The organism is Terrabacter sp. NPDC080008 (assembly GCF_040702505.1).
Taxonomy (GTDB): Bacteria; Actinomycetota; Actinomycetes; order Actinomycetales; family Dermatophilaceae; genus Terrabacter.
In genome coordinates this window covers 669,447-726,109 of sequence record NZ_JBFBLC010000002.1, presented here as the reverse complement: position 1 = coordinate 726,109, position 56,663 = coordinate 669,447, and the positions used below count along the sequence as shown (strand labels likewise).

At 71.1% G+C, this 56,663-nt stretch carries 54 protein-coding genes and 2 pseudogenes (2 of these 56 cut by a window edge); 37 read left to right on the top strand and 19 right to left on the bottom strand.

All coding sequences use genetic code 11. The features are described 5' to 3' along the window. The 7 genes in view from sufB to AB0316_RS09390 are tightly spaced (at most 19 nt apart) and all read left to right on the top strand, a layout consistent with a single transcriptional unit that may run on beyond the window. Positions 1 to 735 carry the 3' portion of a Fe-S cluster assembly protein SufB gene (sufB, locus tag AB0316_RS09420; RefSeq protein WP_366272505.1) on the top strand. Its footprint begins 687 nt before the window's first position, so only the last 735 of its 1,422 coding nucleotides appear in the window; its start codon lies off the left edge, out of view; it ends in the stop codon at positions 733 to 735. After that, positions 735 to 2,036 (top strand): Fe-S cluster assembly protein SufD, encoded by a 1,302-nt coding sequence (sufD, locus tag AB0316_RS09415; RefSeq protein WP_366272503.1) that lies wholly within the window; start codon positions 735 to 737, stop codon positions 2,034 to 2,036. The genes sufB and sufD overlap by 1 nt, the downstream gene beginning before the upstream one ends. A gap of 3 nt (positions 2,037 to 2,039) precedes the next feature. Then, positions 2,040 to 2,816 carry a Fe-S cluster assembly ATPase SufC gene (gene sufC, locus AB0316_RS09410; RefSeq protein WP_366272502.1) on the top strand — a complete coding sequence of 259 codons (777 nt, stop codon included), beginning with the start codon at positions 2,040 to 2,042 and terminating at the stop codon, positions 2,814 to 2,816. Positions 2,817 to 2,821: 5 nt separating this feature from the next. Continuing rightward, positions 2,822 to 4,126, top strand: a complete 1,305-nt coding sequence (locus AB0316_RS09405) for a SufS family cysteine desulfurase (RefSeq protein WP_366272501.1) — start codon at positions 2,822 to 2,824, stop codon at positions 4,124 to 4,126. After that, positions 4,126 to 4,608, top strand: coding sequence for a Fe-S cluster assembly sulfur transfer protein SufU (gene sufU / locus AB0316_RS09400; RefSeq protein WP_366272499.1), 483 nt, complete (start codon positions 4,126 to 4,128; stop codon positions 4,606 to 4,608). The genes AB0316_RS09405 and sufU overlap by 1 nt, the downstream gene beginning before the upstream one ends. Beyond that, complete coding sequence (locus tag AB0316_RS09395; protein ID WP_142185264.1) at positions 4,605 to 4,931, top strand: metal-sulfur cluster assembly factor; 327 nt, start codon at positions 4,605 to 4,607, stop codon at positions 4,929 to 4,931. Before sufU ends, AB0316_RS09395 begins: the two co-directional genes overlap by 4 nt. Positions 4,932 to 4,950: 19 nt before the next feature. Then, a complete protein-coding gene (locus AB0316_RS09390; protein ID WP_366272496.1) occupies positions 4,951 to 5,577 on the top strand; it encodes an acVLRF1 family peptidyl-tRNA hydrolase in 627 nt (208 codons plus the stop codon). Between the two features lie 9 nt (positions 5,578 to 5,586). On the opposite strand, the gene AB0316_RS09385 is transcribed toward AB0316_RS09390, so the two are convergent. Then, positions 5,587 to 6,549: a neutral zinc metallopeptidase gene (locus AB0316_RS09385; protein WP_366272494.1), complete on the bottom strand. Its 963-nt coding sequence runs from the start codon at positions 6,547 to 6,549 to the stop codon at positions 5,587 to 5,589. A gap of 458 nt (positions 6,550 to 7,007) precedes the next feature. Here AB0316_RS09385 and AB0316_RS09380 point away from each other — a divergent pair, with 458 nt between their 5' ends. Together AB0316_RS09380 and AB0316_RS09375 are read left to right on the top strand one after the other, a co-directional pair. Continuing rightward, entirely contained in the window at positions 7,008 to 8,042 is a 1,035-nt protein-coding gene (locus AB0316_RS09380; protein ID WP_366272492.1) for a LuxR C-terminal-related transcriptional regulator, read from the top strand. Between the two features lie 141 nt (positions 8,043 to 8,183). After that, positions 8,184 to 9,405: pseudogene (locus AB0316_RS09375) on the top strand (amidohydrolase). Positions 9,406 to 9,438: 33 nt separating this feature from the next. Here the strand turns inward: AB0316_RS09375 and AB0316_RS09370 are convergent. Together AB0316_RS09370 and AB0316_RS09365 are read right to left on the bottom strand one after the other, a co-directional pair. Beyond that, a complete protein-coding gene (locus AB0316_RS09370; RefSeq protein WP_366272490.1) occupies positions 9,439 to 10,455 on the bottom strand; it encodes an alanine racemase in 1,017 nt (338 codons plus the stop codon). A 6-nt stretch (positions 10,456 to 10,461) separates the two neighbouring features. Continuing rightward, a complete protein-coding gene (locus AB0316_RS09365) occupies positions 10,462 to 11,580 on the bottom strand; it encodes a peptidoglycan bridge formation glycyltransferase FemA/FemB family protein (RefSeq protein ID WP_366272488.1) in 1,119 nt (372 codons plus the stop codon). Between the two features lie 132 nt (positions 11,581 to 11,712). Between AB0316_RS09365 and AB0316_RS09360 the strand changes: the two genes are divergently transcribed. From AB0316_RS09360 to AB0316_RS09335, 6 genes are all read left to right on the top strand, one after another. Then, the gene (locus AB0316_RS09360; RefSeq protein WP_366272486.1) at positions 11,713 to 12,828 is read left to right on the top strand and encodes a MerR family DNA-binding transcriptional regulator; all 1,116 of its coding nucleotides are present in this window, start codon (positions 11,713 to 11,715) and stop codon (positions 12,826 to 12,828) included. Between the two features lie 346 nt (positions 12,829 to 13,174). After that, positions 13,175 to 14,773 carry an ABC-F family ATP-binding cassette domain-containing protein gene (locus AB0316_RS09355; protein WP_366272484.1) on the top strand — a complete coding sequence of 533 codons (1,599 nt, stop codon included), beginning with the start codon at positions 13,175 to 13,177 and terminating at the stop codon, positions 14,771 to 14,773. Between the two features lie 35 nt (positions 14,774 to 14,808). Continuing rightward, positions 14,809 to 15,522 (top strand): hypothetical protein, encoded by a 714-nt coding sequence (locus tag AB0316_RS09350; RefSeq protein ID WP_366272482.1) that lies wholly within the window; start codon positions 14,809 to 14,811, stop codon positions 15,520 to 15,522. A gap of 87 nt (positions 15,523 to 15,609) precedes the next feature. Further along, positions 15,610 to 15,810, top strand: coding sequence for a hypothetical protein (locus tag AB0316_RS09345; RefSeq protein WP_366272480.1), 201 nt, complete (start codon positions 15,610 to 15,612; stop codon positions 15,808 to 15,810). Positions 15,811 to 15,848: 38 nt separating this feature from the next. Beyond that, positions 15,849 to 16,622: an enoyl-CoA hydratase/isomerase family protein gene (locus AB0316_RS09340; RefSeq protein WP_366272478.1), complete on the top strand. Its 774-nt coding sequence runs from the start codon at positions 15,849 to 15,851 to the stop codon at positions 16,620 to 16,622. Between the two features lie 108 nt (positions 16,623 to 16,730). Beyond that, a complete protein-coding gene (locus AB0316_RS09335) occupies positions 16,731 to 18,650 on the top strand; it encodes an ABC transporter ATP-binding protein (protein WP_366272839.1) in 1,920 nt (639 codons plus the stop codon). Between the two features lie 6 nt (positions 18,651 to 18,656). Here the strand turns inward: AB0316_RS09335 and AB0316_RS09330 are convergent, their stop codons facing one another. Further along, positions 18,657 to 19,457, bottom strand: a complete 801-nt coding sequence (locus AB0316_RS09330; protein ID WP_366272476.1) for an SURF1 family protein — start codon at positions 19,455 to 19,457, stop codon at positions 18,657 to 18,659. 33 nt (positions 19,458 to 19,490) lie between these two features. Between AB0316_RS09330 and moaA the strand changes: the two genes are divergently transcribed. Then, on the top strand, positions 19,491 to 20,513 hold the full coding sequence (gene moaA, locus AB0316_RS09325; protein ID WP_366272474.1) for a GTP 3',8-cyclase MoaA: 1,023 nt from the start codon (positions 19,491 to 19,493) through the stop codon (positions 20,511 to 20,513). A gap of 58 nt (positions 20,514 to 20,571) precedes the next feature. After that, positions 20,572 to 22,044 (top strand): carboxylesterase family protein, encoded by a 1,473-nt coding sequence (locus AB0316_RS09320; protein ID WP_366272472.1) that lies wholly within the window; start codon positions 20,572 to 20,574, stop codon positions 22,042 to 22,044. A 22-nt stretch (positions 22,045 to 22,066) separates the two neighbouring features. Here the strand turns inward: AB0316_RS09320 and AB0316_RS09315 are convergent, their stop codons facing one another. Both AB0316_RS09315 and AB0316_RS09310 read right to left on the bottom strand, forming a co-directional pair. Then, on the bottom strand, positions 22,067 to 22,315 hold the full coding sequence (locus AB0316_RS09315; protein WP_366272470.1) for a hypothetical protein: 249 nt from the start codon (positions 22,313 to 22,315) through the stop codon (positions 22,067 to 22,069). Then, on the bottom strand, positions 22,312 to 22,578 hold the full coding sequence (locus AB0316_RS09310) for a DUF3099 domain-containing protein (RefSeq protein WP_366272468.1): 267 nt from the start codon (positions 22,576 to 22,578) through the stop codon (positions 22,312 to 22,314). Before AB0316_RS09310 ends, AB0316_RS09315 begins: the two co-directional genes overlap by 4 nt. A gap of 134 nt (positions 22,579 to 22,712) precedes the next feature. Between AB0316_RS09310 and AB0316_RS09305 the strand changes: the two genes are divergently transcribed. The 3 genes from AB0316_RS09305 (at position 22,713) to AB0316_RS09295 (ending at position 26,596) form a co-directional block, all read left to right on the top strand. After that, the gene (locus tag AB0316_RS09305) at positions 22,713 to 23,447 is read left to right on the top strand and encodes a beta-ketoacyl-ACP reductase (protein ID WP_366272466.1); all 735 of its coding nucleotides are present in this window, start codon (positions 22,713 to 22,715) and stop codon (positions 23,445 to 23,447) included. A gap of 84 nt (positions 23,448 to 23,531) precedes the next feature. Continuing rightward, positions 23,532 to 24,293, top strand: coding sequence for an enoyl-ACP reductase FabI (gene fabI / locus AB0316_RS09300; RefSeq protein ID WP_366272464.1), 762 nt, complete (start codon positions 23,532 to 23,534; stop codon positions 24,291 to 24,293). A 38-nt stretch (positions 24,294 to 24,331) separates the two neighbouring features. Then, entirely contained in the window at positions 24,332 to 26,596 is a 2,265-nt protein-coding gene (locus tag AB0316_RS09295; RefSeq protein WP_366272462.1) for a tetratricopeptide repeat protein, read from the top strand. A gap of 76 nt (positions 26,597 to 26,672) precedes the next feature. Here the strand turns inward: AB0316_RS09295 and cphA are convergent, their stop codons facing one another. The 5 genes from cphA to glgC form a co-directional block, all read right to left on the bottom strand. Beyond that, complete coding sequence (gene cphA, locus AB0316_RS09290; protein WP_366272460.1) at positions 26,673 to 29,564, bottom strand: cyanophycin synthetase; 2,892 nt, start codon at positions 29,562 to 29,564, stop codon at positions 26,673 to 26,675. An 83-nt stretch (positions 29,565 to 29,647) separates the two neighbouring features. Beyond that, positions 29,648 to 30,580: a cyanophycinase gene (locus tag AB0316_RS09285; RefSeq protein ID WP_366272458.1), complete on the bottom strand. Its 933-nt coding sequence runs from the start codon at positions 30,578 to 30,580 to the stop codon at positions 29,648 to 29,650. A gap of 9 nt (positions 30,581 to 30,589) precedes the next feature. Then, positions 30,590 to 31,846 carry a phosphoserine phosphatase SerB gene (gene serB / locus AB0316_RS09280; RefSeq protein ID WP_366272456.1) on the bottom strand — a complete coding sequence of 419 codons (1,257 nt, stop codon included), beginning with the start codon at positions 31,844 to 31,846 and terminating at the stop codon, positions 30,590 to 30,592. Positions 31,847 to 31,977: 131 nt separating this feature from the next. After that, positions 31,978 to 32,880 (bottom strand): LLM class F420-dependent oxidoreductase, encoded by a 903-nt coding sequence (locus AB0316_RS09275; protein WP_366272454.1) that lies wholly within the window; start codon positions 32,878 to 32,880, stop codon positions 31,978 to 31,980. Continuing rightward, positions 32,877 to 34,133, bottom strand: coding sequence for a glucose-1-phosphate adenylyltransferase (glgC, locus tag AB0316_RS09270; RefSeq protein ID WP_366272452.1), 1,257 nt, complete (start codon positions 34,131 to 34,133; stop codon positions 32,877 to 32,879). Before glgC ends, AB0316_RS09275 begins: the two co-directional genes overlap by 4 nt. Before the next feature lie 117 nt (positions 34,134 to 34,250). On the opposite strand from glgC, the gene glgA reads away from it, so the two are divergent. Then, the gene (gene glgA / locus AB0316_RS09265; protein WP_366272450.1) at positions 34,251 to 35,453 is read left to right on the top strand and encodes a glycogen synthase; all 1,203 of its coding nucleotides are present in this window, start codon (positions 34,251 to 34,253) and stop codon (positions 35,451 to 35,453) included. A gap of 33 nt (positions 35,454 to 35,486) precedes the next feature. Here the strand turns inward: glgA and AB0316_RS09260 are convergent, their stop codons facing one another. After that, on the bottom strand, positions 35,487 to 36,218 hold the full coding sequence (locus AB0316_RS09260) for a PIG-L deacetylase family protein (RefSeq protein ID WP_366272449.1): 732 nt from the start codon (positions 36,216 to 36,218) through the stop codon (positions 35,487 to 35,489). 53 nt (positions 36,219 to 36,271) lie between these two features. Between AB0316_RS09260 and AB0316_RS09255 the strand changes: the two genes are divergently transcribed. Beyond that, positions 36,272 to 36,685 (top strand): pilus assembly protein CpaE, encoded by a 414-nt coding sequence (locus AB0316_RS09255; RefSeq protein WP_366272447.1) that lies wholly within the window; start codon positions 36,272 to 36,274, stop codon positions 36,683 to 36,685. Positions 36,686 to 36,745: 60 nt separating this feature from the next. Here the strand turns inward: AB0316_RS09255 and AB0316_RS09250 are convergent, their stop codons facing one another. Continuing rightward, complete coding sequence (locus tag AB0316_RS09250; RefSeq protein ID WP_366272446.1) at positions 36,746 to 37,510, bottom strand: hypothetical protein; 765 nt, start codon at positions 37,508 to 37,510, stop codon at positions 36,746 to 36,748. A gap of 60 nt (positions 37,511 to 37,570) precedes the next feature. On the opposite strand from AB0316_RS09250, the gene AB0316_RS09245 reads away from it, so the two are divergent. The 7 genes from AB0316_RS09245 (at position 37,571) to AB0316_RS09215 (ending at position 44,369) form a co-directional block, all read left to right on the top strand. Next, entirely contained in the window at positions 37,571 to 38,368 is a 798-nt protein-coding gene (locus AB0316_RS09245; RefSeq protein ID WP_366272445.1) for an ABC transporter ATP-binding protein, read from the top strand. A 120-nt stretch (positions 38,369 to 38,488) separates the two neighbouring features. Then, the gene (locus tag AB0316_RS09240; RefSeq protein ID WP_366272444.1) at positions 38,489 to 38,947 is read left to right on the top strand and encodes an NfeD family protein; all 459 of its coding nucleotides are present in this window, start codon (positions 38,489 to 38,491) and stop codon (positions 38,945 to 38,947) included. A gap of 127 nt (positions 38,948 to 39,074) precedes the next feature. Beyond that, positions 39,075 to 40,295, top strand: a complete 1,221-nt coding sequence (locus AB0316_RS09235) for an SPFH domain-containing protein (protein ID WP_366272443.1) — start codon at positions 39,075 to 39,077, stop codon at positions 40,293 to 40,295. 80 nt (positions 40,296 to 40,375) lie between these two features. Then, positions 40,376 to 41,146 carry a sulfite exporter TauE/SafE family protein gene (locus AB0316_RS09230; RefSeq protein ID WP_366272441.1) on the top strand — a complete coding sequence of 257 codons (771 nt, stop codon included), beginning with the start codon at positions 40,376 to 40,378 and terminating at the stop codon, positions 41,144 to 41,146. Positions 41,147 to 41,212: 66 nt separating this feature from the next. Further along, positions 41,213 to 42,031: an RNA methyltransferase gene (locus tag AB0316_RS09225; protein WP_366272439.1), complete on the top strand. Its 819-nt coding sequence runs from the start codon at positions 41,213 to 41,215 to the stop codon at positions 42,029 to 42,031. 1,235 nt (positions 42,032 to 43,266) lie between these two features. Then, complete coding sequence (locus AB0316_RS09220; RefSeq protein ID WP_366272438.1) at positions 43,267 to 43,767, top strand: hypothetical protein; 501 nt, start codon at positions 43,267 to 43,269, stop codon at positions 43,765 to 43,767. Positions 43,768 to 43,862: 95 nt separating this feature from the next. Continuing rightward, positions 43,863 to 44,369 carry a hypothetical protein gene (locus AB0316_RS09215; RefSeq protein WP_366272437.1) on the top strand — a complete coding sequence of 169 codons (507 nt, stop codon included), beginning with the start codon at positions 43,863 to 43,865 and terminating at the stop codon, positions 44,367 to 44,369. A gap of 263 nt (positions 44,370 to 44,632) precedes the next feature. Here the strand turns inward: AB0316_RS09215 and AB0316_RS09210 are convergent, their stop codons facing one another. Further along, positions 44,633 to 45,457, bottom strand: coding sequence for an IS110 family transposase (locus tag AB0316_RS09210; protein ID WP_366272436.1), 825 nt, complete (start codon positions 45,455 to 45,457; stop codon positions 44,633 to 44,635). A 58-nt stretch (positions 45,458 to 45,515) separates the two neighbouring features. Further along, positions 45,516 to 45,932, bottom strand: a pseudogene (locus AB0316_RS09205) (transposase); the annotation flags it as partial. A 191-nt stretch (positions 45,933 to 46,123) separates the two neighbouring features. Between AB0316_RS09205 and AB0316_RS09200 the strand changes: the two are divergent. Continuing rightward, positions 46,124 to 47,869 (top strand): glycosyltransferase 87 family protein, encoded by a 1,746-nt coding sequence (locus tag AB0316_RS09200; RefSeq protein WP_366272434.1) that lies wholly within the window; start codon positions 46,124 to 46,126, stop codon positions 47,867 to 47,869. 39 nt (positions 47,870 to 47,908) lie between these two features. Here AB0316_RS09200 and AB0316_RS09195 read toward each other — a convergent pair whose 3' ends face one another. Further along, positions 47,909 to 48,124 (bottom strand): hypothetical protein, encoded by a 216-nt coding sequence (locus AB0316_RS09195; RefSeq protein WP_366272433.1) that lies wholly within the window; start codon positions 48,122 to 48,124, stop codon positions 47,909 to 47,911. Positions 48,125 to 48,601: 477 nt separating this feature from the next. Here AB0316_RS09195 and AB0316_RS09190 point away from each other — a divergent pair, with 477 nt between their 5' ends. Together AB0316_RS09190 and AB0316_RS09185 are read left to right on the top strand one after the other, a co-directional pair. Beyond that, the gene (locus AB0316_RS09190) at positions 48,602 to 49,036 is read left to right on the top strand and encodes a hypothetical protein (RefSeq protein ID WP_366272431.1); all 435 of its coding nucleotides are present in this window, start codon (positions 48,602 to 48,604) and stop codon (positions 49,034 to 49,036) included. Positions 49,037 to 49,204: 168 nt separating this feature from the next. Further along, positions 49,205 to 50,593: a phosphatidylserine decarboxylase family protein gene (locus AB0316_RS09185; RefSeq protein ID WP_366272429.1), complete on the top strand. Its 1,389-nt coding sequence runs from the start codon at positions 49,205 to 49,207 to the stop codon at positions 50,591 to 50,593. 540 nt (positions 50,594 to 51,133) lie between these two features. Here the strand turns inward: AB0316_RS09185 and AB0316_RS09180 are convergent. Continuing rightward, a complete protein-coding gene (locus AB0316_RS09180; protein ID WP_366272427.1) occupies positions 51,134 to 51,577 on the bottom strand; it encodes an ester cyclase in 444 nt (147 codons plus the stop codon). Positions 51,578 to 51,753: 176 nt separating this feature from the next. On the opposite strand from AB0316_RS09180, the gene AB0316_RS09175 reads away from it, so the two are divergent. Then, positions 51,754 to 51,933, top strand: a complete 180-nt coding sequence (locus AB0316_RS09175) for a hypothetical protein (RefSeq protein ID WP_366272425.1) — start codon at positions 51,754 to 51,756, stop codon at positions 51,931 to 51,933. A 102-nt stretch (positions 51,934 to 52,035) separates the two neighbouring features. Here AB0316_RS09175 and AB0316_RS09170 read toward each other — a convergent pair whose 3' ends face one another. Continuing rightward, complete coding sequence (locus tag AB0316_RS09170; RefSeq protein WP_366272423.1) at positions 52,036 to 53,082, bottom strand: hypothetical protein; 1,047 nt, start codon at positions 53,080 to 53,082, stop codon at positions 52,036 to 52,038. Between the two features lie 1,049 nt (positions 53,083 to 54,131). After that, positions 54,132 to 54,905, bottom strand: coding sequence for a maleylpyruvate isomerase family mycothiol-dependent enzyme (locus AB0316_RS09165; protein WP_366272422.1), 774 nt, complete (start codon positions 54,903 to 54,905; stop codon positions 54,132 to 54,134). 57 nt (positions 54,906 to 54,962) lie between these two features. Between AB0316_RS09165 and AB0316_RS09160 the strand changes: the two genes are divergently transcribed. The 4 genes from AB0316_RS09160 to AB0316_RS09145 form a co-directional block, all read left to right on the top strand. Further along, positions 54,963 to 55,556: a TetR/AcrR family transcriptional regulator gene (locus AB0316_RS09160; RefSeq protein WP_366272420.1), complete on the top strand. Its 594-nt coding sequence runs from the start codon at positions 54,963 to 54,965 to the stop codon at positions 55,554 to 55,556. After that, on the top strand, positions 55,553 to 56,038 hold the full coding sequence (locus tag AB0316_RS09155; protein ID WP_366272418.1) for a GNAT family N-acetyltransferase: 486 nt from the start codon (positions 55,553 to 55,555) through the stop codon (positions 56,036 to 56,038). Before AB0316_RS09160 ends, AB0316_RS09155 begins: the two co-directional genes overlap by 4 nt. Positions 56,039 to 56,284: 246 nt before the next feature. Then, positions 56,285 to 56,419, top strand: a complete 135-nt coding sequence (locus AB0316_RS09150) for a hypothetical protein (protein ID WP_366272416.1) — start codon at positions 56,285 to 56,287, stop codon at positions 56,417 to 56,419. A gap of 57 nt (positions 56,420 to 56,476) precedes the next feature. Then, positions 56,477 to 56,663: the 5' portion of an acetyltransferase gene (locus AB0316_RS09145; RefSeq protein ID WP_366272414.1), read on the top strand. The gene runs 446 nt beyond the window's last position; 187 of the gene's 633 nt are visible here — the first part of the coding sequence; its start codon is at positions 56,477 to 56,479; its stop codon lies beyond the right edge, outside the window.

Genomic DNA, 56,663 nt, shown 5'->3' with positions numbered 1-56,663 from the left:
GGCTCCTACGTGCACTACGTCGAAGGCTGCACGGCGCCGATCTACAAGTCGGACTCGCTGCACTCGGCCGTCGTCGAGATCATCGTCAAGAAGAACGCCCGCGTGCGCTACACGACCATCCAGAACTGGTCCAACAACGTCTACAACCTCGTCACCAAGCGCGCCACCTGCGAGGAGGGCGCCACGATGGAGTGGGTCGACGGCAACATCGGCTCCAAGGTGACGATGAAGTACCCCGCCGTCTTCCTCATGGGCGAGCACGCCAAGGGCGAGACGCTCTCGATCGCCTTCGCCGGCGAGGGCCAGCACCAGGACACCGGCTCCAAGATGGTCCACGCGGCTCCCAACACCAAGAGCTCGATCATCAGCAAGTCCGTCGCCCGGGGCGGTGGCCGCGCGAGCTACCGCGGCCTCGTGCAGGTCCTCGAGGGCGCCTCGCACTCGGCCTCCACGGTGCGCTGCGACGCGCTGCTCGTCGACACGATCAGCCGCTCCGACACCTACCCCTACGTCGACATCCGCGAGGACGACGTCTCGATGGGCCACGAGGCCACGGTCTCGAAGGTGTCCGAGGACCAGCTCTTCTACCTGATGTCCCGCGGCATGGCCGAGGACGAGGCGATGGCGATGATCGTGCGCGGCTTCATCGAGCCGATCGCGCGCGAGCTGCCGATGGAGTACGCCCTCGAGCTCAACCGCCTCATCGAGCTGCAGATGGAAGGAGCCGTCGGCTGATGGGCCTCCTGGCTGACCCGACGACCCAGACGACCGACACCCCCGAGACCCAGCAGAGCGAGACCACGGTGCCCGACGCCGCCACCACCAGCACCCTGCCGGGTGCCACCGCCCACACCGACTCGGCCGCCGCCTTCGTGCCCGACCAGTCGCGCGCCGAGCGCACGGCGTCCTTCGACGTCGACGCGTTCCCGCTGCCGAGCGGCCGCGAGGAGGACTGGCGCTTCACGCCCGTCAAGGCGCTGCGCGACCTGCTGGCCGAGGGCGCGAGCGGTCACCTCGAGATCGGCACGAAGCTGCCCGAGGGCGTGACGACCTCGACGATCACGTCCGCCGAGGCCCAGGCGCTCGGCATCCTCCCGCCGCAGGACCGCGCGGCCGTCGTGGCCGGTGCCGCCGTCGACGGTGCGCTGCTGCTCGACATCCCGGCCGAGGCCGAGCTGGCCGAGCCCGTACGCCTGTCGCTGGCGGGTGCCGACGGCGAGCCCGTCCATGGTCATGTCGTCGTGCGCGCGGGCCGGTTCTCGAAGGCCACGGTCGTGCTCGAGCACACCGGCTCGGCCCGCTACTCGCAGCTCGTCTCGGTCGTCACCGACGACGGCTCCGACCTCACGGTCGTGTCGGTGCAGCGCTGGGCCGACGACGCCCAGCACCTGGCCCAGCACGACGCCCTCGTGGGACGCGACGCCCGCTACAAGCACCTGTCGGTGACCCTGGGCGGAGCCGTCGTCCGCGTCAACGCCAACGTGCGCTACGCCGGCCCCGGCGGTGACGCGACCCTGCTCGGCGTCTACTTCGCCGACGCCGGCCAGCACCTCGAGCACCGCTCGTACATCGACCACAACGCCCCGCACTGCAAGAGCCGCGTCACCTACAAGGGCGCGCTCCAGGGCGAGACCGCCCGCACCGTCTGGGTCGGCGACGTGCTGATCCGCGCCGAGGCCGAGGGCACCGACACCTACGAGCTCAACCGCAACCTCGTGCTCACCGACGGCGCCCGCGCCGACTCGGTGCCGAACCTCGAGATCGAGACCGGCGAGATCGAGGGAGCCGGACACGCCTCTGCCACAGGGCGGTTCGACGACCTGCAGCTCTTCTACCTCCAGTCGCGCGGCATCACCGAGGACGAGGCCAAGCGCCTCGTCGTGCGCGGCTTCTTCGCCGACATCATCCGCGAGATCCCGCTCGCCGACCTGCGCGACGAGATCACCGCGGCGATCGAGGAGGAGCTCGCGTCGACGGCATACGCGAGCCCGACCCAGCAGACCCCCAGCACCCCCAGCACGAACAAGGAGAACTGACCCATGAGCACGCTCGAGATCAAGGGACTGACGGTCTCGGTCGAGACCGAGGACGGCCCCAAGGAGATCCTGCGCGGGGTCGACCTCACCGTGAAGTCGGGGGAGACGCACGCGATCATGGGCCCCAACGGCTCCGGCAAGTCGACGCTCGCCTACAGCATCGCCGGCCACCCGAAGTACACCGTCACCGGCGGCACCGTGACCCTCGACGGCGAGGACGTCCTCGCGATGAGTGTCGACGAGCGCGCCCGCGCCGGCCTCTTCCTCGCCATGCAGTACCCCGTCGAGGTCCCCGGCGTCACGGTCAGCAACTTCCTGCGCACGGCCAAGACGGCCGTCGACGGCGAGGCCCCGAAGCTGCGCACGTGGGTCAAGGACGTCAAGGAGGCCATGGGCAACCTGCGCATGGACCCCGCCTTCGCCGAGCGCAACGTCAACGAGGGCTTCTCCGGTGGCGAGAAGAAGCGCCACGAGATCCTCCAGATGGAGCTGCTCAAGCCCAAGGTGGCCGTCCTCGACGAGACCGACTCGGGCCTCGACGTCGACGCGCTCAAGATCGTCTCCGAGGGCGTCAACCGCGCCAAGGACGCGACCGACCTCGGCGTGCTGCTCATCACGCACTACACGCGGATCCTGCGCTACATCAAGCCCGACTTCGTGCACGTCTTCGTCGACGGCAAGGTCGTCGAGGAGGGTGGCCCCGAGCTGGCCGACCGCCTCGAGGACGAGGGCTACGACCGCTACCTCACCGCAGCGCAGCCTGCGTCGGCGGAGGCCTGAGCCGGATGACCGGCGTCCTGCCGTTCACGGACGGGGAGCTCGCCGCGATCCGCGGCGACTTCCCGATCCTGGCGCGCACGGTGCGTGACGGCAGGCCGCTCGTCTACCTCGACTCGGGCGCCACGTCGCACAAGCCCGTCGCGGTCCTCGACGCCGAGCGCGCCTTCTACGAGCAGCACAACGCCGCGGTCCACCGGGGCGCGCACCAGCTCGCCGAGGAGGCGACCGACGACTTCGAGGCCGCCCGCGCCACCATCGCGTCGTTCATCGGTGCGCCGGCCCACGAGGTCGTCTTCACCAAGAACGCCACCGAGGCGCTCAACCTCGTCGCCTACGCGTTCTCCAACGCGGCGCCGACCGACGAGCCCAAGGACGAGCGGTTCGTGCTCGGTCCCGGTGACGAGATCCTCGTGACCGAGATGGAGCACCACGCCAACCTCGTGCCCTGGCAGGAGCTCGCCCGCCGCACCGGAGCCACGTTGCGGTGGGTGCCGGTCGGTGCCGACGGCGCGCTCGACCTGACCGACCTCGACGACCTGCTGACCACGCGTACCAAGGTCTTCGCGTTCACGCACGTCTCCAACGTGCTCGGCACCGTCAACCCGGTCAGCGAGCTCGCTCGGCGTGCCCACGAGGTCGGCGCGCTCGTCGTCGTCGACGCCTGCCAGTCGGTGCCGCACCTGCCGGTCGACGTCGCAACCCTCGGGGCTGACTTCCTCGCCTTCAGCGGCCACAAGATGTACGGCCCGATGGGGGTCGGCGTCCTCTGGGGACGTGCCGAGCTGCTCGAGGTCATGCCGCCGTTCCTGACGGGTGGCTCGATGATCGAGCTCGTAACGATGGAGCGCTCGACGTACGCGCCCGCGCCGCAGAAGTTCGAGGCCGGCGTGCCCAACGCCGCCCAGGCCGTGGGGCTCGCCGCCGCCGTCCGGTGGATCGAGGCGATCGGCATCGAGCGCATGCACGCGCACGAGGCCGCGCTCGTCGACCTGCTGCAGCGGGGCCTGGCCGAGCGCCCGTGGGTGCGGGTCGTCGGGCCGCCGCTCGGCACCGGTCGCGGCGGTGCCGTCGCGTTCGTCGTCGAGGGCGTGCACGCCCACGACGTCGGGCAGGTGCTCGACGATGCCGGTGTGGCCGTACGCGTGGGGCACCACTGCGCCTGGCCGCTGCACCGCGCGCTGGGTGCGCCTGCCACGACGCGCGCGTCCTTCGCCGTGCACAACACGGTGGCCGACGTCGAAGCGCTGCTCGCGGCGCTCGACCGGGTCCCGGCGATCTTCGGACTCGAGACCGAGAGGGAGGCGAGCTGATGGACCTCTACCAGGAGCTGATCCTCGAGCACTCCAAGCGCCCGCACCACGCCGGCCTGCGTGAGCCGTTCGACGCCGAGGTGCACCACATCAACCCGACGTGCGGTGACGAGGTGACCCTGCGGGTCGACGTCACCGGCACCGGCGGCGATGCCGTGGTCTCCGACGTGTCGTATGCCGCCCAGGGCTGCTCGATCTCGGTGGCGAGCTCGTCGGTGCTCGCCGAGGAGGTCATCGGTCACCCGGTGTCCGAGGCCCTCGAGACCTTCGAGGCGATGCGGGCCATGCTGACCTCCCGCGGCACGGTGCCCGGCGACGAGTCGGTCATCGGCGACGGCGTCGCCTTCGCCGGCGTCTCGAAGTACCCCGCGCGCGTCAAGTGCGCCCTGCTCGGCTGGACCGCCTTCACCGACGCCCTGGCGCAGGCCGGCGTCGACATCTCGTCCACGACTTCCTCGTCCCCGCAAGGAGTTTCCTCATGAGCCAGACCGCAACCCCGCCCAACGTGGCCGACGTCGAGGAGGCCCTGCGCGACGTCGTCGACCCCGAGCTCGGCATCAACGTCGTCGACCTGGGCCTCGTCTACGGCATCACCGTCGACGCCCAGTCGCACGCCGTCATCGACATGACCCTCACGTCGGCCGCCTGCCCGCTGACCGACGTCATCGAGGACCAGACCGCCCAGGCGCTCGAGGGCCTCGTCACCACGCACCGCATCAACTGGGTGTGGATGCCGCCGTGGGGCCCCGACAAGATCACCGAGGACGGCCGCGAGCAGCTGCGCGCGCTCGGCTTCAACCTCTGAGACCGCACCCGCCGCGATCGTGACGTCCCGCGTGGTCGAGGTCGCCCCCGAGCGGTTCGGCCGCTGGATGGCCGGCTTCGCCGAGCGACACGGCACCTACGACGCCGCCGAGGAGGAGACTCCCGGCGGCGTCGTCGTGTCTGCGCGGGCGGCCGACGGCTCGACCGTGGTGGCCACGCCCTTCGAGCATGACCCGCTGGGCGTCGTGCTCGTCAGGCGGGGTGGGTATGCCGTGGGGCTGTCTCGCGGGCACGCGTTCGTCGCGTCGAAGGTCGGCACGCGTCACGTGCAGTCCCGCACCGCCGCCGGGGGCTGGTCCCAGCAGCGTTTCGCCCGGCGCCGGGGCAAGCAGGCCGACGAGCTCGTCGGCGCCGTGGTCGGGCACGCCCGGCGGATCCTGCTCGGGGACGACGAGTCGCCGCGCGAGGGAGCGGGCGGCATACCCCGTGGCCTCGTCGTCGGAGGAGACCGCACCCTCGTGCGCGAGGTTCTCGAGGCATCTGCCCTGCGGGCATTGCAAGGACTGCCGACACGGGAGCTCTACGACCTGCCCGACCCGCGGCGCGAGGTCCTCGAGAACGCCCTGCGCCGGGGGCGGGCCGTGCGGGTGGCGCTCACCGAGGTCGAGGCGGGTCGGCAGGGGTGATGCGACCGGTCAGCTGACCTTCGAGACGCCGAAGGTGTTGCACTGGTTGAGGTCGCCCGTCTCGTAGCCCTGGCTGAACCACTTCATGCGGGCCTCCGAGGAGCCGTGCGTCCAGGTCTCGGGCGTGACCCTGCCCTGGGCCTTCTGCTGGATCCGGTCGTCGCCCACGGCCGCGGCGGCCGACAGCGCCGACTTGATGTCCGTCTGGGTGATCGGCTTGAGCAGCGTCGTGCCGTTCTTGTCGGTGGTCTCGGTCGCGTGCTTGACCCACGTGCCGGCCAGGCAGTCGGCCATCAGCTCGGTGCGCACGGAGCCGGAGTTGGCGCCCTGCGGGTCCTGCTGGGCGCGCCCGAGCAGGTTCAGCTGGTCCTGGATGTGGTGGCCGTACTCGTGGGCGATGACGTACTCCTTGGCCAGCTGACCGCCGTTGGCGCCGAACTTGTCCTCGAGCTCCTGGAAGAAGCTCGCGTCGACGTAGACCTTGGCGTCGAGCGGGCAGTAGAAGGGGCCCACCTGTGCGTTCGCCGTGCCGCAGCGCGACTGCGTCTGGCCCTGGTAGATGACCGTCTTCACCGGCTGGTAGGTGACGCCGTACCTCGGCAGGGTCTTGCTCCAGTAGTCCTGGACGCTGTTGACCGTCGCGATGATGAGGCAGACGTCGTTCCGGTTGGCGTCCGCGCCGGTCTTGCACTGGGAGAACTGGTTCCCGTCGACCTGGCCACCGGCGGCCACCTGGTCGCTCTGCAGCTGCTGCGACGGGAACCCGCCGGTCTGGCTCGACCCGTCGCTGCCGCCGCCACCCAGGACGTTGCCCCCGAAGACGAGCGCGAGCACCAGCAGGATGAGGCCGCCGATGCCGCCGCCGACCCGGATGCCACCGGGGAAGCCGCCACCACCCCCACCGCCGAACCCGCCGCTGCCGCCGCTCTCGACCTGCGAGGTGTCGAGCTGGGCGTTGTCGTTGAAGCTCATGGTGCCGCTCCTGGGGTCTGGACCGCGGGGCCAACCGGGTCGGTCGAGATCACCTTATTGCGCGGCGACCGGGCTCGTCGTGCAGCCGTGTGGCAGACGTACCCGTTGGTCGTGGAGAAGCCCCCGGTCCTCGGCATCCCTCCACGTGAGCCGAGGACCGGGGGCTGCGAGCACCAGTGGCGGGTGTGGGCGTTTGAGCACGCGCCCCCTCTCGCGCACGTGCTCGGCCGCCACCGACGGCTCGCCCGGTCCCAGCACCACCTCGACACTGCTGGCTCGACCCGGACAGTCTCGGGGTGCGGGTGCCCCACCGGGAATCCGCCGGGGGATGATTCGCGCCCTCATCCTCGGGACGAGCGAGCGCGCACGGGGCCCGTGGGGTCCTGCTGGCAGGATGGCCGGTTGGGGTAGGGACGAGGTGGTGACCGCCGGTCGAGGAAGGTCGAGGAAGGAGCAGCATGCCGCTCAGTGACGCCGCCGTGCGTGCGCTGCGGCACGCGGACCAGGCCATCCACGAGGCGGACCGTTCGGACGTGTTCACGGTGTACGACGCCTGCCGCGCCGCGGTCGGGTCGATCGCACCGGTGGACGACTTCTACGTCGCCCTCGTGCGCGTGCGCGACCGCCAGATCTCCTACCCCTACGTCTTCAGCAACGGCCGCCACGTGGAGGCCGGCACGATGAGCTACGGCCCGAGTGGCCTGGTGGCGTGGGTCCTGGCGTCCCGGAAGCCGTATCGCTACGCCGACGACCAGGGCGCCCTGCTCAACAGGGGGATGCGCTTCGGGGACGAGGACCTCTCGGCCGATGCGGTCGTCGTCCCGATGGCGACCGACGACGGGGTCGTCGGCCTGATCGGCGCCCTCTCCGACACTCCCGACTCCCTCGGCGACGAGGTCGTCACGGCGTTGACGTGGCTCGCGGGCCTGGTCCAGGACCGGATCCTCGCGATGAGCCCAGTCAGGCGGCTCAACCTGGCCATGGTCTACCCCGAGCTCGAGGACTCGGGCCGCGCCGGCACCCTCATGGCCGTCAACCAGGCGTCGTCGGCGCTGACCCAGCTGGCGGCGGACCTCGACGACCTGCAGCGAGTCCTGGCCGAGAGCGGGTGCGCGGACAGCGTCCTCGAGCGCCTGGAGTCCTTCGGCCGGCGGTGCTTCGAGGTGCAGGCGGCGATCGTCACCCGCCTCGGGATGCGACCGGAGCACGGCGGGCCCGGACACGATGCCGCCGACCCCCTCGAGGGCCTCTCACCACGCGAGCGTGCCGTCGTCGCGCTCGTGACCGGGCCCGAGGGCGATCCCGGCAACGCAGGCATCGCCGAGGCGCTGGACATCTCCACAGCCACGGTGAAGACCCACATGGCCTCGGTCCTGGCCAAGTTGGGCCTCACGCACCGCAGCGAGCTGCGCTGGCTCGTCAGGGGCTACGGGGGCCACGGGGACCACGAGGGCCACGAGGGCTACGAGGCCGGCGGTTCGCAACGTCGGTGAGGGCGGACGCGCGCCAGGCAGCACGTTCGTGCGGAGCTCGGCAGCGTGCGCCGCGGCGCCGGTCCGACCCTGTGCAGAACGCTTGGTGGTCGTCATCGGCGTCGATATGTTCCGTTCATCACCTCCACAGCCCTCGAGGCCGTGCTGCCCCGGGTCCGTGACCTCTACCGTGACCTCCACCAGCACCCGGAGCTCTCCTTCGCCGAGCACCGCACCGCCGGCATCGCCGCCGGCTGGCTGCGCGAGCAGGGCCTCGCGGTGACGGAGGGCGTCGGTGGCACCGGCGTCACGGGCGTCCTGCACCGGGGCGAGGGGCCGGTCGTGCTGCTGCGTGCCGACATGGACGGCCTTCCCGTCGCCGAGGCCACCGGGCTGCCGTATGCGAGTGCGGCGCGGGGTGTGGACCCGGACGGTCGGGACGTCCCGGTCATGCACGCCTGCGGTCACGACGTGCACGTCTCCTGCCTGCTCGGGGCGGTGGCGGTGCTCGCGGCCGACGACTCGTGGACGGGCACCCGGGTCGCCGTGCTGCAGCCGGCGGAGGAGCTCGCGCGGGGCGCGGCAGCCATGGTCGAGGACGGGCTCTACGACAGGGCCCGCGCCCCGACGTCGTGCTCGGCCAGCACGTGGCCCCCATTCCTGCCGGCGTGATCGGCCTGCGGCCCGGGAGCGCCTTCGCCGCATCCGACAGCCTGCGCGTGACGCTCTACGGCCGTGGTGGCCACGGCTCCCGTCCCGAAGCCACTGTCGACCCCGTCGTGCTCGCGGCCGCCACCGTGCTGCGGCTGCAGACAGTCGTGTCCCGGGAGGTGGCCGGCACGGACACCCCAGTGCTCACGGTGGGCTCGGTGCAGGCCGGCACCAAGGCCAACATCATCCCGGACGAGGCCGTCCTGCTGCTCAACGTGCGCACCTACGACGTCCGGGTGCGCGAGCGGGTGCTGGCCGCCATCACCCGCATCGTCGAGGGTGAGGCGGCGGTCGCGGGGCCCGGTCGCCACTCGTCGAGGCGCTCGAGCAGGCTCCCGCCGTGGTCAACGACGTCCCCGCCGCCGAGCGCACGAAGCCGGCCCTGGAGTCGGTCGTCGGGCCGGGACGCGTGGTCGACCCGGGACCCGTGACGGGCAGCGAGGACGTCGGGCTGCTCGCGAGCGCAGCCGGGGCGTCCTGCGTCTTCTGGCTGCTCGGTGGCGCTGATCCCGCCGTCTTCGCCGACGCGCAGGACCTCGAGGGGGTCCGGGCCGCCATGGACCAGGTGCCCTCCAACCACTCGCCGCTCTACGCGCCGGTCATCGACCCCACTCTGGGTATCGGGATCGGGGCACTGGTCGCCGCGGCCGGCACGTGGATCGCGAGCGCCTAGGCCGTCGGGTCAGGAGAGAGGTTCGGAGACGGGTCAGGAGACGACGACGGCGTCGGGCGTCGTCGTCGTCAGGCGCATCCGGACCGGCACCTCGTCGCCGATCCGCGGGGGAGTCACGCCGGCCGGCAGCGACAGGATGCTGCACTGCATGTGTGGTGGCTCGGCGAAGCGGGGCATCGTCCCGGACACGGTGAAGGGGGAGCGCACGCGGTGCACCGCCTCCAGCACGCCTTCGGCGACGGCGATCGCGCGGGCGCGTGGGGTGGCGGCCGACGAGGGGCTCTCCATGGCGACGCCGTGCGAGGTGCCGCCGCTGACGACGACGAGGTGTCCGGCGGGAACCTCCCGCTGCCGGTAGCCGACGCGGGTTCCCTTGGGGACCGGCCGGACGTCGAGGACGTGCGCGCGCACCTCGTAGGAGTCCTTGTCGGCATACCAGAGGGCGGTGCCGATGCGCGGACGGAACTCGTGCTCGGGGAAACGGCCGGCCAGGGTGCCCAGCTCGGCGGCCGAGACGTGCGAGAGGAACCACGTCCGCTCGCCGGGCACGGCCGCGATGAACCGGGTGATCTCCTCGACGTGCCCGGTGCCGAGCGGAAGGTGCAGGGTCACGCCGAGCGCGTCGGCGTCGCCGGCCAGCTGCGCCACGTCCGTCATTTCGGCCCCGTAGCGGTTCATCGACGTCAGCCCCTCGACAACGAGCTTGGAGTCGGCCGCGAGGCCTCGCAGGCTCTCGAGATCGCCGCGCGTCGTGACGGTGTGGACGACCCGGCGGTTGCCGAGGTCGGGCAGGTCGGCGTGGATCGCAGCCCGGTAGGGCTCCATGACGAGCACGTCGCCACCGAAGGCCGCGAGGGCCTCGGGCACCTCGGTGTAGGCGCCGACCGCGATCATGGGGACCTGCAGGCGCGCCGCCTCGGCGCAGAGCAGGTCGCGCCCGAAGCCGTAGCCGTTGCCCTTGACGACCGGGACCACGCCCGGGTGCTCGGCCACGAACCGGTCGTGGCCGGCCCTCCAGCGCTCACCGTCGACGTGCAGGACGAAGGACACGAGAGCTCACCGCCGCTTCATGTAGAGATCGAAAGCCTTGTACAGCAAGGGGTTCAGCGGCAGATCCCACTCGCCGGCGAGCCGCACGGCCTCGCCGCCGGTGCCGACCTTGAAGCGGATGAGCCCGATGTGGGGGTTGTCCGCGTCGACCGTGTTCGTGATGCCGCGCAGGTCGTAGACGGTCGCGCCGGCCGCGATCGAGTCCTGCATCATCCGCCACTGGATGGCCGTCGAGCCCTGCAGCTCGCGCTTGGCCGACGTCGAGGCGCCGTAGGAGTACCACGCGTGCTCGCCGACCCGGATGAAGATCGTGGCAGCCAGCACGTCGCCCTCGTGCTCGGCAAGGTAGACGCGGATCCGGTCGGCGTCCTCGGTCGACAGGGCGGCATACATGCGTTGGAAGTACTCGAGCCCGCGCGGTGTGAAGCGGTCGCGCTCGGCGGTCTCGACGTACGTGCGGTGGAAGGCGGGCAGGTCCGAGTCGTCGCCGACACGCACGACCACGCCGTTCTTCGCTGTCTTCTTGATGTTGCGCCGCCAGAGCTGGTTCATCCCGGCGAGCACGTCGGCCTCGGTGCGGCCGGCCAGGGGGACCTGGAAGACGTACTCCGGCTGGCCCGCCGCGAAGCCGTCCTCCGGGCTGAGGTGGCGGAAGCCGAGGCGCTGCAGCTCGGCGACGACCGCCGTGCCCACAGGCTCAACGACGTCGGGGGTCGCCTGGTCGTAGCGGTCGATCGCCGGGTCGGCGATGGCGTCCTTGATCGTGGCCGTGTGCCAGCGGTGCGTCGCCACGGGCGGGCCGAGCCGCAGCGCGAACGCGCCCTTGGCCTTGAGGTGGTCGCGCAGCGCTCGCAGCAGCTCGACGAGGCGCGGCGAGGACCAGTCGATGCACGGGCCTTCGGGCACGTAGGCCAGCGAACGGTGCAGGCGGGGGAGCGAGCGGTGCAGCACGAGCGCCGCGCCGACCATCTGCTCGCCCTCGAACCAGCCCACCGACTCGGCGCGCCACTCCGGCTTGACCTCGGCCCAGGCCGGCGTCTGGAGGAAGCTCGCCGACGGCTGGGTCCGCAGCCACGCGAGGTGCTCGGCGGCGGAGATGTCTCGGACGGAGATGGGCGCGGTCACGCTGGATCACGCTACCCGAGCGCGCACGTCGACCTGCCACGCCTCGCCCGCCATGCGGCATACGGCCGGGGAGTCCCAGAACCGCGCGGCTCGCTTGACCTTCGACCCGGTCGAGGGGCCACGCTGACGCCCATGCTCCCCACGAACCGGCCCGACCGCCCGCTCAGCATCGGTGAGCTGGCGCGGGCGAGTGGCCTGAGCGCCAGCGCGCTGCGCTTCTACGACCGCGAGGGCGTGCTCGTGCCCGACGACGTCGACCCGCTGACCGGCTACCGCAGGTATGCCGTCGGGCAGGTCCGTGCCGCCCGTCTGCTCGCGTCCCTGCGCCGCGTCGGTATGCCGCTCGCCGAGGTCGCGCTCGTGCTGGACGAGGACGGGCGGGGCGCGTCGGGTGTCGCCGCTGATGTCGTCGCGGCGCACGAGCAGCGGCTCGTCGACGGGCTGGCCGACGCCCGCGCGGAGATCCGGCGCACCCTCGCACTCCTCGCCGAGGACGCCGACGGTCACGACGCCCGCTGCCGCGTCACCGTGCGGGCCGGCGACCTCCTGGAGGCCCTGGCCTCGGTCCGGTTCGCCGTGGCGCCGGGGACGCCCGTCGCGGGAGCCCCGGACGGATCGGACCTGCAGGTGCTCACCGGAATCCTGCTCGAGGTGACCGGCTCGGAGCTGCGCTGCGTCGCCACGGACCGCTACCGCATGGCCCTTGCAGGGATCCCAGTGCGCCGCCCGGTCGTCGGTCCTGCTGTTCCGGTCGCAGCGGTGGTCCCGGCCGCCTGGGCCGACCAGGTCGCGCAGGCCTGTGCCGCCGTCGCGGCTGAGGCGGAGGTGGCCCTCGAGGTCGGCGAGGGGCAGGTGGGGGCGAGCGTCGCCGGGGAGCTGCTGGCGACCGCCGTCGTGCCGGGCACGTTCCCCGACTACTGTCCCGTCGTCGACCCGGCCCCGCGCGCCGGTGCGGCGGGTGCCGCCGACGCCGCCGACCTGCTCTCGCGGTTACCCGTGGAGGTGGGGTCCGTCGGCCTGGTCGTGCGTCAGGGCACGGTGTCGCTGGCCGCGAGTGGTGCGGGGGCGTCGGCAGCGGACGTCTTCGTGGACCCGCAGTTCCTGCGCGAGGCGCTCGCGGTGGCCGGGCCGCGTCCCCGGCTCGAGGTGGACGGTCCCCGCCGCCCGCTGGCCATCCGTGGGGACGGCGCCGGCTTCTCGGTCCTGATGCCGGTCGCGCCGGACGGGCCGGATGGGCCGCACGCGTGAGCGTGCTCGTCCACCTCTGCCGCACGTGTGCGCACCAGCACGCTTGGCACGAGGGCGGCAACGGCGGCTACACCCCTTGCCGGTGCTGCCGTGCCGGGACCTCCGATCCCGACCCGGAGCCCACGCTGCTACCCACCCGCACCTCGCCACACGGCGTACTCGAGCCCCTGTGGCAGCCGGGCACCCGGCGCAACGCGGGCACGATGCATGCCTCCCGCACGTGCGACTGCGACACCTGCCACGAGGCCTCCGCCCGCATAACGCGTCGAGAGCACCCCTCCACGGCTCCTAGACTGGTGGGGTTGTCCGGCCGCTGACGTAGTGCGGCACCGATAGGAGGAATGCCGTGATCGTCGCCACCGGGATCGAGCTGCGTGCGGGTGCGCGCCTGCTCGTCGAGGACGCCAGCTTCCGCATCGACTCCGGCGATCGGATCGGCCTCGTCGGGCGCAACGGCGCCGGCAAGACCACCCTGACGAAGGTGCTCGCCGGGGAAGGGCAGCCCGCGGCCGGCACCGTGACCCGCACCGGCGCCGTCGGCTACCTCCCGCAGGACCCGCGCACCGGTGACCTCGAGATCCTGGCCCGCGACCGCATCCTGTCGGCGCGCGGGCTCGACACCATCGTGCGCGACCGCGCCGCCGCCGAGACCCGGATGGGCAGCGACGACGAGAAGACGCGCGAGAAGGCGATGCGCAAGTACACGCGCCTGGAGGCCGAGTTCGAGGCCCAGGGCGGCTACGCCGCCGAGTCCGAGGCTGCCTCGATCGCGAGCGCGCTCGGCCTCGACGAGCGCATCCTCGGCCAACCGCTGGGCACGCTCTCGGGCGGTCAGCGTCGCCGGGTCGAGCTGTCGCGGATCCTCTTCTCCGGCAACGAGACCCTGCTGCTCGACGAGCCGACCAACCACCTCGACGCCGACTCGATCGTCTGGCTCCGCGAGTACCTCCGCGCCTACAAGGGCGGCCTCATCATCATCAGCCACGACGCCGAGATGCTCGACGCGGTGGTCAACAAGGTCTACCACCTGGACGCCAACCGGGCGGCGCTCGACATCTACAACGTCAACTGGAAGACCTACCTCCAGTCGCGCGAGACCGACGAGAAGCGCCGCCGCCGCGAGCTGCAGAACGCCCAGAAGAAGGCGAGCGCGCTGCTGGCCCAGGCCGACAAGATGCGGGCGAAGGCCACCAAGGCGACGGCCGCCCAGAACATGGCCAAGCGCGCCGAGCGCCTCCTCGCCGGCGTCGAGGGCGAGCGCGTGCAGGACAAGGTGGCCAAGCTGCGCTTCCCCAAGCCGGCAGCATGCGGCAAGACGCCGCTGCGCGCCTCCGGCCTGTCACGCTCGTACGGCTCGCTCGAGGTGTTCACCGACGTCGACCTCGCGATCGACCGGGGCAGCCGCGTCGTCGTCCTCGGTCTCAACGGTGCCGGCAAGACGACGCTGCTGCGGATGCTCGCCGGCGTCGACACGCCTGACACGGGCGAGGTCGAGCCGGGGCACGGGCTGCGCCTCGGCTACTACGCGCAGGAGCACGAGAACCTCGACGTCGACCGGACCGTCCTCGAGAACATGAAGTCGGCCGCGCCCGACCTCGGTGAGACCGACGTGCGCAAGGTGCTCGGCTCGTTCCTCTTCTCCGGCGACGACGTGCAGAAGCCCGCCGGTGTGCTCTCCGGCGGCGAGAAGACGCGGCTGTCGCTCGCGATGCTCGTCGTCAGCTCGGCCAACGTGCTGCTCCTCGACGAGCCGACGAACAACCTCGACCCGGCCTCGCGCGAGGAGATCCTCGGCGCGCTCAAGACGTACGAGGGCGCCGTGGTGCTCGTCACCCACGACGAGGGAGCGGTCGACGCCCTCGAGCCCGAGCGCATCCTGCTGCTGCCCGACGGCGTCGAGGACCTGTGGGGGCCCGACTACAAGGACCTCATCTCGCTCGCCTGAGCCTCTCGGTCAGCCGGCGCCGCTATTTTTGCGCCATGGCAGCTAGCAGGCCCAGGCGGCGACGGCACGAGACGCGCTCCAGCGCGGGGGAGCAGCGGCTGTGGCCTGCGCTCGCCGTCGTCGTGGCGGTCCTGGCGTATGCCGTGCTCCCCGAGCGCCTGCTCCTCGGCCCGCGCCTCGCCATCCCCCTCGTCGAGCTGGTCCTGCTGGGGGCGCTGCTCCTCAGCAATCCTCACCGGATGGTCCGGCAGACCCGCTGGTCGCGGGTCACGTCCATCGCGCTGGCCTGTCTCGTCATCGCCACCAACATGGTCGCCCTCGCGATGCTGGTGCAGACGCTCACCTCGAAGGACGCCCGCGGCATGCCGCTGCTGCTGGCCGGCATGCAGGTGTGGCTGACCAACGTCATCGGCTTCGCCCTGTTGTTCTGGGAACTGGACCGGGGAGGGCCCGTCGCCCGGCACACGCTGGCCCGCGACCGGATGCCGCCGGCGGACTGGCGGTTCTCGCAGGACGAGAACCAGGACGCCGTCACCGAGGTCGCGGCCACATCCAGCGAGCGCAGCAACTGGCGCCCGGCGTTCGTCGACTACCTCTACACGTCCCTCACGAACTCGAGTGCCTTCAGCCCGACGGACACCATGCCGCTGACCCCGCGTGCGAAGGCGCTCATGGGCCTGGAAGCGACGGCGGCGCTGCTGACGTCGCTGCTCGTGGTGGCCCGCGCCATCGGGGCGCTACCCCAGTGAGGTCCTCCACTGTCCATAATCTGCAGTGCTGGATCGCATAATGGACAGTTATTGACCGCATGGCCGGCTCACGGTCACAGTGGTGCCATGCCGAGCCTCCACCTCGCGTGCCCGTTCTGCTCGGGCGAGAACCTGACGCCCTTTCCCGACCCGACCGCCGCCTGGTCGTGCCTGGACTGCGCTCGGGTCTTCCGGGTCGAGGTGGCGCAGCCGGCGTCGGTGAGTGGTTGGGGCGTGCTGCGGGCCGTGCCTCCGGCTTCGGTCGCCGCCGTCGCCCCCGCCGCCTGATCGGCGGCGGGCGTCCGACCCGCGGGTAGCCTGCGCCCATGACGCATCCGCACCTCCGGGTGGAGACCGACGGCCCCGTCCGCACCCTGACCCTCGACCGCCCGGACAAGCGCAACGCGCAGACCCCGTCGCTGTGGGCGGCGCTCGCCGACGAGGCCCGCTCGCTCCCCGAGGACGTACGCGTGGTCGTCCTGCGCGGGGCCGGCGAGGCGTTCTCGGCCGGCATCGACACGGCCATGTTCAGCCCCGAGGGAGTGCCGGGCGAGAAGAGCGTGACCCAGCTGGCGGCAGGCGGCACGGAGGCCCTCCAACGGGGCATCGCGGCATACCAGCAGGGCTTCACCGCGTGGGCCGAGTGCCCGGCCGTCGTCGTGGCCCAGGTGCACGGCTACGCCATCGGTGCCGGCTTCCAGCTCGCGCTCGCCGCCGACCTGAGGGTCGCGGCGCTCGACGCGTGGTTCGCGATGCGCGAGACGAGCCTGGGCCTCGTGCCCGACCTCGGTGGCACCGGGCCGCTCGTGCACCTCGTCGGCTACTCCCGGGCCCTGGAGATCTGCGCCACCGGGCGCAGGGTGTCGGCGCCGGAGGCCCACGCCATCGGTCTCGTCGGCTCGCTGGCGCCGGCCGCCGACCTGGAGGAGGCGACGCGCTCGCTCGTCGACGCGCTGCTCGCGGCACCCGAGACCGCACTGCGGGCGCTCAAGCCGCTGCTGCGCGGCGCGATGGGCGGGGACCGGGACGCCCAGCTGTCCCGCGAGCGTGCCGCGCAGGCGACCCTCCTGCAGGGCATGCTGGGCGGTCGCCCGGCCTGAGGCTGGTGAGCCGGGAAGGCCCGTCCGGGGGCGGACTGCCGGGCCGCGGGAATCGGTGTCGGTGCTGCGCGGTTGGATGGAGGGAACACAGGAGGTCTTGCAGTGGGCATGCAGCCGTGGATGGCGATGCGATCGATGTCGCGTGACTCGTCGGTCGCCGAACGAACCCTCTCACCGGGCACCCGGCGCCGGGTGCTGACGTACGCCACGCCCTACCGCGCAGCGATCATCACCTTCCTGGTCGTGACGGTGCTCGACTCCGTCATGGTCGTCGCCGTGCCGCTGCTGCTCAAGAACATCGTCGACGACGGCGTGATCCCCAAGGACTCCTCGGTCGTCGTGCGCCTCTCCCTCCTCGTCGCCGCGATCGCCGTGGCCGACGCGCTGCTCACCGTGGTCTCCCGGTGGTACTCCTCGCGCATCGGTGAGGGCCTCATCAACGACCTCCGCACCCAGGTCTTCGCGCACGTGCTGCGCCAGCCCATCGCGTTCTTCACCCGGGCCCAGACCGGCTCGCTCGTCTCCCGCCTCAACAACGACGTCGTCGGTGCCCAGCAGGCGTTCACCTCGGTCCTGTCCAACGTCGTCTCCAACCTCGTCTCGGTCGTCCTCGTCGTCGGTGCCATGGTGGCCCTGTCGTGGCAGCTGACCCTGGGCTCGCTGCTGCTCGTGCCGCTCTTCGTGATCCCGGCCAAGCTGATGGGGCGGCGCCTGGCGGCGCTCGCGCACCGGCAGATGACCCTCAACGCCGACATGGGCACGCGGATGACCGAGCGGTTCAACGTCGCGGGCGCCCTGCTCGTGAAGCTCTTCGGCACGCCGTCGCGCGAGGAGGCCGAGTACGCCGAGCGCGCCGGCCGCGTCCGCGACATCGGGATCCAGATCGCCCTCAACCGCACCATCTTCATGGCGGCCCTGACCCTCGTCGCCGCCCTCGCCACCGCGATGATCTACGGCTTCGGCGGTGTCATGGCGGTCAACGGCACGCTGTCCGTCGGCACCCTGCTCGCCCTCGCGGCCCTGCTGGCCCGCCTCTACGGACCGCTCACGTCGCTGTCCAACGTGCGCGTCGACGTCATGACCGCGCTGATCTCCTTCGAGCGCGTCTTCGAGGTGCTCGACCTCGAGCCACTGGTCAAGGAGAGCCCGACCGCCGTCCCGCTGCCCGCCGGGCCGCTGGGAGTCGAGCTCGACCACGTCTCGTTCCGCTACCCCTCGGCCGACGAGGTGTCGCTGGCCTCCCTCGAGTCGGTGGCCTCCGGCGACCGCCGCGGCAGCGGTGACGTGCTCCACGACATCACCGTGAACGCGCCTGCGGGGCACCTCGTCGCGCTCGTGGGCCCGTCGGGGGCCGGCAAGACCACGCTGACCTCCCTCGTCTCACGCCTCTACGACCCGAGCGAGGGCGCCGTCCGCATCGGGGGCACCGACCTGCGCGAGGCCACCCTGACCTCCCTCCGCGACCGCGTCGGCGTGGTCACCCAGGAGGCCCACCTCTTCCACGACACCATCCGCGCCAACCTGCTCTACGCCCGGCCCGACGCCACCGACGAGCAGATCCAGGCGGCCCTCGAGGCGGCGCAGATCAGCCGGCTCGTCGAGGAGCTGCCGCAGGGCCTCGAGACCGTGGTCGGCGACCGCGGGCACCGTCTCAGCGGCGGCGAGAAGCAGCGCCTGGCCATCGCCCGCCTGCTCCTCAAGGCGCCCGACGTCGTCGTGCTCGACGAGGCCACCGCCCACCTCGACTCCGAGTCCGAGGTCGCCGTCCAGCGAGCCCTCGACGCGGCCCTGGAGGGACGCACGTCGATCGTCATCGCCCACCGGCTCTCCACGATCCGGCAGGCCGACCTCATCGTCGTCCTCGACCACGGGCGCGTCGTCGAGACGGGCCGGCACGCCGAGCTGCTCGCCGCCGGCGGCCTCTACTCCGTGCTCCACGCGACGCAGTTCAACGAGCAGGTCGCCGAGCTCGGGATCGCGGCCGAGGGCTCCGGCGACGTCGACCTCACCGAGCTCGACCACGTCTGAGCGGGCTCAGGCGTCCTCCTCGTCCCAGATCCGCACCTTCTTCGGCTTGGGGGGCGCGGCATACGGGCCGCCCTCGGTCTCTCGCACCGCCGCGGCCTGCCGTCGGATCGCGAAGAAGATGAACGCGAGCCCGCCGGGCATGAACAGCCACCACTGGTAAGCGTAGGCCTGGTGCGGTCCGAGGTCCTCCTCGGGCTTCGGCAGCGGCTGGAGCGGATGGCCTGCCGAGGCCGATGACGGTCGCTGGCTGCCCAGCACGACATACGCGTCCACGTTGCTGAGCGAAGGCACCTGGGCGCGGGCGTCGGCGATGTTGATGCTGACCAGCTGCGGTCGCGGCACGTCGCGTCCGAGGCTCACCTCGCCGGTGCGCAGCCAGCCGGTCACCGCGACGGCCCCGGCAGGCGGAGGGTCCACCGGCGGGACGGTCTCGGCGTTCGCCCCGTTGGCCACCCAGCCCCGGTCGACGAGGACGGTCAGCCCGTCCGTCTGCAGCGGCGTCAGCACCTCGAAGCCCACCGTCGAGTTCAGCGTCCGGTTGCGGACCATCAGGTCGCTGTTCGCGGCATACGTGCCAGTCAGGGTGACGTGCGTCCACTGGCGCTCGGGAGTGAGCGGACGCTCCACCAGCGCGGGGGAGAACGGCACGGGCGCCGCGCCGTAGTTGGTCGCGATGGCATCGACCTTGGTGCGCTGCTCCACGTGGCGGTGCCACTGCCACAGACCGAGGTAGTAGCACGCGACACCGAACACCACGGCAGCCAGGGTGGCGAGCAGCCAGCGCCGGGTCAGCCACAGTCGAAGCACCCATTGACGGTACCCCGGCCTAGAGTGGAGCCCATGACCCGCCTTCCCGACCCGAGCGTGCGACCAGCCGGCCTGGCCGACCAGTTCGGTCGGGTAGCCCGCGACCTGCGCGTGTCCGTCACCGACCGCTGCAACCTGCGCTGCACCTACTGCATGCCCGCGGAGGGCCTGCCGTGGATGCCTCGCGCCGAGATGCTGACCGACGAGGAGATGCTGCGCATCATCGGCCTCTTCGTCCGCGACGGCATCACGCAGGTGCGCCTCACCGGTGGTGAGCCGCTGCTGCGCCGCTCGCTCGTCGACCTGGTCGCCGGCATCGCCGCCCTCGAGCCGCGCCCGAAGATCGCGATGACGACCAACGGCGTCGGCCTGGAGCGCGTCGCGCACCGGCTCAAGGACGCCGGTCTCGACCGCGTCAATGTCAGCCTCGACACGATCGACTCCCAGACCTTCACCCGGCTGACCCGCCGTGACCGGCTCGCCGACGTCGAGGCCGGGCTCAAGGCCGCGGCCGACGCCGGTCTCACCCCGGTCAAGGTCAACGCCGTCGCCATGCGCGGCATCAACGACGAGTCGGTCGCCGACGTGCTCGCCTGGTGCCTCGAGCGTGGCTACGAGCTGCGGTTCATCGAGCAGATGCCGCTCGACGCGCAGCACGCATGGGACCGCAGCGACATGATCACCGCCGACGAGATCCGTGAGCGCCTGTCCCGGCGCTGGGAGCTGACCCCGCTGCCCGCGGCCGACCGCGGCAGCGCGCCGGCCGAGCGCTTCCTCGTCGACGGCGGGCCCGAGACCGTCGGCATCATCGCGAGCGTCAGCGCGCCGTTCTGCGCCGCCTGCGACCGCACCCGCCTGACCGCCGACGGCCAGGTGCGCAACTGCCTCTTCTCGACCACCGAGACCGACCTGCGCGGCCCGCTGCGCGAGGGCGCGACCGACGACGAGCTGCTGGCCCTCATGCGCGGCGAGATGTGGCGCAAGCGGCGCGGCCACGGCATCGGCGACCCCGACTTCGTCCAGCCCGACCGGCCGATGTCCGCCATCGGCGGCTGACAGTAGACGCGGCCCGGCCCTACGGGTTCCGCGGCCATCCGGATGTTCTGATGGGGTCATGGACCCTGTCGTGCGTGTGTCTGGTGGCCTTGTCCGCGGATCGAGCCGGGACGGGGTGAACGCGTACCTCGGGATCCCGTACGCCGCGCCCGCGGTCGGCGCCCACCGCTACCGCGCGCCCCAGCCGGTCGTGCCGTGGGAGGGCGAGCGCCCGGCGACCCAGCACGGTCCCACAGCCGCGCAGTCGGCGTACCCCACCCCGATGGACACCGTGCTGCCCAGCTCGGTCGACCCCGGCGACGACTACCTCAGCGTCAGCGTGTGGGCACCCGAGGGCGCCGAGGCGCTGCCCGTCATGGTGTGGATCCACGGCGGGGCGTTCGTGCGCGGGGCCAGCTCGGTCTCGACCTACGACGGGAGTGCGTTCTCGCGCGACGGCGTCGTCCTCGTCGGCATCAACTACCGACTCGGCGTTCCGGGCTTCGCAGTGCTCGACGGGGCGCCGACCAACCTCGGCCTGCGCGACCAGGTCGCGGCGCTGGAGTGGGTGCGCGACAACATCGCCGCGTTCGGCGGCAACCCCGACGACGTGACCGTGTTCGGCGAGTCCGCGGGCGGGATGAGCGTGGCGATGCTGATGGCTTCACCCGCGGCCGAGGGCCTCTTCCGCCGGGCTGCCATCCAGAGCGGCAACGGGGCGGCCGTCTGCTCCCTCGAGGACGCCCGGAAGGTCAGCGGCGAGATCGCCGCACACCTCGGCGTACCCGCGACCGCCGAGGCCTTCAGCGCGCTCGACCCCGAGGTGGTCGTCGCCGCGCAGACCGCGATCGGGCTGGCCATCCAGGCCGACCCCGACCCGGCGCGCTGGGGGGCCTCTGTCCTCGCCGGCGGCCTGGGGATCATGAGCCTGTTCCCCGTCGTGGACGGCGACATCGTCCCGGGAGTGCCCGAGGAGCGCATCGCCCAGGGTGCCGCGGCCGGCATACCGCTGCTCATCGGCACGACCCGGGACGAGTTCCGCCTCTTCCTCGTGCCCACCGGCATCGCCGGTGGCGTGACCGAGCAGGCGCTGCCGGTCCTGGCGGCCCGCTACGGCTGGCCGGACGGGGCTGTCGGGACGTATGCGGGCAACCGCCCGGACGCGTCCCCCGGAGACCTCGTCTGCGCACTGCTCACCGATGCCGCCTTCCGGGTGCCCACGACCCGCCTGGCCGCCGGGCACCATGCGGCAGGCGGGGTAGTGCAGGTCTACGAGCTCGACTGGGAGACCAAGGTCGCCGAACTCGGCGCGTGCCACGCACTCGAGCTCGCGTTCGTCTTCGACACCCTCGAGAACGGGGCGCTGATGGCGGGCGAGGGCGCCCCGCAACAGCTGGCCGACGAGATGCACCGGGCGTGGGTGGCCTTCGCGCGAGGCGGCGACGCCGGCTGGCCGACGTGGACGCCGGAGCGCCAGTCCGTCATGGTCTTCGACGTGCCGTCGCAGGTCCTCGAGGGTCCGCGGGCCGACGAGCTCGCCGTCTGGGGCTGAGCGCTCGCCCGGCGCCGGCGGTTCAGCCGTCAGCGTCGGTCAGCTGCTCCACGGGAACGACCTCGATGAGGAAGCCCCGCAGGGCGACGAAGTCCGACAGGGGCCGCCGGTGCTCGTCGCACGCCAGCCACACCTTGCGGCGGTCCGTGGCGTGCAGCTTCGGGTTGTTCCACACGACGGCGTGACGGGCGCCCTGGCGACAGCCCTTGGCGCTGCACACGTGGTCACCGCCGACCTCGGGGAGGGTCGGCACGGTCTCGGGGACGCTCACCGGCCGATGCGGTGGTAGTCGTCCTGCGGGGTGACCGCCTGGATGCTGCCCGGCTGTCGGGGAGCGACGGCGTTCGCGATGACGACCGCGATGTACGGGATGAACACGGCCGCGAGGACGGCAGCCCAGCGCAGCCAGCCCGACGTGACGAAGACGAGACCGAAGCAGGCGATGCGGATGCCCATCATCGTCAGGTAGCGCTTGACGCGCTTGTCCTGGTCGTCCGTCGAGGACGTCGGCGCCGAGGTGACGGAGTACACCACGGGTTCCTTCTTGGCTCTTGGCACCCTTCCACCATAAGCCTGTTCGCGCCGCGAGCCGCGGTGGCTGTCTACCCTTCGGTAGTCCGTTAGGTTTCGGGGCAGGAAACGGCCCGGACCGATGGAGGAACCCACCAGTGCCAACGAACGAAGCGTCGACGAAGCAGGCACGCAACGTGCTCGTGACCGGCGGCAACCGCGGCATCGGGCTGGCCATCGCCAGGGCCTTCGTCGACGGCGGCGACAACGTCGTCATCACGCACCGCTCCGGCGAACCGCCTGAGGGGCTGCAGGGCGTCAAGTGCGAGGTCACCGACTCGTCCTCCGTCGACGAGGCGTTCACGGCGGCCGAGGAGATCCTCGGCGGGCCGGTCGAGGTGCTGGTCGCCAATGCCGGCATCACCCGCGACACGCTGCTGATGCGGATGAGCGACGATGACTTCGACTCGGTGATCGACACCAACCTCGCCGGCGCCTTCCGGTGCGCCCGCCGCGCGGCCACCGGCATGATCCGCAAGCGCCGCGGCCGCATCGTGCTGATCAGCAGCGTCGTCGGCCTCTACGGTTCACCCGGCCAGGCCAACTACGCCGCGTCGAAGGCCGGCCTCGTCGGTCTCGCCCGCTCGGTCTCCCGCGAGCTCGGCGGCCGCGGCATCACCGCCAACGTCGTGGCTCCCGGCTTCATCGAGACCGAGATGACGGCCGTCCTGCCCGACGAGCAGAAGAAGGCCTACCTCGCGAGCATCCCGGCCGGCCGTTTCGCCACGCCGGAGGAGGTCGCCTCCGTCGTCCGCTTCGTGGCCAGTGACGAAGCCGCCTACATCACCGGCGCCGTGATCCCCGTCGACGGCGGCCTCGGCATGGGTCACTGACCCTCCCGACGTCCCACACGGCATACGTACGCCGTCGGCGCGTTCGCGCGGCACCCGCACCCCACACACGAGAAAGTCGCAGGCATGGGAATCCTCGAAGGCAAGAAGCTCCTCATCACCGGCGTCCTGATGGACAGCTCGATCGCGTTCCACGTCGCGAAGATCGCCCAGGAGCAGGGCGCGACCGTGGTGCTCACCTCGTTCGGGCGCACGATGCGCATCACCCAGACCATCGCCAAGCGGCTGCCCGAGACGCCCGCCGTCATCGAGCTCGACGTCGCCGACCAGGAGCACCTCGACACCCTCGCCGAGCGGCTGCGCGAGCACGTCGACGGCCTCGACGGCGTGCTGCACTCGATCGGCTTCGCCCCGCAGGGCGCCTTCAACTTCCTCGAGGGCACGTGGGAGGACGTCTCGACCGCGCTGCAGATCTCGGCCTACAGCCTCAAGTCGCTCGCCGTCGCGACACTGCCTCTGATGTCCGAGGGCGGCTCGGTGGTGGGCCTGACCTTCGACGCCAAGTTCGCCTGGCCGGTCTACGACTGGATGGGCGTGGCCAAGGCCGCCTTCGAGTCGACCAACCGCTACCTCGCCCGCGACCTCGGTCCGAAGAACGTGCGGTGCAACCTCGTGGCGGCCGGCCCGATCCGCACCACGGCCGCGAAGTCGATCCCCGGCTTCGAGCAGTTCGAGCAGGTCTGGGACGAGCGGGCGCCGCTCGGGTGGGACGTCAACGACGCGGTGCCTGCGGCGAAGGCCTGCGCAGCCCTGCTCTCGGACTGGTTCCCGGCCACGACGGGCGAGATCGTGCACGTCGACGGCGGCGTCCACGCCATGGGTCAGTGAGCGCGCAGGCACTCCGGGCCGGTCGCTAGAGTCTGGCCATGCCTGACCCCGGGAACGAGTCCAGCGCCCTGACGACCCAGCCCCGGGCAGGCGCCCAGCCCGCGTCCGACGCCGTGCGCATCGACGAGGTGCGGGTGCTCGACGGGCCCAACCTCTACTTCTCGCGGCCGGCGATCAAGGTGGTCCTGCACCTTCCCGGCTACCTCGAGCTCAAGCGTCCGGCGGCCGAGGAGCTGGCCCGCCGCGTCGGCCTGCGCTCGGCCCGGCCGGGCAAGCGCGGCACCGCGCTGCGCCAGCGGTTCGTGATGCGACTGCTGCGCACCGTCATGCGGAGGCTGGGCACCGAGATCGGCGCCGGACGCCTCGGCGTGCGGGTGCGGGCGGGCCAGACGGTCGAGCAGGTCGTCGTCGCGTTCCCGTGGATCCACCGTGGCCGTGCCAAGGTCGCCGGGGAGCAGCTCGGCGTCGTCATGACCGAGCTGCTCGACAGCTCGCGAAGGCCCGACGAGCTCATCGAGAAGGCGGCGGCCGTGATCCTGGCCGCCCCGGACGGGCCCGGCCCGAGCGTGCTCACTCCCACCGTCCCGGTCGCGTCCGTGACCGGCACCAACGGCAAGACGACGACCACCCGTCTCATGGCGCACATGTGCATGGCCGCGGGGCTGACCACGGCTTGGAGCTCCACCGACGGCATCGTCGTCATGGGCGAGACCGTGGAGGAGGGGGACTACTCCGGGCCCGCGGGGGCACGCGGCGTGCTCGAGACGCCCGGCCTCGACATCGGCATCCTCGAGACCGCCCGGGGCGGGATGCTGCTCAAGGGGATGGGCGTGACCGCGAACGACGTCAGCGTCGTCACCAACGTCAGCGCCGACCACCTCGGCCTGCAGGGCATCGACACCCTCGACCAGCTCGCGGAGGTCAAGGCCATCGTCACGACGGTCACCAAGCCGCAGGGCTGGGTCGTGCTCAACGGGGACGACCCGCGCGTGTGGGCCATGCACTTCGGCATCAAGGCCAAGCCGTGGGCCTTCAGCCTCGACCCCGCGTCCCCGGCTCTGTGGGAGTCGATCAACGCCGGGGGCCGAGGGATCACCGTGCTCGACGGGGAGATCGTGGTGCTCTCGCCCAACGGCGACCCCGACCGGCTCGTCAAGGTCGTGGACGTGCCCATGACGCTCAGCGGGCTCTCACGCAACAACATCGCCAACGCGCTCGCCGGGGCGGCGGCCGCCCTCGGGCTCGGGGTGCCCCGCTCGGCCGTCGTCGAGGGGCTGCGCACCTTCGCACCCGACCCGGAGCACAACTGGGGGCGCCTCAACACCTACACGCTGCCTCTGCCGGACGGCGCCGGCACCGCCACCGTCATCATGGACATGGCCCACAACGAGGCCGGTCTCGACGCTCTGCTCGAAGTCGCCCGTGGCCTCGCCGCGCCGGGCGGGGCCGTCCGGCTGGGTCTCGGGTGCGCGGGGGACCGCGCCGACGAGGCCATCGTGGCGATGGGCGAGATCGCCGGCCGCGGCGCCGAGGAGGTCGTGCTCAAGGTCGCCGAGCACTACCTGCGCGGGCGCCGGCCGGAGGAGCTGCTGAACCTCTTCCGCGAGGGCCTCGCGACGGTGGGTGTCCTCGACGTCCCTGCACACGACACCGAGCTCGCTGCGCTGCAGGCCCTGGTGGCGCACGCGCTCGACGGCGACGTGATCGCCCTGATGTGCCACGCGGAGCGGACCGAGGTCGACGGCTGGGTCCGGGGGCAGGGCGGCACCGTGGACGACGCGCGCACCATCCGCCGCAAGGTGGTCGCAGGCCGCGGCGAGCACGAGCTCGAGGGTGAGATCGCGGCGCTGTGGACGATGGACGACGCGCAGGCACGGGTCGAGGCGGCCCAGGCCCTGGTGGACGACCACCCGGCGGACGCGCGGCTGGTCTTCGAGCTCGCAGGGGCCTGGGACGCACTGGGTGACGAGCGCTGCGCCATCGGGCTCTACGAGCAGGCGTTGACCGGTGGGCTGCGGGAGCCGCACCGGCACCTCGCGCAGCTGCAGCTGGCCTCCAGCCTGCGCGTCGTCGGTCGGGCCGAGGAGGCCTTGGCTGTCCTCGACGAGGTCCTGGCCACCCGCCCGCACAGCACCGCAGCTCTCGTGCTGTGCGCTCTCGCGCAGGCCGACCTCGGCCGGGAGCGCCAGGCGGTGGCCGACCTCGTCCGGGGCACGCTCGAGGCCACGACCGACGTCGACACCCAGGCCTACCGCCGAGCCCTGCGCGCCTACGCCGACGAGCTCGCCCCCGCCACCGACTGACCGACGCGTGTCGCAAAGTGCCCACTCGACGTTGGGGGAGGTATGCGGTCGGGGTGAGTGGGGAACGGGGTGCGCGTCAGACGGCGGTGTCGTCGAGAGCCGCGGGCTGGCTCTCCGCGGGGACGGTCGCGAGCGCCTCGCCCTCGGCCTCCTCGCCCTCTGCCTCGGCCGTCTCGGTCAGGGTGCTCGGGTCGAGGTCGGGATCGCTCGTGCCGGCGCCCGGCGTGCCGAGTCGTGCTCCGGCCTGGGCGGCGTTCGTGCGCTCCTCGAGCTCGGCCACGACGCGGGCGTGGTTGTCGACGCACATGACGACGACGTCGCCCGGGTTGGTGCGGGCCAGCACGTGCCGGGTCGCCTCGAGCTCGTCGAGCACGATCTCGACCTGACGGCAGCGTGCGCCGTCGGCCATCGCCGCGCGGGCGCCCTCGGCCACCAGCCGGGCCGACTCGCCCGGGGCGCGCCCGCGCAGGCGGGCGTCCTCGCGCACGACGACGACGTCGAAGTGCCGCGCGGCCACCTCGCCGAGCTCCCGGATGTCGTCGTCCCGGCGGTCACCCGCGGCGCCGATCATGCCGATGCGCGAGATCCGGCCGAGATCGGCCTGCCCCTGCTTCTGCTCGGTGTAGCGGTCGACGAAGACGCCGAGCTCCTTCATGCCCGCAGCGTTGTGGCAGTAGTCGACGAAGACGTCGGCGTTGCCGACCTGGACCAGGTTGAGGCGACCGGGGGAGAGGTAGTAGGTGGTCGCGAAGGTGCGCAGGCCCTGCCGGATGTCGTGCAGCGGGGCACCGCCGGCGAACGCGGCACCCGCCGCGGCGAGCGCGTTGGCGATGTTGAAGCGGGCTGCGCCGCCGAATGTCGCCGGCAGCAGGTGCGTCCACGCCAGCTGCATGCTGCGGCGTCCGTGCTTGATGACGATCATCTCGCCGCGGTCGCTCGGCTCCAGCACGACGGCGCGGCCGCCACGGCGACAGTGGTCGTCGACCAGTTCACGCACCTCGCTGCCCGGCTCGGCCATCGAGAACCAGACGATGCTGCCCGAGCAGCGGCGACGCATGTTGCGCACGTGCGGGTCGTCGGCGTTCAGCACCGCGAAACCGTCACGCGGCACCGCCTCGACGATGACGGCCTTGACGTCGGCCAGCTGGCGCAGGGTGTCGATTCCCTTCATCCCCAAGTGATCAGGCGCGATGTTCGTGACGACCGCGATGTCGTTGCGGTCGTAGCCGAGACCTTCACGCAGGATGCCGCCCCGGGCGACCTCCATGACGGCGAAGTCGACGCGGGGGTTCTGCAGGACCATCCGCGCGGAGCGGGGTCCGGAGGCGTCCGCCTTGATGACGAGGCGCTCGTCGATGACGACCCCGTCGGTCGAGGTCATGCCCACCTTGCGCCCCAGGCCCTTGAAGATGTGGGCGATCATCCGCGAGGTCGTCGTCTTGCCGTTGGTCCCGGTCACGGCGACGATCGGCACGCGCGACTGGGTGCCCGGCGGGAAGAGCAGGTCGACCACCGGCTTGGCGATGAACTGCGGCTCGCCCACCGTCGGGTGGGTGTGCATGCGGAAGCCGGGGGCCGCGTTGACCTCGCAGATGGCGCCGCCCGTCTCGCGCACGGGGAAGGTGATGTCGGGACAGATGAAGTCGATGCCGGCCACGTCGAGGCCCACGATGCGTGCGGCCTCCTCGGCGATCTCGACGTTGTCGGGGTGCGCGTCGTAGGTGCGGTCGATCGAGATGCCACCGGTCGACATGTTGCCGGTGAGGGCGAGTTTGACCATCTCGCCCTCCGGCGGCACCGACTCGAGGGTGTGTCCCTGCCCGGCGAGGACCTCGAGGGCGTTGGCGTCGAGCTTGATCCTGGTCAGGACCTTCTCGTGCCCGACGCCGCGGCGCGGGTCGGCGTTGGTGATCTCGACGAGGTCGCCCACGGTGTGGGTCCCGTCGCCGATGACGTGCGCGGGCACCCGCTCGGCGATCGCCTGCATCTTGCCGCCCACGATGAGGCACCGGTAGTCCCGACCGGTGACGAAGGACTCGACGATGACCGTCCCGCGGCGCGACTGTTCCCGGGCGATGTCGTATGCCTTCTCGACCTCCTCGTCGCTCGCGAGGTTGAGGCACACGCCCCGGCCGTGGTTGCCGTCGAGCGGCTTGACCACGACGGGGAAGCCGATGCGGCGGGCCGCCTCCAGCGCGCCGCGCAACGTGCGTACGGCCTCCTGCTTCGGCACGGGGAGGCCCGCCGAGCCCAGCAGCTTGGTCGTGAGGTCCTTGTCGCCTGCGATGTCGACGGCCAGCGCACCGGTCTTGGAGGTCATGGTGGCGCGGATGCGCTGGGCGTGGACGCCCTGGCCGAGCTGGACGAGGGATGCGGAGTTGAGCCGGATGTAGGGGATGTCACGCGACGCGGCCTCCTCGAGGATCGCCGACGTGGACGGCCCGAACGCAACCCGCTCGGCCTGGCGCAGGAAGCCGTTGAGCTCGGTCTCGAAGTCGAAGCCGTCCTCGGCGTCGACGAGGTGGTTGAGCAGGCGTACGGCCAGCTTCCCGGCGGCAACGCCCACGGTCTCGTCGGTGTAGCTGTAGATGACGTTGTAGCGGCCCGGCTCGCCCTTGACGCCGCGGGTCTTGCCGCGGCGCGAGTCGTGCCCGGCGAGGGTCTGCAGCTGCAGGGCAACGTGCTCGGCGACGTGCCCGAGCCAGGTGCCCTCGTGGAGCCGCTCGACGAACCCGCCGCGGCGCCCGCGCGAGCAGGTGTGGCGCTCGAGCCCCGGGACGAGCTCGACGAGCCGGTCGGTGAAGCCGGGCAGCGAGACCGTCGGGTACTCCTCGAGGCTGCCGAGGTCGACGACGAGGTGGATGGCCTGCTGGTAGGACCAGACGTTGGGGCCGCGGTAGATCCGGGTCTCGAGGATTGTGAGGTCCGGCCGTGCCGGTCCGGTGGGGGTGGGTACCTCGACGGCCATGGGTCTCCTCCTACGGAAACGCTCGGGGGACGCCGGGCGGCGCGTCCCCTCGGGCGGTGCTGCTCTGTGGCGGGCGGACGGGCTCAGCGGGCGGGGGTGCTCGCAGAGGCCGCCGCCCGGACCTTGGCCGGGACGACGGCGCCCTCGACGTCCGGGTGGCGTTCGACGAAGGCGGTCAGCTCGACGTGGTCGAGGTCGAAGGTACTGCCCGTGGGCAGCGAGTGCACCACCGCGCCCGAGACGAGCAGCGGGGCGCCGCGGCGTGCGTCGGGCGCATCGGTGATGGCGTTGCGCGCGTTGACGATGAAGATCGACCCGGCGCCGATGACCGACATCGTGCGCCCGTCGCGGATCTCGCCGGCGGTGTTCTCGTCGATGCCCATGCCGAGCAGGTTGGGGGAGGCGGCGACCATGGACATGAGGCGCCCGTAGCGTCCGCGCTGGTCGAAGTGCTGGTCGATGATGACGTCCTCGACGAGGCCGAGGCCGGCGGAGACCTGGCTGGCGCGCTGGCGGGGCGTCAGGCCCTCCTCGCCGAGGGAGATCATGAACCGGCTCATGATGGAGGCGCCCGCGGACGTGCCGGCGACGACGGCGCCGCGCTGGTAGGCCCGCACGACGGCGTCACCCACCGGGGTGCCGACGATGTTCTGGGCGAGCTTGACCTGGCTGCCGCCGGTGAGGAAGACGCCGGTCGCGGCGTCGAGCGCAGCCACCATGTCGGGGTCGTCGGCGTCGCGCCTCGTCTCGGGGTGCACGACCGTCATGTCGCCGCCGCGGAGCCGGGTGAAGACGTCGCGGTAGGACTCGGAGACCTCGCCGGCGAAGGAGGAGGCGGTCGGGATGAGCACGATGTGCCCGCGGTGCCCACCGGCGAGCCGGACGAACCGCTTGAGCACGACCGAGCGCCCGATGCGGTCCTCGGCGCCACCGATGACAAGCACGGTGCGGCGGACCTCGCCCGAGGGAGCGGAGCCCGCGCCGGAGGGATCGGGCGAGGGGTCCAGGGTCTGCATCGCGCCAGCCTAGTGAGGGCTGCGTGGGACCGGCGGAGCCTGTGTCGGCGTGCCGTCGTCCAGATCCGCCTGCTCGATCTCGTCGCGCGAGATGCCGAGCAGGTAGAGCACCGAGTCGAGGTACGGCACGTTGACGGAGGTCTGGGCCTGCTCCTGCACGACGGGCTTGGCGTTGAAGGCGACCCCGAGGCCGGCGAGGTCGAGCATGTCGAGGTCGTTGGCGCCGTCGCCGATGGCGACCGTGCGGCTGAGCGGCAGCCCCTCCTGCTCGGCGAACTCCCGCAGCGCACGTGCCTTCCCCGCGCGGTCGACGACGTCACCGACGACACGCCCCGTGAGGCGGCCATCCGCGATCTCGAGCCGGTTGGCGCGGGCGTGGTCGATGCCGAGGTCCTCGGCGAGCGACCCGACGATCTCGATGAACCCGCCGCTGACGAGGCCGACGGTGAAGCCGAGCCGCTTGAGCGTGCGCACGAGCGTGCGAGCGCCGGGCGTGAGCTGTACCGCCTCGCGCACCTCCTCGAGGACGCTCGCCGGCAGGCCCGCCAGGGTGGCGACCCGCGCGCGCAGCGACTCCTCGAAGTCGAGCTCGCCTGCCATGGCCCGCGCGGTGACCTCGGCGACCTCGGCCTCGCGGCCGCAGTGCGCGGCGAGCAGCTCGATGACCTCCTGCTGGATCAGCGTGGAGTCGACGTCGAGCACGACGAGCCGCCGTCCTCGGCGGGCGAGGCCGCCCGGCGCCACGGCGATGTCGATGCCCTCCGACGTCGAGACGAGCGCCAGCTCGGTCCGCAGTGACGGCACGTCGGCGCCCGAGATGTCGAACTCGACCGTGGTCACGGGGTAGCGGGAGAGCCGGCGGATGCGGTCGATGTTGGCGCCGTGCTCGGCGATCCGTGACGTGACGCGAGAGACGGCGCTCGCGCGCAGGGGAGCGCCGAGGACCACGACCGCCGCTCGCCCCTGCCGGGAGCGGGCGTTGTCGCCGTGCCCTTCGACGACGGTCAGCGTCACCCCGAGCCGGTGGGCGGCCACGGCCGCAGCGTCGCGCAGCTGCTCGACCTGGTCGCCGGGGCGCAGCAGCACCGTCAGCGTCAGGTGGCCCTGGACGGCGACCTGCTGGATGTCGAGGACCTCGGCCCCGTAGCCGGACAGCGCCCCGAGCAGCGTCCCGGTGACACCGGGGCGGTCGTCACCGGTCACGGTGACGCTGAGCGTGCGCAGGTCCGTCGTGTCGGGATGGTCGTCGGGGCTGGCGTCGGTCACCCGGTCAGGGTAGTGAGGGAGCGCTCGCTCCCGACGCACCTTCCGGCATACGGCGCGCGTCGCGACCCGAGGACGTATGCCGTCTCGCCCCTCGGGCGCCCGCGTGCCGTCTCGGGTCGGTCGGCCGGCGCTCAGCCGGGTTCGGCAGGCGTCTGAGCAGGGCGGGCGTTGACCTCGTCGCGCCAGTGCAGCAGGTCGCGGACACGGCCGAGGTCCGGGTCGGCGGCGGCGACGCTGGCGGTGAAGAGCCGGGTGCCGATGGCGTGCAGCTGCTCGGCGTTGCTCGCGTAGTCACCGCGCTGGTCGGGGTTGCGGCCCGGCACGAAGGCGACCCCGGCGGACCGCTCGATCTCGAGCGGGTCGCGGCCTCGGCGGGCGCACCAGTCGTCGAGGACCCGGTGCTTGTGGGCAATCTCCGCAGGGTCTCCGAAGCCGTGCCAGATGGCGGCGTGCTCGGCGACGATCCGCAGCGTCTTCCTCTCACCGCCTCCGCCGATGAGGATCGGGATGTCCCGGGTGGGCGGCGGGTTGAGCCGCGTCCACCGGTCACGGATGACGGGCAGGTCGCGGGCGAGGTCGTCGAGGCGGCCGCCGGCCGTGCCGAACTCGTAGCCGTACTCGTCGTAGTCGAGCTGCGCCCATCCTGATCCGATGCCGAGGACGAGTCGGCCGCCGCTCATGTGGTCGACGGTGCGCGCCATGTCGGCGAGCAGGTTCGGGTTGCGGTAGCTGTTGCACGTGACGAGGGCGCCGAACTCGACCGACTCGGTCGACTCGGCCCAGGCGCCGAGCATCGTCCAGCACTCGAAGTGCATCCCACCGCGATCGCCGCTGAGCGGGAAGAAGTGATCCCACGAGAGGAGCAGGTCGACGCCCATCTCCTCGAGCGTCGCTGCGGTGCGGCGGATCTGGGCCCACGTCGCGTGCTGCGGCGGGACCTGCACGCCGACTCGCGCCGGGCGCGGGTCTGCGGCGCTCGCCGGCAGCGGGCCGGTGGCCGGGGCCTGCACCGGCGCGTCCGCACCAGCGCTCATCGGGTGACGACCTGGCCCTTGCCGACGACGACGATGCCGGTCTCGGTGACGTGCAGCCCTCTGGCGCGGTCGTGCTCGTGGTCGATGCCGATCTGGCACCCCTCGGGGACGACGACGTTCTTGTCGAGGATGGCGCGCCGGATCTGGGCGTGCCGGTGCACCTCGACGCCGTCGAGCAGCACCGAGCCCTGGATGCTCGCGTAGGAGTGCACCCTGACGAGCGGTGAGAGCACGGACGCGTAGATGTGGGCGCCCGAGACGACGACCCCCGGGGAGACGGCCGAGTTGAGCGCCTCGCCGATGCGGTCGCCGCTGCCGTGGACGAACTTCGCCGGCGGGTAGGGGCTGTGGCTGGTGTAGATCGGCCACTCGTAGTTGTAGAGGTTGAAGACCGGGTGGATCGAGATGAGGTCCATGTGGGCGTCGTAGTAGGACTCGATGGTGCCGACGTCGCGCCAGTAGCCGCGGTCGCGGTCGGTGGCGCCGGGCACCTCGTTGTCCTTGAAGTCGTAGACGCCGGCCTCGCCGCGCGCGACGAACCAGGGCACGATGTCGCCGCCCATGTCGTGGTTCGAGTCGGTCTCGCGGTCGGCGCTGACGGCCACCTCGAGGGCCGAGGCGGTGAAGACGTAGTTGCCCATCGAGGCGAGCACCTCGTCGGGGTTGTCGGGCAGCCCCTTGGGGTCGCTCGGCTTCTCGAGGAACGCGGCGATCTTCGACGGGTCGCGGTCGTCGACCTCGATGACCCCGAACTGGTTGGCGAGCGAGATCGGCTGGCGGATCGCGGCGACGGTGCACGCGGCGCCCGACTCGATGTGCTGCTCGACCATGGCGCTGAAGTCCATGCGGTAGACGTGGTCGGCGCCGACGACCACGACGATGTCGGGCCGCTCGTCGTGGATCAGGTTGAGGCTCTGGTAGATCGCGTCGGCGCTGCCGAGGTACCAGTTCTTGTCGACGCGCTGCTGCGCCGGCACGGTGGTCACGTAGTTGCCGAGGAGCGTCGACATGCGCCACGTCTTCGTCACGTGCGCGTCGAGGCTGTGCGACTTGTACTGCGTCAGCACGACGACCTGCAGGTAGCCGGAGTTGACGACGTTGGACAGCGCCAGGTCGATGAGCCGGTAGATGCCGGCGAACGGCACGGCCGGTTTGGCCCGGTCGGCGGTGAGCGGCATCAACCTCTTGCCCTCCCCGCCGGCGAGCACGATCGCGAGGACTTTCGGACCAGCTGCTGGGCTTCGTCGGGCCATGCACGCCACCCTAGGGCAGCGGTCGCCGCTGGGGCGGCCTCGGCGCGCAACGTGGACAGACGTTCACCAGCGGGTCTTCGGCCGGTGGCCGCGGCCGCGCGGCACTAGGGTCGACCCGTGCGCGTCGACATCCTCAGCAAGGAGTACCCGCCGGCCATCTACGGAGGTGCCGGCGTCCACGTGGCCGAGCTGGTGCGGGCTCTGCGGGCGCGCGGCGACCTCGACGTCAGGGTGCGCTGCTTCGGTGGCCCGCGTGACGAGCCCGGCACGACGGCATACGCCGACCTGCCCGAGCTCGCCGGCGGCAACGCGGCCCTGCAGACCCTCGGTGTCGACGTCACGATGGCGGGGGACTGCGTGGGGGCCGACCTCGTGCACTCGCACACCTGGTACGCCAACATGGCCGGGCACCTCGCCTCCCTCCTCGGCGGCATGCCGCACGTCGTGACCGCGCACTCGCTCGAGCCGATGCGGCCCTGGAAGGCGGAGCAGCTCGGCGGCGGCTACCGGGTGTCCTCGTGGGCCGAGCGCACGGCCTACGAGTCCGCTGCGGCGGTGGTCGCCGTCAGTGCCGGTATGCGCGAGGACATCCTCCGCAGCTACCCGTCCCTGGACCCCACGCGAGTTCACGTGGTGCACAACGGGATCGACGCGCAGCTGTGGTCGCCGGACCGCTCCGCCGAGGCCACCGACACCGTCCGCCGCCACGGGGTCGACCCCGACCGGCCGTCGGTCGTCTTCGTCGGGCGCATCACCCGCCAGAAGGGCCTGCCCTACCTGCTGCGCGCGTGTGCGCAGCTGCCGCCCGACGTCCAGCTCGTGCTCTGCGCCGGCGCCCCGGACACGCCCGAGATCCTCGCGGAGGTCGAGGGGCTCATGGGCGAGCTGCGCCAGCAGCGCCAGGGCGTCGTGTGGATCCCAGACATGCTGCCCCGCAACGAGGTCGTGGCGCTGCTCAGCCACGGGACCGTGTTCGCCTGCCCCTCCGTCTACGAGCCGCTCGGCATCGTCAATCTCGAGGCGATGGCGTGCGAGCTGCCCGTCGTCGCGACGGCGACGGGAGGCATCCCCGAGGTCGTCGTCGACGGCGAGACCGGCTGGCTCGTGCCGATCGAGCAGGTCCAGGACGGCACGGGAACACCCGTCGACCCCGACCGCTTCGTCGCTGACCTCGCGGCCGCGCTCACCGACGCCGTCTCGGACGTCGAGCGGGCGCGCGCCTTCGGACAGGCCGGTCGGCAGCGCGCGGTCGACTCGTTCTCGTGGGCGTCCATCGGCGACCGCACCCTCGAGGTCTACCGGTCGGTCCTCGGTTCCTGAGCCGGCCGACCGCTGGACGCCCGAGGGCAGGCGTCAGCCGATGACCCTGCCGGTCACCGCGTAGGGCACCCCGGTCACCTCGGCCGGCCCGCCGAGGATCTGAGCGAGCAGCTCGGCCGGCTCGGGATAGTGGGAGCCGAGAGCGGCCAGGTAGGCGTCGTGGGCCGACAGCGAGGCGACCGCGGCGTCGAAGTGCTCGGAGACGTCGACGAAGTGCGTCGGCTCGGGGTCGGCGCAGACGAGCACGTGCGCCACCTGCCACGGCTCGTGGCCCTCCTCGACGAGCTCGGGGAAGATCCACCGGTTGCCCGCGTCCGCCTTGGCGTCGACGACGGCGAGCCCGACGGCCCGGTGGTCGGCCTGGTTGGCCATGCCCCCGGGGAAGCGGTCGGCGTACGTCACCGTGACGAGCAGGTCGGGCCGGCGCCGCCGGATCTCGCGGGCGATGCCCTTGCGCAGCGCCAGCCCGTGCTCGACCACCCCGTCGTGGAAGCCGTCGAGGAACTCGACCACCTCGACCCCGACCCGGGCCGCGCCGTCGCGCTCCTCCTGCTCGCGCAGCGGCCCGGCCTCGGCCGGCGGCATGGTCTCGATGCCCGCCTCGCCGCGCGTGGCCAGCAGGTAGGTGACCGTCTTGCCGGCGCGCACCCAGCGGTCCACGGCCGCGGCCACGCCGTACTCCAGGTCGTCGGGGTGCGCGACGACGCAGAGCACCGTCTCGAAGGTGCTCTCGTCCAGGGGCTCCAGGCTCGGTTGCTCGGTCATGCCCCGAATCTAGGGTTCCTTGGCGAACCGGCGGGCGGATGTGACCATGAAGCATGCTGACGATCGAGCTCGCCCGCCGCCTCACGGACGCCGGGCTGACCTGGGAGCCGGTGTCCGGTGACCGCTTCGTCGTGCCGGTCACGGGCATGGAGGAGGAGGTCTTCGTCATCAGCGAGATCACCGTCGACGTCCACCACTTCTCGACGGGCGACGTCATCGGCTTCAACGGCACCACCGAGTGGGCGCTCGACAGCGTCGAGCAGGACAAGGTCGTCTGGCTGCCGCGTGAGGACCAGCTGCGTGACCTCCTCGGGGACGCGTTCGTCGCGCTCGAGCAGCTCGAGGGTGGGTATGCCGTGTCGGTGCTCGCCGGGTCGGGCGCGGTCGAGCGCCACGTCGACATCGACGTCGAGCGCGCGTACGCCCGTGCGCTCATCGCCCGGCTCGAGGCCGCCGGCGCGGCGTGAGGAAGGCGCCTAGTCGGGGATCCGGAGTGCCGGCGATCGGCCGGTCGGTCATGCGGGCGGTCAGGCCGGGCGCCAGCCGGCGATCGACATGACCGCGACGTTCGTCGCGTCGGCCAGCGCGGTGTCGGCGTCGGCAGCCAGGTCGCGCAGCAGCCGTGACCGCGCGGCCGTGGTGCCGGCGTCGAGGCCGCCGGAGCCCAGCGAGGTGAGGCTGGCCGTGCGGTGCGCGAGGCGCGAGAGGTTGGCGGCGAGCGACATGATGCGCAGGGCCCGGCCGGAGGTGGCGGGCGGGATGCCCCACAGCGCCGTGTCGAGCTCGGTCTGGGCCTCGGCGCGGGCCTGGTCGCCCCACGGGTGGCCGCCCACCCGCTCGAAGGAGGCCGTGTGCTGCCGCACCCGGCTCATGAGCTCGCGCTCGATCTCGCGCAGGTCGAGCATCTCCATCCGGTGCCGGGGCACCGGGTCCGCCTCGTAGACGCTCCAGTCGGCGCGGACACCGACGTCACCCTCGGGGCCGAACTCCGACAGGGTCGGCACGAGGACGCCGCCGATGCCGGCCACGAAGACGCACTCGCCGGAGTCGGCGGCGTGCGCGGTCGCCTTCGTGGAACCACGCGGCATACGGCTGAGGTCGCCGGGCCGGGGGAGCGCCACGAACAGTGCGCGCTCGCCGAGGTCCCGCCACACGTCGAGCCGGGCAAGGTCGCCGGCCACGTGGTCGAGGTCGGGGAAGGCACGCGCCAAGGCATCGGTCGTGGGGAGATCCCCCCGCCACGAGGCCGTGACCCACAGCGCGAGCCGGACGGAGGCGGGCAGCTCGGGCACCCGGCCATCGTAGGGCGCGCCCGGACGGCGGCTCGAACGAGCGTGCCATAGGGTCGAGCCATGAGCGACGTCCTCGCCTTCGCCGGAGTCACCGTCCGCCGCGGTGCCACGACGCTGCTCGACGACGTCACGTGGGAGGTGGAGGAGGGCGAGCGCTGGGTCGTGTTGGGCGCCAACGGTGCCGGCAAGACGACGCTGCTGCAGATCGCCGCCGCCCGGCTGCACCCCTCGTCCGGGGTGGCCGGCGTCCTGGGCGAGGTGCTCGGGGCCGTCGACGTCTTCGAGCTGCGACCCCGCATCGGCCTTGCGAGCTCCTCGATGGCCGAGCGCATCCCCGGCGACGAGCTCGTCGGCAACGTCGTCGTCACCGCCTCCTACGGCATCATCGGCCGCTGGCGCGAGACCTACGACCACGTCGACTACGTCCGCGCGATGGAGCTGCTCAAGGCGCTCGGCGCCGACCACCTCGCCGACCGCACCTACGGCACCCTGAGTGAGGGCGAGCGCAAGCGCGTCCAGATCGCACGCGCCCTGATGACCGACCCCGAGCTGATGCTGCTCGACGAGCCGGCGGCCGGTCTCGACCTCGGCGGACGCGAGGACCTCGTGCGCCGGCTCGGCGAGCTCGCCGCCGACACCGAGGCGCCCGCGATGGTGCTGGTCACCCACCACGTCGAGGAGATCCCGCCGTCGTTCACCGACGTGCTGATGATCCGCGACGGCAGGGTCGTGGCCGCCGGCCCCATCCCGCTCACCCTCACGGCCGAGAACCTCAGCGAGACCTTCGGCCTGCCGCTCGAGCTCGAGCAGCGCGGGGAGCGCTGGACGGCCCGCGCCGCTTCCCTCACCGCCTCCTGACCGGGTCAGGTCCCGGCTCGCGGTTCGTAGGTTCCCCCGGGGAACTGGAGGACACTGGTAAACGTCACACAAGTGACGCACGTGACGCCGGTGTCCATCGCCGGCGCTGACCAAGGCAGGGTGAACGACGTGTCCGAGGGGCAGGCGTGGATGGTCTGGCTGGGGGTCGCGCTGGTTCTCGTCGCCATCGAGACAGTCACCGTGGACTTCACCTTCCTCATGCTCGCCGGTGGTGCTGCCGGGGGCGCCATCGCGGCCGCGTTCGGTGCACCCCCGGTCGTGCAGGCGATCGTCGGCGGCCTGGTCGCGGTGGCGCTGCTCGCGATCGTGCGTCCGTGGCTCAAGAGGCACTTCACCGCCACCCAGCCCCACCACGTGATGGGCGCCGCAGCCAACGTGGGTCGCTCCGCGATCGCCATCGACCGGGTCAACACCGACGGAGGCCAGGTGAAGCTGGCCGGCGAGACGTGGTCGGCCCGCACCCTGGGCGACGACATCGAGCCGGGCGAGGAGGTCGTCGTCGACTCCATCGAGGGAGCCACAGCCATCGTGCGCCGCGCACACGTCGTCGGCGCGTAGGACACAGGGCGGTCGCCGAACCGCCGTCACCAACAGTTTCGAACGAGCGAGCGGGTCGCCCGACCCGCCCGCCCCCACCGTCGCTCCCCAGGGAGCACGGACCGCACAGGGAGAAGGTCAGAAGGTCGTGGAGCCGGTAGTTCTCATTCCCATTCTCATCGTCATCGTCGCGCTCATCATCGTGGTGCGCACGGTGCGCATCGTGCCGCAGCAGACCGCACAGATCGTCGAGCGCCTCGGCAGCTACAGCAAGACCCTCGAGGCCGGCATCCACTTCCTCGTGCCGTTCGTCGACAAGGTGCGCGCCAACATCGACCTGCGCGAGCAGGTCGTCTCCTTCCCGCCCCAACCGGTGATCACCTCCGACAACCTCGTCGTCAGCATCGACACGGTCATCTACTACTCCGTGATCGACGCCAAGGCCGCCGTCTACGAGATCGCCAACTTCATCCAGGGCATCGAGCAGCTGACGGTCACCACGCTGCGCAACGTCATCGGCTCGCTCGACCTCGAGCAGACCCTGACCAGCCGCGACCAGATCAACGGCCAGCTGCGCGGCGTGCTCGACGAGGCCACCGGCAAGTGGGGCATCCGCGTCAACCGCGTCGAGCTCAAGGCCATCGACCCGCCGCACTCGGTTCAGGACTCGATGGAGAAGCAGATGCGCGCCGAGCGTGACCGCCGTGCCGCGATCCTCACCGCCGAAGGCGTCAAGCAGTCGGCGATCCTCACCGCCGAGGGCGAGAAGCAGAGCCAGATCCTGCGCGCCGAGGGCTCGGCCCAGGCCCGCATCCTCGAGGCCCAGGGCCAGGCGCGGGCCATCCAGCAGGTCTTCTCGGCCATCCACCGCGGCAAGCCGACGCAGAAGCTGCTGGCCTACCAGTACCTCCAGGTGCTGCCGCAGATCGCCCGCGGCGACTCCAACAAGATGTGGATCGTGCCGTCGGAGCTGACCGACGCCCTCAAGGGCATCGGCAACGCCCTCGGCGGCACGGACAGCCGCGCGGGGGAGAGCGAGGAGGAGTCCTGGGCCCAGATGGGCGACGGACAGGACGACGCGTTCGCCGAGACGGTCCTCGAGGACCCCGCCAAGGCGCTCGCCGAGGCACGTGGCCAGGCCGCCGCTGCCAGTGCAGAGTCGACCGAGCCGCTCACGCGCTCGCACGCGGCCGTGCGGCCGGCCGCCGACGTGCCGCCGCTGCCCACCGCCGCGCCGGCCGTCGACCCGGGTGCCCTGGCCGCCGACCCGCCGGCCGACCTGCCGGCCGACCCGGCGCTGCCCCAGGGCGGCGCGGCCGCCCCGGCGGACCTGCCCGGAACCGACCCGGAGCCGCCCGCCACCCGCTGAGCCGACACCGGCCGGACGGCATACACAAGCGGGCGAAGCCCACGTCCGGGACACCCGGTCACCCTCTGTAGGGTGACCGGGTGTCTTTCTGGTCGGGGGTCGCCATCGCGCTGGCCGGCACCGGCGCGGGCATCATCAACACCATCGTCGGCTCGGGCACCCTGATCACCTTCCCGACGCTGCTCTTCTTCGGCGTGAACCCGCTCGTGGCCAACGTCTCCAACAACATCGGGCTCGTCGCCGGCGGCGTGACGGGGGCGTGGGGCTACCGGCACGAGCTGACCGGGCAGGCCGAGACCCTGCGGCGTCTCATGCCGATGTCGTTCCTCGGCTCGATCGTGGGGGCGAGCCTGCTGCTCGTCCTGCCGGCGTCGGCCTTCCGCGCCATCGTGCCGGTGCTGATCCTCATCGCGCTGGTGCTCGTCGTGGCGGGGCCCTCGATCCAGGCCCGCGTCCACCCCGACGGCGCCGACGCCCCGGTGCCGGCCTGGCACGCCCCGGCGATGGCGGCCGGCGTCTTCGTCGCGGGCGTCTACGGTGGCTACTTCGGCGCCGCGCAGGGCGTGCTGATCATGGGCCTGCTCAGCGCCCTGAGCCTCGAGCCGCTGCAGCGGCTCAACGGCTACAAGAACGTCCTGTCGCTCATCGTCAACTTCGTCGCCGCCACCGTCTTCGTGCTCTTCGCGCGCGACCACATCGACTGGCTGATCGTCGTCCTCATCGCAGTCGGGGCCTTCGTCGGGGGCATCATCGGGGCGCGCATCGGACGGCGGATCCCGCCCAACGTCCTGCGTGCGCTGATCCTGCTCATCGGCGTCGTCGCCATCGTCAAGCTCGTCTGGTTCCCCTGAGCCGAGGCCCCTCGGGGGGCGTGAGGCGATGTCGGGGCGGCTGCCGCGTCGCACTAGCCTGACGGCGTGCCGATCGAGATCACCGACCCCGCCGACCCGCGCCTCGCCGACTACGTCTCGCTCACGGACGTCGTGCTGCGGCGGCGGACGGAGCCCGAGCGCGGCCTCTACATCGCCGAGAGCCAGAAGGTGATCCGGCGGGCGCTGCGCGCCGGCCACCGGCCGCGGTCCTACCTCATGGCACGCCGCTGGCTCGACGACCTCAGCGACATCGTGGCCGACGCCGAGGCTGCCGGCGTCCCGGTCTACTACGGCGAGCACCCGGTCATCGAGCAGCTCACCGGCTTCCACCTGCACCGCGGCGCGCTGGCGGCGATGCAGCGGCCGGTGCTGCCGTCGGCCGCGTCCCTGCTGCGCGGGGCCCGGCGGGTCGTCGTGCTGGAGGACGTCGTCGACCACACCAACGTCGGGGCGATCTTCCGCAGCGCCGCGGCGCTCTCCGTCGACGCCGTGCTCGTCAGCCCCAGGTGCGCCGACCCGCTCTACCGACGGTCGATCCGCGTCTCGATGGGCACGGTGTTCCAGGTGCCGTGGACCCGCATCGACCCGTGGCCCCAGGGCATCGAGCTGCTGCACGAGGCGGGCCTCACGGTCGCGGCGATGGCATTGTCCGACGACTCGCTGTCGCTCGCCGACCTCGAGGCGCATCCGCCGGAGCGGCTCGCGCTCGTCGTCGGCACGGAGGGCGACGGGCTCTCGCACCGGACCGTCGCCGACGCGGACCTGACCGTTCGGATCCCCATGGCCGGCGGGGTCGACTCCCTCAACGTCGCCGCGGCCAGCGCGGTGGCCATGTGGGCGCTACGGCCGCGCACCGACGGCTGATGAGCGCGACGACGTGGTCGACGCCGGGTCGGGCGACCGCCACGCTTCGCGTCGTGGACGCGGTAGAAGATCGCGTAGCGGTTGGCGGCCGTGAGCCTTCGAAGGAGGCCTGCGATTCGGGATCGGCCGCGAGGGCAGCGGCCAGACCGGCATAGGCTGCCGCCCACCTCCCGTCCGCCTTCGCGGCATCGATATGGGGCTGCCCGCGGGGCGCATGCGACTGGCCTCGATCCTTGACCCCGTTGACCTGCGACCAACGGCTCCAAGGGCCGCGCGGGGTGAAGCGGTGCGACCAGGAGGGATTCGTCGTACCCCCGCTTCTGCCCGTCGATCCACCCGCGGCAGAGAGCGACCTCGGGGGCGTCCGCATAGCTGATCGTCGCGGCGGCCGCTCCGGTCCTGCCGATCTTGAGCCAGATGCCACGGTGGTCGCCGCGCTACGGGGCGACCAGGCCTCGCCGTGGCCACCCTGGCGAAGGAGACCACCGGCAACCCCGCCGCACCTCCGGTGCATCCTCGTCCGACATGTGGCCTCCGGGGTTCGTGACGACGGCACCTCGGGTCCGTGACGACGGCCTCACGCCGCATCGATGCGCTGGGCCAGCCGGTTGATGCCGCCACGGATCATGGCTCCGTAGCCCGTCGTCCAGCAGGTTCTCGCCCTCACGGGCCGGCTCCAGGTGCGGCCTCGGGGCTTCGACGTCGTCGAGGCGCAGGCGCCCATGGCCGAAGTCCAGGTGGAGGCGACCGAGAAGGCGACCGTGGAGGCGATGCCAGGCGGAGCCAACTCGGCGTCCAGGACGTGCTCGTTTGCCGCGAGGGCGCGCTCGTCCGATGCCGCCTCCTCGGTGAAGCTGTCCTGCTGGTAGGCGAGGAAGTGCGTGAGGATGCAGCGCTGGGCGTCGCCACCCTCGCCCGTGGCGGCCCAGCAGACGGTCAGCGCCTCTCACGCTCCGAGGCTGCGGCCCCCCGGCCGCCTGGCCCACGGCGGCGGGGATGTCGTCCCGGGTGCTCATTAGGGTTGACGCTACGCGTCGCGGGCACAGGCGTCTTGTGGGAATCGGAAGCCCGCCACACGGCCGCGCTGTGGCGGGCTTCCGTGTCACGCCGGACGAGGGACGTGAGCGTCCGACTCTGCCGATGTCCGGACGTACTGACGAAGATCGAGCGAAGTGGTCTGTCGACTTGCCGTCTCAGAGGCCACAGCTCACCGGGTGGATGTCTACGCTCCGCACATGACCTACACGCCCGCGGTCTCGGTGAGACAACGCTTTGGCGACGAACTCGCGTTGTATGACATTCGTGCCACGGACGCCAAGTCGGTGGTAGCCGCTGCGACCGAACTAGTCGCTACCGGCCTGGAAGGCGAAGGGCTCGTCGACCTCGCGAGCAAGGTGGTTACACCCCTTACGAGTCCCTTCGAGATGGACGCCCTCGTCGCGGTGGCAAGGGAAGAGCTCGGTATGAAGCAGCTCTCCTTCGAGGAGGCGACCGTTAGGGCGACTCAGGCCCAGATTCGACGCTGGCTACACGGTGACCTGACAGACAGGCAACTGGCCGGGTGGGCACACCGTGCGATCGGTCATGAGGGGCCTGCCGTTCTTCAGGAACTCGTAGTGACTGACGACATGTTCGATGAGATCGAGTTCATCGGCGCTACGCCCGAAAGCATTCACGAGGACCTGAAGCAGATCGGTGTCCAACTACTCGCCATCGTCGACCCCTGGGAACGGTGAGCACACTCGCTCACGTCGCTCCGCGCGCGCCGAGAGCGCGAGCGTCGAAGGGCTACGCCACTCCTGCTGCTTCCACGGGTGGGATGCTCTGAGCCATGTCGGAGATTGAGCACCTTCAGGCGCGAGGCGAAGCCCTCATTCGGGATGCGTCCGCCACTGCCGGCGTGCGCGTAGTCGTCTCTGAATGGGTCGATTCGGAGGTTGGGATCGGGGCCGTCGTGCATGAGATGGGCTTGCGGCCGGTATCGCCGGTGTGGGACGCACACGGACTGCTCGATATCGGTGACTCTCTTGCCATTCACCCAGCTAGCCGCCCGACCAAGTACTTCCCAGAGAAGGGCAGCGACACCGAGCTCACGACTTCCATCGCTGACGCGGTTCAAATGCTCGTGCAGATCCTGCTGTGGGAACGAGGCATAGACCCGACCTGGCCAGCGTGTCCCGAGCACGGCGGTCGCCACCCACTCCTCGCACGGCACGCTTCACCTCATCGGACAACAGAAGATGAGTCCGCGGGACCCTCCGGCGCCTCTGCCCGCTGGGAGTGTCCCGAGGGGGTCACAAGCATCGAGATAGGCGCCCTCGAAACAGCGGCGCCCTGACGCCCATCAACGTCCGGTCATCAGCGTGAGGTGTTTAGCGTCAAGAGTCTGGGCGGGTGCCGTGTCTCGCCGTCGGGCCCTGCATAGCTAATCGAGGTCGTGCTCGGCAGCGTGTGATCGGGTTGTGTCGACGACGGGACGGGGCGGCCTGCGATGACCGACGAGATACCGCGAGGGTTCTCAATGCCGCGGAAGGCTCACCCCGCCCCAGCTCATGAACGCCAGCGCCTCCTGATGGACGGCCCGCGTCAGGGCGGATGTCGTTATGCCGCAGTCACGCCCATGGTCTCTCTCCACGTGTTCGTGCCGTGGGCGGCGATGACCGGGTCCCAGGCCCGCTGCTGGGTCACGACGGCGTACAGCTGGCGCAGGATCGCTGCGGCGACCGCGGTCTGGGCCTGGGTTGGGGTCAGACGGTTGGTCTCGCGGCTGGTGAGGTGGCGGTAGCGGGCGGCGTACACCCGGTTCGTCTGCAGGCACCCCCACACCGCCCGCCACGCGGCGACCCGCAGCTGCGGCCGGCCGGCGCCGGTGACGCGAGCCTTGCCGGTGAACGTGCCGGACTTGCGCTCCCGCGGTGCGAGGCCGGCGTGCTTGACCACCGCCCGGGCGGAGGTGAACCGGGTCAGGTCGCCGGTCTGGGCGAGGATCGCCGCGGCTCCGACCGGGGACAGCCCGTCGATGCTCGCCACCAGCGCGGTCACCTCGAGCTCGTCGAGCACGGACACCATCCGCGCCTCGACATCGGTCAGTTTGGATCGGGCGTCGTCCCAGTCAGCCAGGGTCCACTCGAGCTCCTCGAACACCGCCGGCCGGTGCGCCACCACCCCCGCCGTGTCGGTCAGCGCGGCGAAGAGGCGTCGAACGATCCGCAGGCACGGGCGGGTCTTGCCCCGCCAGGTCACTTCCGCGCGGACGGCCCGCTCGAACCGGGCCAGCCCCAGGCGCCTCGTGCGGTCCAGGTCCCCACCGTCCCGGCGCACCACGACAGTCAGCGCGGCCACCCACGTCGCCGAGCGGAACGGCCACTTGGCGGCCTCGAGCGCCGCCGGCCACACGCACTCGAGCAGGTCCCGGATCCTCTGCACCGCCGCGACATGCTGCCCGAGCAGCTCCTCCCGACGGCCGCCGAGGTGTCAGCCGGGCGATGAGGACGGCGTCCTTGTCGTCGGTCTTGTCCGTGGTCAGGTCCTCGCTCTTCCGCGCCCACGACGAGGCGGCCGGCTGGACACACACGAACGCCATCCCCCGCTGCGCGGCGAGCTGGGCCAGGACCATCCACCGGTGCCCGGTCGGCTCACACGCCACGGTCACCCCGGCGAACCTCGCACGGGTGGCGCGGTCGCCGGCCCAGTCCAGCGCCGCGCCGAGGTCCCACGCCTTGCACCGGAACGTCCGCCGCGCCAGCACCTTCGAGTCGTGGTCGGTGACGACCAGCATCTGCTTGCGGTCGGCCAGGTCGATCCCCACGATCGCGTTCGCGGTCGGGACCGCCGCCCGCAGCCTGGAAAGTCGAGCATTCCGGTTCCGATCACCGCGGGAAACACCACTACCGTGAGACATGAACGTCCTCCTTCGATGCGATGGGACACCAAGCCCGACAAGCGCATCAGGAGGACGTTCGCCACGCCAGACCCTGCCCCACAGAACGCCTTTCTATGCCGCGTTCAGGAACCGATGGCCACGCAGAACCGGGCGGGCGGGGCGTGTGTCTGACTCTGCAATGCGAAGGTATGCGGCCATACTCGCCTGCTGTGACCAGCGTCCAAGAGCCGCAGACCGCTGCCTCGGCGTGGTCGCGGCCTGCGGTTCGCCGCCTGGCGGTTGCCGGGTTCGCGGTGGCGGCCTCGGTGTCCTGCCTGTTGGTGTTGCGCAGCGCTGCTGATGACCAGCTCGCCGACCTTCGGGTCTACTGGGGCGCGGTGCGCTGGGCTGCACATGGTCTGCCGCTGTACGAGTTCCGCGCCGACAACGGCGACCCTTTCACCTACCCGCCGTTCGCGAGCCTGCTCCTTGCCCCGATCGGACGGCTGCCGTTCGTGGCAGCCGGGATCGTCTGGACCGTCATCTCGCTGGCCGCGATCGTGGCCCTGGGTCGGCTCGTCGCCGTCAAGGCCCTGGCCACCCCGGCAGCGACGCGTCCGGCCGTGCCGTGGTTGGTCGCGCTAGGTGTGCTGGTGTCGGCCCCGGGGCAGAGCAACATCCACTTCGGGCAGGTCAGCCTGCTGCTCGTGCTGGCGTGCCTGGCCGACGGCCTGGGCGTGACCGGCCCCCGCTGGCGGGGTCTCCTGATCGGCGTGGCGGCCGCGGTCAAGCTGACCCCGCTGCTGTTCATCGGCTACCTGCTGGTCAGTGGTCAGCGCCGCGCCGCAGCGCGTGCCGGCACGGCGTTCGCGGCCGCGACCGCTCTGGCGTGGCTGCTCGACCCGACCGACAGCCGCCAGTTCTGGACCTCGGCCGTGTTCGCCACGGACCGGATCGGGGACATCACCGCGTTGGGCAACCAGTCCGTCAACGGGATGATGCTGCGGGCCGGCCTACCCACCACGGTGGTCTTCACGACTTGGCTCGCCACCGCCGGGGCCCTCGTCGCTGCTGCGATGTGGCGGGCCCGCCGACTGCACCGGGACGGGCAGGAAGGCCACGCGATCGTCCTGGTCGGATGCGCGACCGTGGCCGCCTCCCCGGTCTCCTGGACCCACCACCAGTTCTGGACCCTGCTCGCCGCCATGCTGCTGCTGGCTTCAACCGGAACCACGCGCCGGGTCGCCGGGGCCGTGCTGCTGGTGCTCATGACACTCAACGTGGGAACTATCATCGCCGCGGTCGGCGCGCCCACCCCCGGCGCCGGCTACCTCGCCGACAACGTGCGCGCCCTGGCCACCTGCCTGGTCTGCACGACGGCACTGCTGGCCGCCACCAGCCGACAAGGGCAGGCACAACCCGACCCGGCCACGGCCCGCCGACGCACCCTGGCCCGACGCGGCCTGGTCTCCGCCGTGGCGGCCACGTTCGCCCTCTTCCTCGTGCTGCCGGTCCCCACCCGCGGCGGCATGACCATCACGCCTGCACCGGCCGGGGCCGCCGCCACGCACGCGCACGACTCCTGGCCCACGTGCGAGCCTGCATGGGCCTGCCGCATCGGCGGGGAGCTCTACCCGATCAACTACGGCGCGAGCTGGAGCGATGACGGCGTGACGGTCCTTGGCCTGGCTGGCGCCGACATCACCCGCATCGACTACGTCCCGGCCCCCGGCCGCAAACCCGTCACCATCCGCCTGGACCAGACCGGCCACGGAGACCAGGCGTTCCAGTTCGCCGCCGGAGACACCACCTACGCCCAGCTGCTCGTCTACGGCGCCGATAACCAGCCCCTCGGCGACTACGGCGGCAAACTCCCGGGCCGGATGACGGCCGAACCCCATCACCGATTCGGGCTCACACGAACGCACTGTCATGCCGCGATCCGAGCGGCCGTGCCGAGTTCAGGATGTCCGTGAGGACTCGAAACCCCCCGGTCTGCGAGTCTGCTCGCCCAGTCAGTCGACTCGAGTCGGTCGACGCCAGTCACGCACCAAGAGGCCGAAATGCAGCGCGGCCAAACCAGCCCACATCCATCTCTGCCACCCTTGTTGGGCTACCGCCATGTACAACGACAACGCTGCAATGAGCAGCTTTAGAACGGTCTGACCACGCTCAATCCACGTTCGGACGGTCTCCAACTCGTCGCGCCGCTCGAAATCGAACTCGTCCACGCCGCGACAGTACCCGCTATTGCGATCTGCGGCCTCACATCCCCTCATGCCGCGATCCGCGGTCCTGCCGATGGGCGGTTCTTGATGTGGTCCACGACTAGCCTGCGCCTGTGGAGGACGATGACCTGCATCTGACCCAGGCCCAGGCGTACGAGGCGGCCTACCGCTTCATTTGGCAGTACACGGAACGAGAACCCGATCCGGACGCCGCCTCACTGCGGGAGATGCTCGTCGCCCTTGAGCCCACGGCGGACCAATATCGGAGTAACGACCCTGCCTCGTGGGAGGACTGGTTGAGGTGTGTTCGCCAGACGCTTGATGGGGCGCCCTTACCGCGCTTTCCCGCCTCTTGAGGAACGCACTCACATGCCGCGGTTGGTGTGCGGCCGAGTGGGACGTCGTTGTGAAAGTGAGACCTGCCGCCTAGGCACCGGCTGCTACTTTCGCTGCAATATCGCGCGTTCCAGGGAGGGAAGCGTGGAAAAGCTCGGCCGAACCTTTCATGGACGCCTCGGCGCCCTCGTCCTTCCCGTGCTGCTCCTGACAGGGTGCACCGCGGCAGGCGGTCCCGAAGCCAGCTGCGCCGCAGCTCCGGTGTCCGCCACCCCGACGCTCGCGCATCCCGGCGAGACAGTCGAGATCACCGTGGACTACGCGGCCAGCGTGGGATGCGTAGACAACTTCATGAACGGCACACCAGTGCCACCTGTATTTGAGGGTGAAGGCGTCTATCGAGACCTCCCGATCTCGTGGACGCAGGGTGACGCCACGAAGGTTCTTGCCACCGTGGATGCAGACGCAAGCAACCAGCTGCATGCGACAGTCACAGTTCCGGCGACAGCACCAGCGGGTGTGGCAACCCTCGGAGTTCGCTCGGCGGACAACGTCATCGTGACGGTTGTGGCGCGGTAGTCGGCGTTCGTCACGCCGACACGAGCCAGCCCCCGTCCGGACATGCCGCTCCTCGGTCGACGTTCCACCCTCCGTCGAACCAAGCGCACAAGGGCGGGGCGATATGCCAGGCCCAGGAAGAGGGCGTCCCACGGTGGGACTGTGGCATGCGTGAACTAGTTTGGGGTGATGACACCCACCTCCCCGGAGATCGACGTCAAGCGCCGCGCCGGCTGGCTGCCTCAGGACCAGGACGCGCTGGAGGCGTGGCTGGCCGGGCACCGCGAGCGGGTCGAGGCTCGCGGCGAATGCGAGCTGCACCCGGTCGTCCAGGAGTTCGCGGAGCTGATCGACGGAGACCCGGTGCTTCGCATGTACGCCGAGCGGATGGTCACCGAGGTTCCGAGCAGCAAGCGCTACAGCAAGCGGCACCTGGAGAGCGTGGAGCAGCTGCTGCGGCTGATCAACGAGGTGCTCACCATGGCGCCCGAGTTCGGCGAGGAGCACGTGACGCTCCCACTGGCCGCGATCCTGGACTGGACCACCGGAACTCGGTCCGGGTTCGCCTTCTACCGGGACTCACGGGTCAACGCGATGCTCAAGAAGCTGCTCACCGTCTGGTGCGATTTCCTGAGCAGCCCGGAGTCGCTGTACGTGCTCAACGACTCCGACACCGGGTGGATGTCGCCGGCGGCCCGGCGCGCGATCGGTATCGAGCAGTACCGGCACGACCCCGTCGACGCGCACTGGGGGTTCACCTCTTGGAATGACTTCTTCACCCGCCGCTTCCACGAGAACGCTAGGCCGGTGGCCGACCCCGACGATGACGCGGTGATCGTCAGCGCCTGCGAATCGACGCCGTACAGCATCAAGACCGGGGTGCAGCGTCGGGACCGCTTCTGGCTGAAGTCCCAGCCGTACTCGCTCGAGGAGATGCTGGCGGGCGACGAGTCGGTCGACCAGTTCGTCGGCGGCACCGTCTACCAGGCCTTTCTCAGCGCAACCAACTACCACCGCTGGCATGCTCCGGTCACGGGCACGATCGTGCGCGCGTTCGTGCAGGACGGCACGTATTACTCCGAGGCCGACTCCGAGGGGCCGGCCTCTGTGGAACCGACCAACTCACAGGGCTACCTTGCGCACGTCGCGACCCGGGCGATCATCCTGATCGAGGCCAACGATCCCGCGATCGGACTGGTGGCTTTCGTGCCCGTGGGCATGGTCGAGGTCTCCTCCTGCGTCATCGACCCGGAGATCACCCCTGGGCACCATGTAGCCAAGGGCGACGAGCTCGGGTACTTCCAGTTCGGCGGCTCCACGCACTGCCTCATCTTCCGGCCGGGCGCCATCGCCGACTTCGCCTTGGGAGTTCTGCCACATCCAGAGAATCCGGACGCGGCACTCGTGCTCGCGCGCTCGAAGATTGCGCCGCCACCTCAACCAGCTGAGCTGGTCGCCCAGCAACATCCGGAAATGCCGCGGAGCGCGCGTCGACCGTGTCTGCAATCAGGTCAGTCGGATGAGCTTGATCCCGGACTCCTGCCCAGGGTTGTGCAGATCCACCAGGTAGTGTGCTGATCGGGCTGTAGCTCGTTCATCAGTTCGTGGACGCTGACACCTGGGAGGAAGTCTTGCTCGGTCACGGCAAACGCTTCGGATTCTCGTGCCACAACGAAGATCGGGCTGAGCTCGATACCAACGACACCCTGTTCTGTGGCCACGATCGGCATGATTGCACGCCCCTTGAAGCCAGCAGGTCCTGTCGCGTGGCAGATCGGGCGGACTCTCCGGCACCACGCCTCACGGACACCGTCCACCACCGTGGACGGAACGTCCGCTCGTGCCGCGACCTGACCGTCGCCGAGCCTGAGGCCCTCACCGCGCCTCTGGCCCATTGACAGGCAGGTGGCCGCAAGCTGCGCCGGGGCCGAGACCGGGGCCGGGACCGGGGCCGTGCCGATACCACGCATCCAACCCGGGTGGCGCGCCACGTCTGCGCGATAGGCCGCGAGTCGCCCAGTCCTCGTCATTGCCTCCTGGAGGGGCTGTCAGCGCAGCCCTGTCAGCCGGGTGCAACAGAACGTTGAGGGCGGGCCGGTGCCGGTTGTGCTGATAGGACTACTGGTGCTGTGATGCCGTCTGCCCGGACGTGAGTCCAAGCTGAGCCATCATTGATCCGGTGTCGAAGTAGGCCTTCTGACTCTGGACCTTGCCATCCTTGAACTCCATGACATGGCACAGTTGCAGGGTCATGGACCGCCCGGTTGCTGGGATCTCGCCCATGCTGGTCGCCAGAGTTCCCGTGTGGGTGCCCCGGCCAGTGAACTCCACGACGACGTAGTTGCCCGACTCGATCAGCCGGTCGATAGTGACCTTGCCGTCTGGGAACCCATCTGCCCACATCGTGTTGTACGCGCGAGAGCCGTCGGGGCCCTTGAAGGTGTCACCGGACCCGACGATCGTGATCGTTCCATCGGGCGCTGTCGCCTCGGCGAGCTCGTCGAAGTTGCGCTCGTTGAATGCCTCGAGAAGCCTGCGCGCGAGGGTTGCGTTGTCTGCCATCTGAGCCTCCGCTCTGGCACCAGCCCACCCCGTCGAAGGTAGTACTGGGCCCGCCGGGCGGCAACGGGCGGAGACTGGTGCAACTCGGCTTGAAGTAGGGGTATGTGCTCATAGAGACGAGGTGGTGTGCGATGTTCGACTCCCGGTTCATGCCCTGTAAGGAGTGCGGCGCTTCCGTGGATCGCACCGGTACTGGTGAGCACGCATGCGCGCCCGAGCGCCGGGCCGACTACCAGATGTTCGGGCTGCGCGAGGAGGTCGCACAGTTGGAGGCCGGGGTTCACCGTTACCTGGCGACAGCAACAGGGCGCTTCGAGTCCTGGCTCGCCGCCAGGGAGGTTCGCGGCCGAACCTGAGCCACCCGCCAACCTCCGGTTCCGACGTCCAACCATCAGCCTGTTGACCGCTCATGCCGCCGGGCGATCGCGCACGATCGGCCTGATCCAGGCTCAGTTCTACTAGGTGCGGACCCGGGCGACCTTCAGAGCGCTCAGGTCGTTGCCTTCCGCCGCGTGCCACCACGCGACGTAGCGGCCCGCCGCGTGAACGACCGCCCGTCCGGGAGCCGTGCCAATACGAGACGGTGCACTGTCCACGGACCTACACAGATACTGCGTCGAGTCACCGCTGCCGCTTCCCCCGCCCCACGCGACGAACCCGTCGCCACAGGCCAGCGACGTGGAGCCGGCTGAGTTGTTCAGCTTCACGGTCTTGGACATCCGCGTTCCCCGTTCAGTCACGGTGAGCACGTCGCGGCCATCACGGCCGGCGCTCGTCCACGCCAGCCGATCAGTCGAGACGCACATCGCACCGATACCGTCCCCGGCCCTCGCGGGCACCTCACCGACCAGTCGGTCCCGTCCGTCCTTCAGGGTCCTGGCCCGCACCTGGGCCGGTCCGGCAAGCTGCGGGTCGACGTCCCGGGAACGGACGTAGAAGAGCTCCCCACCCACCGCGACGGGCAGCTTCGCGTCGTGCACGAGCACGCGCGGGGTCCTGTCCGCACCGGGAGCGGCTGCCATCGCCAGGATGTCGGCCCGCCCGCGACCGCCCTCGACGCGCGGCGACGTCCAGTACACGGTGTCCCCGTCGGTGCTGATGGGGACATACTCGGGCGTCCGCGGCACCTTGCCGCGGGTGACCTGGCCAGAGGCGGCCAGCAGCCGGCCCGGGCCACCGCCCGTCGAGGCGTAGATCTCCCAGTCCGCCTCGTACATGCTGGTGCTCGACGTCTGCATCCAGGCAATCGTCGACCCGCCAGACGCGGCGGCAACGACCTGCCTGTTGTCCATCGGCCCCGCCAAGGGCGTCGTCTTGTCCCCCAAGACAAGCTCGACCGTCAGCGGCGCCAGCCCCGCCCCTGCCGGCGGGGTCCGGGAGGCGATAACCCGACCCTCCCGAGTCACCCCTTGGAAGACACGCACGGTCCCGCCCGGTTCGGCCGGCTGGTAGTCGGCGACCTCGCTGTATTCGGTCCCCGCTCGAGCGGCCACGCTGCCCGCCACCGGGGCGCCATCCTCACCTGATGGCGGAGGGACCTCGTCGGCCGTCGCCTCGGCAGATGCCGCGGAGGTAGAGCCACTCGGCGCTGGCTGCCCGCTCGGGGCCCCGGACGAACGGGACGAGCTTGTCGCTGCGATGGGGCCCGACGGGGATGCTGATCGAGAGGTGCCGGTGGTTGAGCACCCCGACATGACCAGCATCATGCTCAAACACAGGCCCACAGTGGCGCGTGGCATCAGGAGGCGCTTGCATTCGTCCGAGTGAACGCGAAGGACCACGTCGCGTTGCCGAACTGGGACTGCACCGCGGTCCACACGGTCCCGGACGGTGGCAGCCCTCCCTAGACGCATGGCGAGGATCCTCGCATGAGCCGCAGCCCGATGAACGGATCCAAACGTACGCTCTTGCCGCCTTCAGCTGCATCGGCGCGGCCGGCCTAGAGTGACGTCCATTCAGGGAGAGGACGAGACTTGCTGGACTGGCTGGCAGAGCCGTTGGGTGCCCTGCTCTACACGACTGGGCAGCGTTACCGTCGATACACCAAGCGCCGACGCCAGGCCCCTGAACGTCTGCGGGCCAGTGAAGCCGGCCAAGCAGTCGTGATCCCACTGCTCTGGGAGGATGCTGGCGACCGCCACCCAGCGACAATCCCGGACTCGCTCACCGGCCTTCTCACGGTGAGGGTTTCAGCCGCGGCTGCCCTTCCCCCACGGGGCTCGGGCCTTCGTCGTGGTGGCACCTGAGGACTGGCAGATCTTGCTCGCCGCGAAGCCTTGAGCCAGGCCAGACGTTTGGGCGTGCTGCTGAGTGGGGGCAAAGAAATGTCGGCGACGGTGATCCCGAGCGGGTCGGCTGGACCGGATCGCTCACCTGGTTCCGTGACAACGTCCGGGCTTGCGCGGTATCGGCCCGTCGCCCAGGCGGACCGGTTGGGGTGGCTGCCCGGGGACGCGGCGCAGTGTGACCTGTGGTCTCGGCCGCGGACGATCCCGACCTGCTGGCAAGCGGCCATCGCGCCCGCACCGGACAGGATCAGGGGGAACCAGAGACTTCAGAAGACGACGAGATGACGCAGCAAACCTTGGCCGGAGCCGCGGCCGGAGATGGTCCTGCAGAACGTCACGGCGTCGAGCTCAAGTCGTTCTCCGCCGGTACCGCTGACAAAACGGCCGCCGCACGGACCCGTAAGCGTGAGATCCACCGGGTGCCGGTGCAGTAGCGCCCACTCCCGGACCACGTCGGCGACGATCCGGGCGTTCACCGGCGCGGAGAGATCGACCTCCCGACTGGTGGCGCGTGCAACGTCAAGCGTGTGCATCCACACGTCGCGGGTGTAGACAACGTCGACGAGATGCCCGAGCTGCAGCCGGGGTGGCATCCCGGCGGACGAGCCGGACTGGGCGATCGGGATGCTCGCCTGCCGCAGGGGCCGCGGGAACCGCATACGGCCGGCGACCGCCCGCGGTGCAAGCGAAGCGAGCATGGTCACGCGCTCGGCGGGGTCCAGGCTGCGGTGATCGCTCACCTGAAGGGCGTTCGCTGCGTCCATGGCGTTCCCGGAATGATCTTTGCGGTGCCTGGCGCCCCAGGCCTGTTGCCGCATGTTCTCCCGCAGCGAGGCGTTGGCCTTCGCGGAGCCGATCAGGTGTCCCACCATGTCCGCGACCGACCACCCTGGGCAGTCTGTGCTGGCGTGCCATTGGTCGATGTCGAGAGTGTTCAACAGGTCGAGCAGTTGCTCGTAGGCGCTCAGGGCTACCTGTGGTGCATCGGTGGCCCTGGTGATCGGCGAAATCTGCGTGACTGCACTGGCTGCTGCGGTCATGTCCAACCCCCTAACACTGTTAGGTAAGGGTCGCGCGGCGCCGTTATCGTGTCAAGGGTGAAACCCGCGGAGCCCTCCAACCTCACCCGTGATCAGCGCCGAGAGCGAACCCGGCAAGTCATCGTCGACGCCGCCTGGCAGCTGTCCCGTGAACGCGGCCTCACCGGCTGGGGTTTGCGCGACCTCGGGGCGCAGGTGGGGATGCGGGCACCGTCGCTGTACGTGTACTTCGCGAGCAAGAACGCGCTGTACGACGAGATGTACGCCCAGGGCTACCGCGAGCTGCGTGCTGTGTACGAGTCCTTGCGAACCGGAGACCTGGGCGCGGAGGCGCAGGTGCGGACTGGGGCGCGGATGTTCTTCCAGTTCGCGGTTGCAGACTCCGCACGGTTGCAGCTGCTGTTCCTGCGGGTCATTCCGTCATTCGTCCCCTCGGCCACCTCCTACGCACTGGCCAGTGAGGTGCTCGCGGAGCTGTCGCAGTCGCTGCGCGCTGCCGGGGTCATCGACCCGGCGGCCCTCGACATCTGGACGGCAATGCTCACAGGCCTGGCGACGCAACAGGTGAGCAATGACCCAGGAGGCAGCCGCTGGGCTGACGTCGTCGACAGGACCGTCGACATCCTGCTGGCTGGGACCCGGCTCGCGTGACTGGATCGACTTCGGTCCTGCAGTCACTGACCCTCGGCGACCTCGACGCGCTGATGGAGGTGCAGCGTGAGGGCGCCGTCATCGGACTCGGTCACATCTTGCCCCAAGCCGAGCACCCCTTCCCCGTGGCGCGGGTCCGCGCCCGATGGGAGCGCGAGATCGCCGACCCCGACGTCGACTGCTTCACCATCACCCTCGCCGGAGAGGTTGCCGGCTTCGCTGCCACCCGTCGCGGCGAGCTGCTGCACTTCGGGACGGCTGTCTCGACCTGGGGCAGCGGTCTCGCCGATGCGGCGCACACCGAGCTCGTCGACCACCTCCGGGGAATGGGCCATCGGGACCTCTTCCTGCGGGTGTTCGACGAGAACACCCGCGCCGTCCGCTTCTACGTCAGGCGCGGCTGGATCCGGACCGAGCACACGACGCGAACCACCTTCCCGCCGCACCCGACACTCCGACGCTACGAGAAGCGCCTTCGCTGAGTCCTGGGCTGAGATACGGCCGTGTCCAGTGCTGGTCGACACGGACTCGGGTGTCGCACGAGCCGTGGGTGTCGCAGTCCTTCCATCGTTACTGGAGGGCCAGCGCCGTCTCCCGGTCGTCTACGGCCTGGCGATGGGCATGAGCAACTCGCACGAGGTGAGCTACCGCCAGCTGCTGGCTCGGATGCCCTGCAGGCCCGCACGAACTCCACCCTGCGCTCGTGCAACCGCGCGGTCGCTATGGTCGTGGCGCCGGCTGCTGGCGCGCTCGGCGTCGCCTGGGGAGACCTGCCGGCGCTGCTCGTCGCCGCAGTCGTCTCAGCCGTCGTCGCCGTGGGGCTGACGCTCTGCCCGTTCCGCACGGTGCGGGCGAGATCCTAGCCAGGCCGACCCCCCTCCTGCCGGCTCGGCCGGCAGTGGTGTGTCAGGCTGCCCGTCGTGCCAGACACCACGGTGGTCCTCCGCGACGACGACGAGCGCTACCCGCATCTACTCCGTGACGGCTGGACGGTGACGGCACGATCCTGGGCCGCACGCCTCGACATCACTCCGGCGCGCGTCTCCGCCTGGAGGGCGTCTGCCGACCGGCTGCCGCCGCACGACACGTGCCGCGGGCTGGGCGCCG

Excerpts from the sequence above, each read along its gene's own strand:
- AB0316_RS09360 (WP_366272486.1), top strand. The coding sequence starts at position 11,713 with ATGCTCCCCACGAACCGGCCCGACCGCCCGCTCAGCATCGGTGAGCTG.
- AB0316_RS09395 (WP_142185264.1), top strand. The coding sequence starts at position 4,605 with ATGAGCCAGACCGCAACCCCGCCCAACGTGGCCGACGTCGAGGAGGCC.
- AB0316_RS09165 (WP_366272422.1), bottom strand. The coding sequence starts at position 54,905 with ATGACCGCAGCAGCCAGTGCAGTCACGCAGATTTCGCCGATCACCAGG.
- AB0316_RS09320 (WP_366272472.1), top strand. The coding sequence starts at position 20,572 with ATGGACCCTGTCGTGCGTGTGTCTGGTGGCCTTGTCCGCGGATCGAGC.
- moaA (WP_366272474.1), top strand. The coding sequence starts at position 19,491 with ATGACCCGCCTTCCCGACCCGAGCGTGCGACCAGCCGGCCTGGCCGAC.
- AB0316_RS09340 (WP_366272478.1), top strand. The coding sequence starts at position 15,849 with ATGACGCATCCGCACCTCCGGGTGGAGACCGACGGCCCCGTCCGCACC.
- glgC (WP_366272452.1), bottom strand. The coding sequence starts at position 34,133 with ATGGCCCGACGAAGCCCAGCAGCTGGTCCGAAAGTCCTCGCGATCGTG.
- AB0316_RS09245 (WP_366272445.1), top strand. The coding sequence starts at position 37,571 with ATGAGCGACGTCCTCGCCTTCGCCGGAGTCACCGTCCGCCGCGGTGCC.
- AB0316_RS09275 (WP_366272454.1), bottom strand. The coding sequence starts at position 32,880 with ATGAGCGCTGGTGCGGACGCGCCGGTGCAGGCCCCGGCCACCGGCCCG.
- AB0316_RS09345 (WP_366272480.1), top strand. The coding sequence starts at position 15,610 with ATGCCGAGCCTCCACCTCGCGTGCCCGTTCTGCTCGGGCGAGAACCTG.
- AB0316_RS09350 (WP_366272482.1), top strand. The coding sequence starts at position 14,809 with ATGGCAGCTAGCAGGCCCAGGCGGCGACGGCACGAGACGCGCTCCAGC.
- cphA (WP_366272460.1), bottom strand. The coding sequence starts at position 29,564 with ATGGCCGTCGAGGTACCCACCCCCACCGGACCGGCACGGCCGGACCTC.
- AB0316_RS09385 (WP_366272494.1), bottom strand. The coding sequence starts at position 6,549 with ATGAGCTTCAACGACAACGCCCAGCTCGACACCTCGCAGGTCGAGAGC.
- AB0316_RS09295 (WP_366272462.1), top strand. The coding sequence starts at position 24,332 with ATGCCTGACCCCGGGAACGAGTCCAGCGCCCTGACGACCCAGCCCCGG.
- AB0316_RS09260 (WP_366272449.1), bottom strand. The coding sequence starts at position 36,218 with ATGACCGAGCAACCGAGCCTGGAGCCCCTGGACGAGAGCACCTTCGAG.
- AB0316_RS09220 (WP_366272438.1), top strand. The coding sequence starts at position 43,267 with ATGACCTACACGCCCGCGGTCTCGGTGAGACAACGCTTTGGCGACGAA.
- AB0316_RS09380 (WP_366272492.1), top strand. The coding sequence starts at position 7,008 with ATGCCGCTCAGTGACGCCGCCGTGCGTGCGCTGCGGCACGCGGACCAG.
- AB0316_RS09180 (WP_366272427.1), bottom strand. The coding sequence starts at position 51,577 with ATGGCAGACAACGCAACCCTCGCGCGCAGGCTTCTCGAGGCATTCAAC.
- AB0316_RS09335 (WP_366272839.1), top strand. The coding sequence starts at position 16,731 with ATGCAGCCGTGGATGGCGATGCGATCGATGTCGCGTGACTCGTCGGTC.
- AB0316_RS09255 (WP_366272447.1), top strand. The coding sequence starts at position 36,272 with ATGCTGACGATCGAGCTCGCCCGCCGCCTCACGGACGCCGGGCTGACC.
- AB0316_RS09185 (WP_366272429.1), top strand. The coding sequence starts at position 49,205 with ATGACACCCACCTCCCCGGAGATCGACGTCAAGCGCCGCGCCGGCTGG.
- sufU (WP_366272499.1), top strand. The coding sequence starts at position 4,126 with ATGGACCTCTACCAGGAGCTGATCCTCGAGCACTCCAAGCGCCCGCAC.
- AB0316_RS09215 (WP_366272437.1), top strand. The coding sequence starts at position 43,863 with ATGTCGGAGATTGAGCACCTTCAGGCGCGAGGCGAAGCCCTCATTCGG.
- sufC (WP_366272502.1), top strand. The coding sequence starts at position 2,040 with ATGAGCACGCTCGAGATCAAGGGACTGACGGTCTCGGTCGAGACCGAG.
- AB0316_RS09405 (WP_366272501.1), top strand. The coding sequence starts at position 2,822 with ATGACCGGCGTCCTGCCGTTCACGGACGGGGAGCTCGCCGCGATCCGC.
- AB0316_RS09285 (WP_366272458.1), bottom strand. The coding sequence starts at position 30,580 with ATGCAGACCCTGGACCCCTCGCCCGATCCCTCCGGCGCGGGCTCCGCT.
- fabI (WP_366272464.1), top strand. The coding sequence starts at position 23,532 with ATGGGAATCCTCGAAGGCAAGAAGCTCCTCATCACCGGCGTCCTGATG.
- sufD (WP_366272503.1), top strand. The coding sequence starts at position 735 with ATGGGCCTCCTGGCTGACCCGACGACCCAGACGACCGACACCCCCGAG.